Below are 46,532 nucleotides of genomic sequence, written 5' to 3' on the forward strand. Positions count from 1 at the left end.
CGGCCGAGCTTAGCCTCTAGCTGGCTGAGGAAGCCGGCTTGCCCCTGCACGATCTTGCTCCTCGCGGAGGCGAGGGAGAACCATGCAGCCCGATCGACCTCAGGGAAGGCCTGGTACTTTCCTGATCGCGGCGGCCATTCCATGTCGAAGGTGTTGCTCTGTACGCGGGACGCATCGATATCCTTCTGCATGGCGAAGGCGTGAACCAACTTGCCGCTCGGCTGCCGTAGTGTGTGCAGCGGGATCACCTCGCCCTCGGCGGAGAAGCCGGTTTCTTCTTCGAACTCCCGCCGCGCAGCGGTGAGCGGGTCTTCGCCGTCTCCGATCTCCCCCTTGGGAATCGACCAGGCGCCGTCATCCTTCTGCGCCCAGAACGGGCCGCCCGGGTGCACGAGCAGCACCTCGAGACGACCGGAGACCTCGCGGTACAGGAGAAGGCCGGCACTTTTCTTCGGCATGACTCACCTCGCTCTCTTCGGCACGCAGATGGCAGCATCAACGACCACTTACGTGCCAACGGTTGACGAGCGCCAAATTCTGCAAGTGACCTTTGCCGCTCCATGGTACCAGCCGTGCTGGCAACGCTTGTGGTCCTAAACGCTTCTCCTCTGCTATAATCCGCCCGCACGTACATGCTTGGATGGGCCCGATTGAGGGCGTTAGGCGCTCTGTCCCTGCCCCAGATGCGACCAAACACGTCGAAGGGTATGGCGGAAGCAGGTGCCAAACCAGGTTGCTGACTATATGGTCGCGGCTCACCCGGCTCCTGACGGTTTTTTGGGGAACGAACCGGCAGGTTTCCTTGCCGCAGCCGACCAAACTCGTCCGGGACTTCATGAAGTAGCGGCGTGTCTTTGAAGTCGATGGATACTGATGGGAGAGTCTACGCATGAGGATGGCGACCCAGGATTCAAAGTGAATGCCGCCGTCAGGAGCATGGAGAAGATCAATTCGCTCACGACCTCCAAGAACCCGATTCAGAGGGCCATCCTGGCTTGATTGTACCAGCGTCGGACTCCGCAAGAGCTTCGAGAAAGGGCTAAGATTCGACCCGCACCGGGCCATGTCCACCGACTGAGAGACTCCAAGGGAGACACAGCGCGTTCTCACCGGTGCAGCGTTCCAGCCGCTATACTGCTCGGCCATGACGCGAGACCGCGGGCCCTTTCGCGACGTTCCCTACATGGGCGTCATCTACGTCGTCGCCGAGGCGATGAAGCTCGGCTATCACGGCGACCACCCGGAGTGGTGCAACCTCGGGCAGGGGATGCCCGAGGTGGGCGTGCTGCCGGGGGCGCCGCCGCGCGCCGCGAAGATCGAGATCGAAGTGCGCGACCTGGCCTACGGGCCGGTGCCCGGCATCCCTGAGCTACGCGAGAAGGTGGCGGCGCTCTACAACCTCTGGTACCGGCGCGACCACGCCTCGCGCTATACCGCGGACAACGTCGCCATCACTGCCGGGGGCAGGCTGGCCTTGACGCGCGCCGTCTGGGCTCTCGACGCGGTGCGCCTCGGCTACTTCACGCCCGATTACACCGCTTACGAGGATCTGTTGGGCGGGGTGCCCCGGCTCGAGCCGGTGCACATCGAGCTGCCCGCAACGAATGGCTTCGCCATCGCGCCGGCGGAGCTCGAAGCGCGGGTGCGCGCGGAGAGAATCGACGCGCTCCTGATCTCCAACCCGTGCAATCCCACCGGACGCGTGATCCGCGACGACGAGCTCGAGGCTTGGGTGGCGCTGGGGCGCCGGCAGGGCACGGCGCTTCTCTTCGACGAGTTCTACTCGCACTTCGTGTGGAACGGCAGCGGCCCGGTGAGCGCGGCGCGGTTCGTCGAAGACGTCGACCGCGACCCCGTGCTCATCGTGGACGGGCTGACCAAGAGCTACCGCTATCCCGGCTGGCGCTGCGGCTGGACGCTCGGGCCGCGGGACTGGATCGAGACGCTCACTTGCTCCGGCAGCGCCCTCGACGGCGGCGCCTCGCGCTGGCAGCAGAAGGGCGCCTTGCCTCTCGTCGAGCCCGCGCACGCCGAGCGCGAAACGGAGGCGATGCGCGCCGCCTTCCGGCCGAAGCGCGATCTCATGGTGCGGCGGTTGCGCGCCATGGGAGTCGAGTTCCCCCGCGAGCCCGAGGGCACCTTCTATTGTTGGGGCTCGCTCGAGAAGCTGCCGCCGCCGTTCGACGATGGCCACTCCTTCTTCCGCCGCGCCCTCGAGGAGCGCGTCATCACCGTTCCCGGCGAGTTCTTCGACGTCAACCCGCGCAAGCACCGTCCCGGACCCTCGCGCTTGCAGCAATGGATGCGCTTCAGTTTCGGGGCTCCCATCGAAGTGGTGGAAGGCGGCCTCGATCGCCTCGAGTCGATGCTCCGGTAAGCTGCTGTTCCGGCCTGCACCGTGACCTACTTGTCATCCCCTATGGTCGATCGGATATTCCGACTGAGTGGTTCTGGCGTGGTAGCGGCCGCGCACAGGACGCGGCGAACGACCGGAGCGCCGGCCTCGAGCTCGACAGCGGCGGCAGCTTGGAGCCGGCGTTCGTGGCGTTCAGCACCCGGAGGGACCGAGATGCGAGTGAAGACCATGCGGGCGAACGTGTTCCGCGGTGTGAACCAGTTTCGCGTCGAAGAAGTCGAGCGGCCGGTGGCAGGAGTGGGGGAAGTCGTGATACGCATCACGCTCACCACAATCTGCGGCACCGACCTGCATATCGTACGTGGCGAGTACCCAGTGCGGCCGGGGCTCGTGGTCGGCCACGAGCCGGTCGGCGTCATCGAGGACATCGGGCCAGGTGTCCAGGGCTACGAGATCGGCCAGCGCGTGCTCGTGGGCGCCATCACGCCGTGCGGGCAGTGCTTTGCCTGCCTTTCCGGGCACCTGTCGCAGTGCGGACACGGTGCGGGCTTCGAGGCGATCGGCGGCTGGCGTTTCGGCAACACGATCCACGGCGCGCAGGCCGAGTACCTGCGGGTGCCATACGCGCAAGCGAACCTGGCCAAAATCCCGGAGGGCGTGAGTGACGAGCAAGTCGTCTTGCTCGCCGACATTGCTTCCACCGGGTTCAGCGGCGCCGAGTCGGGCGGCGTGAAGCTCGGCGATTCGGTGGTGGTCTTCGCGCAGGGGCCGATCGGCCTGTGCGCCACAGCCGGCGCCAAGCTCATGGGGGCGGCTCTCGTCATCGGTATCGACGGCGACGAGACCCGGCTGAAGATGGCACTCCGCATGGGCGCGGATGTCGCCTTGGATTTCCGCCACGTGGACGTCGTGGAAGAGGTGAAGCGCCTCACGGACGGCGGTGCCGACGTGGCGATCGAGGCGCTCGGGACACAGCAGACCTTCGAGAGCTCGCTCCGCAGCCTGCGCCCTGGCGGCACGCTGTCCAGCCTGGGAGTGTACTCCGGCAAACTGCAAGTTCCCTACGAGGCCTTTGCGGCCGGGCTGGGTGACCACAAGATCGTCACTACGCTTTGCCCAGGCGGCAAGGAGCGCATGCGTCGTCTGATCCGCCTCGTGCAGTCCGGCCGCTTCGACCCGCGGCCGCTCCTGACTCATTCCTTCACTCTCGACGAGATCGCCGAGGGGTACCGCGTCTTCGGTGAGCGCTTGGATGGCGTGCTCAAAGTCGCGATCCGACCCTGAGGGCTCAGCCTGGAGGCCAGGTCATGGGACGGCCGCCGAGGACGTGCAGGTGCAGGTGGAAGACGCTTTGGCCGGCGCCGGCGTTGCAGTTCGTCACCACACGGTAGCCCTCGTCGGCGATGCCACGTTCTTTGGCGAGGGCGGCCGCCAGGCGCAGCATCCGGCCGAGCAAGGCGTCGTCGCCAGGAGAGAGGTCGTTCAGCGTCGCGATGTGCCGGCGCGGGATGATGAGGAGGTGCACTGGCGCTTGGGGGTTGATGTCGGCGAAGGCGACGAGCGCATCGTCCTCGAAGACGCGCTGGTGGGGGATCTCCTTGGCAGCGATGCGACAGAAAAGACACGCCACCGCAGCCTCCGCTCGCATCAGGTCACTCGGGCAGTACTCGAGGCACGTAGATTACTCCCGTGGGCAGCGACGGGAAACTTCGTTTTGGCGCGACCCTTGTAACGTCGGCAGGTCATGGAAGGACGTGCGTCGTTTCCCGTGGCGACGCGCCTCGTCGCGTCTTCTCGCTGTCGCCGCCGGCGACGTTGGGTGTTGCCGGAGGTGGCGCCTCCCACGGCCGCAAGCCGCTCGCGTCCAAGCAGTTGCCCCGGGTGCGCCGCCCGCCGTCCGGGGCTAATGGCGCGTTGCAGGGCCCCTGCCGCCATGCTAGGCTGGCTCGGCTACATCGGGCATGCCGATCGGGGTTGGGTTGAGCCCTCGTTCGGTTTCCGCGGCGCTTCTGCGGGGCCACGATCGACGTCGACATCAAGGCGGGCAGCGGGCTTCCCCAGGGGGGAAGCATGGATGAGGTGTGTCCAAGCCAAGGAGTTTCGGGGCCATGAAGCAACCACAAGCGCCAGCCAAGAAGGATGCGAAGGGCGAGGTCAAGGACGGTCCCAGGCAGCGGGCCGACCTGGCGGTGGCGCAAATCCGCAAGCAATTCGGTGACGGCTCGATCATGCGACTCGGCGAGCGCAAGCAGCACGAGGGCGTGACCGTCATACCCACGGGCAGTCTCAGCCTGGACATCGCCCTTGGCGTGGGCGGCGTGCCGCGGGGCCGGGTCCTCGAGATCTTCGGGCCCGAAGGTTCGGGCAAGACCACGCTGGCCCAGTCCATCATCGCCAATGCCCAGCGCGCCGGCGGCATCGCCGCCTTCGTCGACGCGGAGCACGCTTTCGACGTGGTGTACTCGCGCAAGCTTGGCGTGGACGTGGACAACCTGCTGGTGTCGCAGCCCGACACGGGCGAGCAGGCCCTCGACATCGTCGAGGTCCTGGTGCGCAGCGGCGCCATCGACGTGGTGGTCATCGACTCGGTAGCGGCGCTGGTGCCGCGCGCCGAGATCGAAGGCGAGATGGGCGATTCCCACGTGGGACTGCAGGCGCGGCTCATGTCGCAGGCGTTGCGCAAGCTGGCCGGCGTGGTGAGCAAGACCAACACCTGCGTCGTCTTCATCAATCAGATCCGCATGAAGATCGGCGTCATGTTCGGCAACCCGGAGACGACGAGCGGCGGCAACGCGCTCAAGTTCTACAGCTCCGTGCGCCTCGACATCCGGCGCATCGCCAACCTCAAGGACGGCGAGAACATCGTCGGCAACCGCACCAAGGTGAAGGTGGTGAAGAACAAGGTGGCGCCGCCCTTCCGCACCGCCGAGTTCGACATCATCTATGGCGAGGGCATCAGCTTCCTGGGCGACGTCGTCGACCTGGGGGTGGCGAGCGAGGTCATCGACAAGAGCGGTACCTGGCTCACCTTCGGCGAGGACAAGATCGGTCAGGGACGGGAGCGCGCCAAGCAGTACCTGCAAGAGAATCCCAAGGCGCTGGAAACGATCGTGGCGCGCATCCGCGCGCACTATCTCCCCGCTCCTGGCAACGGCGAGGCGGCGACAACCGCTCCTGGGGCGGCCGGTACGGCGGCCGCAGCACCCGGAGCCACCACAAGCGCCACGGCCGCCGGTGCGACGGCAGCAGGTGCAGCCGCGGCGGGCGCGGCCGTAGCTGCGCGGGTCACGGTGGTGCCCGGCACACCGGCCGCTGCATCGCCTGTCCCGGTGGGAGCGGCGAGCCGAGCGCCTCACGCGGGGCCGGCTGGAGACGGCAAGGTCGAGGCGCCGCGGGGCAAACCGGAGCTGCGCGCGGTGAAGGATGAAGGCGGGAAGGACGGGGCGGGCAAACCGGTGGCGGTGAAAGCCGGCGGGCGCCCGACGCCGAGCCGCTGAAGACAAGGCATGGGGGACTGCATCCAACGTCTGTCCCCGGTTCCGGGCAAGAACACCGTGGTCGTGCATGCCGGCGGATCTCGCTTCGAGATCGCCGGCACGGCCGCGGCTGAGCTCGGTCTCGTGCCGGGGCTCGAGATTACCGAGCGCATGCGCCAAGCCCTCGTAGCCGCGGCGTCACGGCGGGAAGCGGCGGCGCGCGTGTTGCGCTGGCTCCGCGGGCGGCCGCGGACCGAACGCGACGTGCGCCGCTACCTCGAGACCCGAGGGTTTGTCGCTGAGGTGGGCGAGAGCGTCGTCGCCGAGCTCCGCAAGCAGGGGCTCGTCGACGACGCGCGTTTCGCCCAATGGTTCGTCGAGGCGCAACTGTCGCGCCGCCCCGTGGCGCTGGCCGTGCTCGAGGCGGCGCTCGCGGCGCAGGGCGTGCCGGAGCCCGAGGCCGAGGTGGCTCTCGCCGCCTGGCGCGGCCGGAGCGACGAGAAGGAGCTGGCACTGGCGGCGGCGCGCCAGCGTTTGCCTGCCTGCCGTGGCTTACCGCCGGCGAAAGCGGCGGCGCGGCTCGGGCGCTATCTGGCCGCGCGGGGCTTCGGCCTCGAAACGGTGGGCGAGGTCTGCCGCGCCCTCCTGGGCCAGGAGCCCGGCGAAGACGACGCCGGGAGCGGGCGCTCTCGTTTCGGCTAGCCGCTCATTCCCGGAGCATCGAACGTGGCACGAACCGCCCACGAGATCCGCCAGGCCTACCTGCAGTTCTTCGCCGAGCGCGGGCACACCGTGCGTCCCGGCGCCCCTCTCGTGCCCGAGGACCCCTCTTTGCTCTTCACCGTGGCCGGCATGGTGCAGTTCAAGCCGCTCTTCGCCACGCCGCCGGAGAAGCTGCCCTTCAAGCGCGCCACGACGGTGCAGAAGTGTCTGCGCGCCAACGACCTGGAGAGCGTCGGGCGGACGCTCCGCCACCACACCTTCTTCGAGATGCTGGGCAACTTCAGCTTCGGCGATTACTTCAAGGCCGAGGCCATCGAGTGGGCCTGGGACTTCACCACCCGCGTCCTCGCCATCGACCGCAGCCGCCTCTGGGTTTCGGTGTACGAGGACGACGACGAAGCGGCCAGCCTCTGGCGTCGCGTCGCCAACCTGCCCGCGGAGCGCATCGTGCGTCTCGGCAAGGCGGACAACTTCTGGGGCCCGGCGGGTGACACCGGCGCCTGCGGCCCGAGCTCGGAGCTGTACTTCGACACCGGCCGCGGCGGCTGCGGCCGGAAAGAGTGCGCGGTGGGCTGCAGCTGCGACCGCTACATCGAATTCTGGAACCTGGTGTTCCCGCAGTTCGACATGCAGGCCGGCGGCAAGCTCGTGCCTCTGGCGCATCCCGGCATCGACACTGGCATGGGGCTCGAACGCACGGCTTTCATCGCCCAAGGGGTGGCGGACAACTTCCAGTCCGACCTCTTCCGTCCGCTCATCGGGCGCATCGAGGAACTTTGCGGTGTGCCCTACCAGCGCGACGAGAGTACGCGGCTGGCGATGAACGCCATCGCCGATCACGTGCGGGCGTTGGTGTTCGCGCTCGCCGAGAACATCTATCCCTCCAACGAGGGGCGAGGCTATGTGCTGCGGCGCATCCTGCGCCGCGCCAGCGGCAAGCTGCGCCGGCTCGGCGTGGAGGAACCTTTCCTCTACAAGTTGGTGGACACCGTGGCCGGCGGCATGGCCGACGCCTATCCGGAGCTCGAGCAGGTGACGTCGCGGGTGGCGGCGCTCGTCGAGGCGGAGGAAGAACGCTTCCTCGGCACCCTCGAGGCCGGCATGTCGCGCTTCGAGGCGGCCCTGGCCGCGGCCCGCGACAGCGGCAACGTCATCCCGGGGCGCGAGGTGTTCAATCTTTACGATACGTATGGCTTTCCGCCGGAGCTGACTGCCGAGATGGCGCAGGAGCACGACGTCCGCATCGATCACGACGGTTTCCGCGCCGCCATGGAGGAACAGCGCCAGCGGGCGCGCGAACGCGCCGCCTTCCGCCCCAAGAGCGCGCCCGGGGAGCGTCCGGAGCTCGTCCTTGCCACCTCCAAGGCGACTACCTTCGTGGGCTACGAACGGGTGCGCGAGGAGTCGCCACTCGTGCTCCTGCGCTGGCGCCGCGGCGAGCGCCAGGAGGCAGAGGTGCGGTCCGGGATGGCGCTCGCCGGCGAGAGCTTCGATCTGGTTCTGGAGAGCACGCCCTTCTACGCCACTTCCGGCGGACAGGTGGCCGACAGCGGTGTCCTCACCAGCACCGATCTCATCTGGCGCGTCGCGGACGTGCGGCGCGAGGGAGCACAGATCGTGCACACCGCGGTGCTGCTGCAGCATCCCGAAGAGCTGCGCACCTGGGAGGATCTGGCCGGCTGGGTGCAAAGCCGGGGCGGACTGCGCGTACTCGCCACCGTGGAAGAGGACCTGCGCGGCGATACGGCGCGCAACCACACGGCGACGCACTTGCTCCATGCGGCCCTCAAGAAAGTGCTCGGACCGCACGTGCAGCAGGCCGGTTCCCTGGTGGCGCCGGATCGGCTGCGCTTCGATTTCAACCACTACGCGGCGTTGACGCCGGAAGAGCTGCAACACCTGGAGGCGGCGATCAACGCCCTCGTGCTCCGCAATATCCCGGTGCAGACGGACATCGAAGATTACGATCGTGCCGTGGCCCGTGGTGCGGTCGCCATGTTCGGCGAGAAGTACGAATCCCGCGTGCGGGTGGTGAGCGTCGGGGACTATTCCATGGAGCTGTGCGGTGGCACCCACGTGAGTCGGAGTGGCGACATCGGGCTCTTCGTCATCACGACGGAGGGCAGCATCGCCTCCGGCGTGCGCCGCCTCGAGGCGCTCACCGGGCGCGGCGCGCTTCGCTGGCTGGCGGCGGTGCGCGCCCGGCAGCAGAACGCGGGCCGGGCCCTCGGACTCGGCCCGGGTCAGGATGCGTCGCGCCGCATCGAGGAAATCCTCGAGGAGAATCGCCGCCTTCGGCGGCAGCTGGAAGAGACGCAGGTGCGCCTGGCGGGTGACCAATCGACGGCGTTGCTCGAGTCGGCGGTGGAGGTGAACGGCGCCCGCGTCGTTTCGGCGCGCGTCGAAGCCCCGAGCCTGGAAGCGCTGCGCGAGCTGGCCGATGCGCTGCGACGCGAGCTGCAGAGCGGCGCTGCCGTGCTCTCCACCGAGATCGAAGGAAAGATCGTCTTCCTGGCGGCGGTGACCGATGATCTGGTGCGGCGCGGCCTGCGGGCCGGGGAGTTGGTGAACCGCGTGGCGCGCATCACCGGCGGCGGCGGCGGCGGCAAGCCGCACCTCGCCCAAGCCGGCGGGCGCGACCGGAGCCGCTGGCAGGAAGCCCTCGACGCGGTGGTGCCGCTCGTGCGTTCCATGCTCTGATGCGGGTTCGGGTGAGTGCATCGCCGACGGGCGACGGCAGCGAAACTTGGAGTGCGTCGCCGACGGGCGACGACAGGGGGTAGAAGGATGGGGAGATCGCGTTCCTGGATCGTGCTCGGCGCCGTTTCTCTTCTTGCCCTCGGGGCGAGCCGGGGAGCGGCGCAGTTGCCGCCTGGCCGCGAGGAACCCCGCGAGACGACGCCGGCCCGGCCGACGCTCCCGACGACCACCGTAGCGCCCCAGCCCTCACGCTATTTCAGCGTCGAAGCCCACGAGATCGCCGTCGATCCCGCCACTTACATTCTCGGACCCCAGGACGTTCTGGCCTTCATGCTGCTCCTCGGCGAAGTGAAGCTCGAGCGCTTGCCGGTGCTGCCCGAGGGCGTCGTTCTCGTCCCCGGTGTGGGCGCGGTGCCGGCGGCGGGACGGACGCTGAAGGAGTTCCGCGAGGCCTTGCGCCAAGCGCTCTCCAAGCGTTACCGCGATTTCGAGGTGTATTGCTACCTGGCCGAAGCCCGGCAATTCCGCGTCAACGTCACCGGCGAGGTGCGCGAACCGGGAACACTGGTGGCGCGGGCTTATGAACGTGTTTCCGAACTGATCGAGCGCGCCGGCGGCTTCACCGATGCGGCCTCCCGCCGGCGCATCGAGATCCGGGACCCGAGCGGCGGTGTGCGCACCCTGGTGGATCTGGACGCCTACTACCGGCGCGGCGAAGGCGCGGCCAACCCGCATCTGGCGCCGGGGGAAGCGGTGTTCGTGCCGGTGCGGCAGCGGCGCGTCGACATCGTGGGCGCTGTGGCCCGGCCCGGCGCCTACGAATCGTTACCGGGCGAGAGCCTGCGCGCCCTCCTCGAGGTCGCCGGCGGTCCCATGCCGCAGGCGGATCTCGCCGAGGTGAGCGTGGACCGCATGGATGCGCAAGGTGTCGTGCGCGTCGAGCTCATGGACCTGACCGGGAACTCGCCGACGGCCGACGACGTGGTGCGCCTCTCGGTGCGCTCGTCGTTGCTCGGGAAGGCACGCGTCTTCGTCACCTTGCCCGATGGTCGCCGGGAGACGCTCTATCTTTCCGACCGCGAGACCCTCCGCACCCTGGTGCCGCGGGTGGTGCAGATCGACCCCAATACGGCGCTGCACGATGCCACCCTTGCCAGCCGCGATTCCACCGGCAAGCAAGAAGAGGTGCACGTCGACCTGGCCCAGGTGCTGTCCGGAGCCCAGGATCATCCGGTGCACGACGGCGACGTGTTCTCTGTCTCGGGCGTGCGTGACTACGTCTACGTGAGCGGCATGGTGGCCCAGCCTGGCCGGTTCCCCTATCGGGCCGACTGGGAAGTGAACGACTACATCGGTCAGGCAGGGGGCACGGCGCCCGGAGGCAACCGCGACCACGTCACCATCCTGAGCGCCGACGGCAATCCGCGCAGCGGCAAGCGGGGCAGCGACGTCGGACGGGGCGAGACCGTCCACGTCAACCGCAGCACCGGGAGCAAGATGGTTGCCGCCCTCGGGGTGTTGACCTCGGTGTCGGCGCTGGTGATCTCCGTGGTGGCGCTCACCACGCAGTAAGCTTGCTGGAGCCCTTGGGAGGGACGGCGATCAAAGCACTCATCCTGAGCGGCGGCAAGGGCACGCGCCTGCGCCCGATCACTCACACGAGCGCCAAGCAGCTGGTGCCGGTGGCGAACCGGCCCATCCTCTTCTATGGGCTCGACGCCATGCGCGAAGCGGGCATCACCGAGGTCGGCATCGTCGTCGGTGACACGCACCAGGAAATCGAGGGCGCCGTCGGCGACGGCTCGGCCTTCGGCTTGCGGGTGCAGTACATCCAGCAGGAGGCGCCCCTCGGCCTGGCCCATGCCGTCAAGATCGCGCAGCCGTACTTGCAAGACTCTCCCTTCGTCATGTACCTCGGCGACAATCTGGTGCGCGACGGGATCCGCGACTTCGTGCGCGAATTCCAGGAGCAGCGCTGCGACGCCCAGATCCTCCTCGCTCACGTGGGCAACCCGAGCGCCTTCGGCGTCGCCGAACTGGACGCGCGCGGGCAGGTGCTGCGGCTGGAGGAGAAGCCGCAGAAGCCGAAGAGCGACCTGGCCCTCGTCGGCGTCTACATGTTCAACGCCACCGTCTTCGCGGCGGTGCACGCCATCCGCCCCAGCGCCCGTGGCGAGCTGGAGATCACCGATGCCATCCAGCACCTGGTCGATCACGGGCGCAGCGTGCGCGCCCACGTCATACAGGGTTGGTGGAAGGACACGGGGAAGCTGGAGGATCTGCTCGAGGCCAATCGTCTGGTGCTCACGGGTCTGCAGCGCCGGGTGGAAGGCAAGGTGGATGGAGCCTCCACGGTCGAGGGGCACGTGGTCATCGAGGCGGGAGCGCAGGTGGAAGCGAGCGTGCTGCGCGGGCCCTTGATCCTCGGTGCCGGCACGGTGGTGCGCAAGAGCTACATCGGTCCGTTCACGTCCATCGCCGGCTCCTGTCTCATCGAAGACAGTGAGATCGAGCACAGCATCGTCCTCGAGGCGGCGCAGATCGTGGGCATCGGGGCGCGCATCGAGAGCAGCTTGGTGGGGCGCAACGTACGCTTGCTGCGCGGCGCCGTCCGGCCGAAGGCCTACAAGTTCATGGTGGGAGACAACAGCGAGATTCAGCTCGCGTGAGGAGCGCTCGTGGTCGCGCCAGGCAGAACGCCGCCCGCGCCCGGGGCGCGGCTTCGCGTCGCCGTCACCGGGGCGGCGGGCATGTTGGGCAGCGCTGTCGTCGAAGAGTGCCGGAGCGCTCACGAGGTGCTGCCCCTCCGGCGCAGTGACTGCGATCTCGCCGACGCATCCTCCACCCACACCCATCTCGCCGCCCTCGCTCCCGATGTCGTGGTGCATTGCGCCGCCTGGACCGACGTGGATGGCTGCGAGGGCGACCCGGAACGAGCCTGGAGGGACAATGCCGTCGCCACGGAGAACGTGGTCCGGGCGGTGACGGCGGCTCGGGCACGACTCCTTCTCATCAGTACCGACTACGTTTTCGATGGCGCCCTACAGCGTCCTTACCGCGAAGACGACGAAACCGCACCGATCAACGTCTACGGTCGTAGCAAGCGTGCCGCCGAGGAGCATGTGCTCGCCATGGGAGCACCGGGATGCATCGTGCGCACCAGCTGGGTCTTCGGTCCGGGGGGACGCCATTTCGTCCGCACCATGGCGCGGCTGCTGCGTACGCAGGAGGAAGTCCGCGTGGTCGACGACCAGGTGGGCTCTCCCACGTATACCCTCGACCTGGCCGCTGCTCTCCGGCGTCTGCTGGAAGCGCGAGCGTCGGGTCTCTTCCATGTGACCAACACGGGCCAATGCTCGTGGTACGAGTTCGCCGCCGCCATCGCCGTGGCGCTGCGATTTGCAGGCCGCGTGCGTTCCTGTCGCAGCGACGAGTTCCCGCGGCCGGCACGGCGGCCGCGGAACTCCGTCCTCGACAACGGCCGCTACCTGCGCCAGGGTCTGCCGGCGCTCCGGCACTGGCAGGAGGCACTGCAGGCCTACCTCGCCGCCCGCCCGGACGAAGTGGCCGCGGGCTAGAGCCACGGGTTAAAGTCGCGGGCAAGGGTCGAAGGCCCCGCGGGCCAGGAGAGGTGCATGCAGCGCACGCGGACAGAAGTGCAACCCACATCGGGCGCCTCCACGACGGCGGGAGCGCCGCGTTTCGGCGAGGCGCCGCCCCCGGAACTCGCGGGAGCGGTGCCCAGCAGGCTGCGGATCCGCAACACCACCCTCGTCCTTCCGAGCATCCTCCTCGCCGGGGATCTGCTCATGCTGGAGAGTGCTTTCCTCTCCGTCTATTGGGCGCGGTTCCTCTCCGGCTGGTTCGCCGTCCCCAAGGGCGTCCCGGATCTCGCCATCTATCTTCTCGGTTCTCTCGGGATGCTGCTCGTTTTCCTCGTCATCTTCCATGCCCACGGCATGTACGACCTGCGCCGCCGCCCGACCTTCGCCGACGACATCACCGGGCTCGCCCGCAGCGTCATCACGGCGACTCTTTTTCTCGTGGCCATCGCCTTCTTCTACCGCGGCTATTCCTTCTCGCGTTCCTTCGCCCTCGGTTTCATGGCGACGAGCTACGTCGCCCTGGTGGCCGGGCGTCTCTTCGCGCGCTACTTGCACCTCCTGGCCCGCGCCCACGGCGTCGGCCTGGAGCGTGTCGCCGTTCTAGGGCGCAACGCCGCGCAAGAACGCCTACTGCGGGCCCTGCGGCAGCGACCCGGTTTGGGGATGGAAGTGGCCGGCGAGATCCTCCTCGCCGACGACGAACCGGGGCGCTTGCCCGCTCTCGGGCGTCTGGCGCAGGTGGAGCAAGTGGTGGAGCGACACCACCTGGACGGCATCCTGGTGACGCTGCCACTCCGGGAAGTCGAGCGCTTCCTGCCGCTCCTCGAAGCGCTCGCCGATTCGCAGGTGCGCGTGACCTTCGTCCCGGACCTGCAGGATCTGCGCGCCACCAACCTGCGGCTGCAATCGGTCGCGGGGCTTCCTTTCCTCGAGCTGCGGCAGGTGACACTCACCGGCATCCATCGCGTCTTCAAACGCGCCTTCGATCTCGTGGTGGCGGGACTGTTCTGCGTGCTCGGGGCGCCCCTCATGCTGGGCATCGCCCTCGTCGTGCGCCTCACCTCGCCGGGGCCCGTGCTCTTCCGGCAGCAGCGCGTCGGCCGGGATGGGACGGTCTTCCAGATGCTGAAGTTCCGCACCATGCGGCAGGACGCGGAAAGCCACACGGGCCCTGTCTTCGCCCGTGCCGGCGACCCGCGCACCACGCCGGCGGGACGGTGGCTGCGCCGGCTCAGCCTGGACGAGCTGCCGCAGCTCTACAACGTGCTCCGCGGCGAGATGAGCCTGGTGGGGCCGCGGCCGGAACGTCCTGTCTTCGTGGAGGAGTTTCGCAGCGCCATTCCGCGCTACTTCGAACGCCACAAGGTGCGGTGCGGCATCACCGGCTGGGCGCAGGTGAACGGCTTGCGGGGCGACACGCCCCTGGAAGAGCGCACGCTCTACGACATCTATTACCTGGAGAACTGGTCCTTGGCGCTGGATGTGAAGATCCTGGCGCTGACGTTGCGCTCGGTGCTCTCCCGGCGCAACGCTTACTGAGCAGGAGAACCGCGGTGTCTCAGGCCCACGAGCTGCTGCCCCTGGTGCGCAAGAAGGTGGGGAACTTCCTCTACCCCTACGGCAGCTTTCCCGACGAGGACTACGAGCAGCTGGAAGGGTACGAATCGGACTACTTCACCGCCGAGGACGACGACGCTCCCGGCGATCGCTATCGCGCCGTGATCGTGGTCAGCGCCGAGAAACTGATCCCGCTCTTCCTGGATCTGTGCCAGCTCCTGCCCGAGCGCGTGCACGTCGTGCTGGAGCGGGCTTCCGAGGACATCTACACCGAGCGCGACGTCTTCTTGAGCGAATCCGAAGTCACCCGGGAGCAGTTCATCGAGGTCTTCAAAGCTTACGATTTCATCTTCACCGAGGATGGCATGCTCGGTCTCGGCGCCTTCGGTCGCGACGATCCGGTGGAAGTGTTCCTGGCGGACCACAAGGAGCTGGTGGTGTTCGCTCCCGATCTGGGCCCGGTGCGGGCGCTCCTCGAGAAGCACGGGCTGCAGCCGCGCAAGCTGGAGTACTACTACGAGCGCTCGCACACGCACCTGGCGCTGACCCAGTACCGCGGTCTGCGTGGAACGCAATACGATTACCTGAGCGTTGCGGACATGCTCCGCCACGTCTTCGGCCTCAGCCTGCAGCTCGACGAGGACCAGAACCTCGACGACGAGGGTCGGCCGCTGGGGCTCGTGCCCTGGCGCGCCATCGCCACGGTAGCGCCGAAGCGACGCGCTCGCTCCGGGCGCCGGCAGAACCCGAGCTACGTACAGGAGTTCTTCCTCAGCGCCTCCAGCCGAAGTGAGGCGCGGGCGCTCGTGGAGAAGCAGCTCGAGGCCGACAGCTTCGTGCTGCAAAGCCTGGAAGAGCTCTTCCGCATCGATGTGCACGAGCTGCCCAGCGAGCTCCGGCCTGCAGGCACCGCCCTGGAGCACCCCGGCATCTGGTACGCCGGCGAGAGGACTGCCACCGACGTCCACTGGCACTGAAGTGGCTGTCGCGTGAACTCGCCTGACAAAAGGAGAGTAAGGTCGCCGGCGAGTTCGGCCGCCCACACAGAGCCGCAACCCTTGCGCATGGTGGAATCACCATTGTCAATCACACCACCGCGCCGGTTGTTTGATTGCTGAGACCGCTGGGCGTAGGTTCCAAGCAGAAGAGTGATCCCGTTGTTCGGCGGTTGATCCCATGAACGCTACGCCGGCGGCGGAGCGAGTCCCGTGGTCTCGCGTAAGGCAAGTCTTCCGCTGATGCGATGCCGCATCGCTGTTGCAACAGTGGCTCTCTCGGCGCTGGCGCCGCTCGGCGGGCGTTCTTCCCGCTGCGGTGCGCCGGCCCGATCACGGTGGCGGTGGAGACGAATTCGCCGTGGGACACGCGTTTCCCTCTCACGTCGAGGTCGTTCCCCTGGGCCGAAGTCCGGGCGACTATCACGTTTGTCAAGACCTTCCCGGGTACGTCGTGATGATCGTGTACGGGCACTACGGCGACTTGTGCGGCGCTTGGGATGAGGTCGGGCCCATCGACATCACGCCCATCGTCCCCATCGGGACGCTCTACGCCCTGCGGCTGTACTCCTTCGGTCGCCCTGGTGGCTACAGCCCGGCAGTCGACTGCATCCGGGTGACGGGCAGGAAATGCGCGCCGTCGGTTGACTGGTTCTGATCTCACCTGCTGTTAGGCTGCCCCTTTACGCCGACGAATGCCACGAACGTGAGTGACGTAGCTTCGCAGTACGGCATTCATTCGCGACTGGTAGCGAGGTCCGGCGGCCTTGAACCATGCCAGCACGTCCTCGTCGACGCGAAGCGAGATCGCCCGCTTCGCGACGGGTGCTACGACCGTAGCTTCGGACCAGAAATCGTCCGGCAAATCTACCAATTCCGGTGGCGACGTGCGCAAGATCTCCGAGTCACTCATGCGCCGCAGTCGTCCGAGATCAGCCTTGCCGCGACTTGGCCGCTTGCGATTACGTGACGCGGTGCTCATATACCTGCCTCTCCTGTCGGCTGCTGCGCCGAGCCGAAATGATCCGACGCACAAGCTCGCCGTCGGCCCGGACTCGGTCGGTAAAAACAACCGTGAGATGCAGCCCGTCAGCAACGCCTATGGCAATGAACCGGCGCTCGCCATAATCCCACCGTCGATCCTCGCGAACCAGTGCCGGCCCGTCGAAGATGAGTGTCGCAAACGCGAAATCGAAACCACGTTTGCGAAGGTTGAGCGTGTTCTTGGCTGCGTCCCACGTGAACCGCACACCCTAGAATATACACTTGTATATACTTCCCGTCAAGCAGCCTAGCTGTGTTGGCGCCAAGTCTCGAAGAGGTGCTCGAGCTCGGCGCGCATGCGCTCAGCGTAGAGCGGGCGGTCGAAGCGGAGCGCCTGGCGCTGGAGCACTTCGGGAGCGAAGCGGCTGTCGTCGAAGCGCCGCAGCACCTCCGCCCAGGCCTCTGGATCCTCGGAGAGCACGAGAACGCCCGTTTCACCGTCCACGACCGTCTCGAGCGCGCCACCTTCGGCGCGGGCGATGACCGGGCGCCCGGAAGCCATGACCTCGACCGGGGTGATGCCGAAGTCTTCGACGCCGGGGAAGAGGAGGGCGCGGCAGCGGGCGAAGAGGCGGGGAAGTTCCGTGTCGCTCTGCCACGGGAGGAAGGTGACGTCGGCGCCGCGGGCCTGTTGCTGCAGGCGCTTCCGGTCAGGGCCGTCGCCGGCAACGACGAGGGGGACGCCAGCCCTACGGCAGGCTTCGACCGCGAGATCGGCGCGTTTGTAACCCGAGAGCGCCCCGACGACGAGGAAACTTGTCCTATCCGCCTGTGGCTCCGGGGCGAAGCGGGAGCAATCCACCGGCGGGTGGATCACGGTGGCGTCGCGGCTGTAGGTGCGGCGGAGGCGCTGGCGCACGTTCTCGGAGTTGGCGACGAAGTGGTGCACCCGCGCGGCGCTGCGCACGTCCCAACGCTGGAGCGGCCCGCGGGCCAGCTTGGCGGCGAGTCGCGTCATGCCGCGGGCGCGCCCGGGGCCGAAGTAGTCGTCGAAGCGATCCCACACGTAGCGCATCGGGGTGTGGCAGTAGCAGACGTGCAGCGCCCCGGGCGGCGGCACCACACCCTTGGCGACGCAATGACTGGTGGAGACGACGAGGTCGTAGTCGCGGAGACGCAATCCTTCCACCGCCCGCGGGAAGAGCGGCAGGTAACGACGGTAGCCGCGCGCTGCACCCGGCAGCCGCTGGATGAAGCTGGTGCGGATGCGATGGCGCTCGATGGTGGGGGAGACGCTGCCGCGGACGTGGAGCAGGGTGAAGAGATCGGCGCGAGGGAAGAGCTCGCAGAGCACCTCGAGGCACTTCTCGCCGCCCCGCATCCCCGTCAGCCAGTCGTGCACGAGGGCGACGCGGGTCCGCTCCAGGGCCAACGTTCCCGCGGCTGCTGCGGTGGTCGGGCCCGCTGCGGGGATCCGACCGTTCACGGGCCGGCCTGGACGCCGAGGCTCTGCAGCTCGGCCTGCACGGTGCCGCGGATCTCCGCGAGCGCATCGTCACTGTCGGCCTCGAAGCGGAGCACCAGGATGGGCTGGGTGTTGGAGGCGCGCACCAGTGCCCAGCCGCGGGGGAAGAGAATGCGCACGCCATCCACGTCGATCGTCGGGTGCTTCGGGCGGAAGTGCGCCGCCACCGCTTCGACGATGCGGAACTTGTCCTCGTCGCTGGAATCCACCCGGATCTCCGGCGTGGAGACGAACTGCGGCAGATCGGCGAGGAGAGCGCTCAGGGGGCGGTCCGCTGCGGCCAGGATTTCCAGCGCCCGGCAGGCGGCGTAGATGCCGTCGTCGAAGCCGTAATAGCGATCGGCGAAGAACATGTGACCGCTCATCTCGCCGCCGAGCACGGCGCCGGTCTCGCTCATGCGGGACATGATGTGGGGATAGCCGGTGCGCCACATCTCCGGCCGGCCGCCGAGGCGGCGCACCTCGTCGACGAGCGCCTGGCTGCACTTGACGTCGAAGACCACCGCCGCTCCAGGCCGTTGCGGCAGGATGGCGCGGGCGAAGAGGACGAGGAGCTGGTCGCCGAAGAGGAGCCGACCGTTTTCGTCCACCAGGCCGACGCGGTCCGCATCGCCGTCGAAACCGATGCCGGCGGCAGCACCGGTCTTGCGCACCGCGGCGGCGAGATCGGCCATGTACTCGGGCACCGTGGGGTCGGCGACATGGTGTGGGAAGCGCCCATCGGGCTCGCAGTACAGCGGTTCGAGCCGGCAGCCCAGCGCTTCCAGCAGGCGAGGGGCGATGACACCGGCAGTGCCGTTGCCGCAATCCACCGCCACGTGCATCTGTCGACGCAAGCGGACGTCGCCGTGAATGCGCTTGCCGTAGTCGTCCAGGATCGGGCGCTGCTCGCGGGCGCCGCGGCCGGAAGCAAAGCGCCCCTCTTGCGCCACCTTCCAGATCTCCTGGAGGTCCGCGCCGAAAATCGCCCGCGTCCGGGTACGGCTCTTGAGGCCGTTGAACTGGGGCGGATTGTGGCTCGCGGTGACGACGAGGCCGCCGTCGGCGGCGAGCGTCTCGACCGCGTAGTTGAGCACCGGAGTGGGCACGAGTCCGATGTCGATGACGTCGCAGCCCGTGGAGAGCAGACCCTGCATTAGCGCCGCCAAGTACTCCTCGGAAGAGAGTCTCATGTCCCGGGCGGCGACGAGGCGGCGCAGGTCGCGGGCGCGGTAGTAGGTGCCGAAGGCGCGGCCGAGCGTTTCCATCGCCCCCGCGTCCAGGTCCACGCCGGCCACACCGCGGATGTCGTACTCGCGGAAAGTGTTGCGATTCAAGGGTCCCCCGCTCTCTGGGTGCTTTCGCTCCACCTTAGCATGCGTTGCGGGAGGCCCGGCCCGCCTTGCGGCCCGCTAGCGTAACTTGTTAGGCTGCAAGAAGTCTCGCGCCTGCTGGAGGGTTCTTGCAGCGTCCCGTGGTGATCGGCATTGCCGGCGGCACCGGCTCGGGCAAGACCACCGCGGCACTCAAGGTGAAGAGTCACTTCCCCGACGAGCGGGTGCTCATCCTGCACCAGGACAACTATTACCGCGACCTCGCGCACTTGCCTTTGGAGGAGCGCGCCCGGATCAACTACGACCACCCGGACGCTTTCGAGGCGCCGCTGCTGCTCGCCGACATCGAGACCTTGAAGGACGGCGGGGTGATCGAGAGTCCGGTGTACGACTACGACCAGCACCGCCGCCGCGAGCAGCGCCTGCGGCTCGGTCCCGCCGACATCATTCTCCTCGAAGGGATCTTGGTGCTGGAGAACGAGGCGCTCCGCCGGCAGATGGACATCCGCATCTTCATCGACGAGGATGGGGACGAGCGCTTCATGCGCCGCCTGGAGCGGGACGTGCGCGAACGGCAGCGCGATCCGGTTTCCGTCATCGCCCAGTACCGGAACACGGTGAAGCTCATGTTTCAGCAGTTCGTCGAGCCCAGCAAGCGCTACGCGGACCTCATCATCCCGCATGGGGGGCACAACGACGTGGCCATCGACCTGCTGGTGGTGAAGGTGCGCGATCTCTTGCGGCGTTCGAGTTCCACCCCGAGTTCCCGAGGCTAGAGCATGGCGCAGGAAAAGCTAGAGGCGGCGACCCCGCCCTCCACCCGAGGGGAGACGGTGGCGCCCGAGCTGGGCCCGGCCGGCTCCGGAGGTACGCTGGGGCTCTTCCTGCATGAGATGCGGGTGCGGCAGTGGAGCAAGAATCTGGTGCTCTTCGCCGCTCTCATCTTCTCCAAGAACCTGCTGCAGATTCCCATGGTGCTGCGCAGCATGCTCGCCTTCGTGGTCTTCTGCCTGCTTTCCGGCGTCGTCTACACCGTGAACGATCTCCTCGACCTGGAAGCGGACCGCCGGCACGAGGTCAAACGCCGGCGGCCCCTGGCCTCGGGACAGCTGCGCGTGCGCACCGCCCTCACCGGCGTGGTGCTGGTGCTGGGTCTGGCGTTGATGGGAGCCGCCCTCCTGGGACCGCGCTTCTTCCTCATCAGCGTCGGCTTTCTCGCCTTCAATCTGGCCTATTCGCTGGTGCTGAAGAACATCGTCATCGTCGACGTCATCAGCATCGCCATCAGCTTCCTCATCCGCGCCATCGCCGGGGTCGTCGCCCTCAACACCGCCACGGTGCACCTGACCATTTCACCGTGGTTGCTCGTGGTCACCTTCTTCCTTTCCCTCTTCCTCGGGCTCTGCAAGCGCCTGCACGAGTACCGCTCGATCCTGGATGCGGGCAAGCACCGCAGCACTCTCATGGCGTACTCCGAGGAGCTGTTGAACCAGCTCATCAACGTTGCCGCCACGGGAACGCTCATCGCCTACTCGATCTACACGATCTGGCCCGAGACGGTGCAGCACTTCGGCACGGAGAACCTCATGTACACCATCCCCATCGTCGTCGCCGGCCTCACCCGCTACATGTTCCTCGTCTACCGGCGCAACCTTGGCGGCGACCCCGCCGAGATCCTGCTCACCGAACGCTCGCTCTGGGCGACAGTGATCGCCTGGTTCCTCTGCGTCGCCGTGGTCATCTACCGCGCCCAAACATGAGCGCTCGGCCCACCAAGACGGCGCCGCGGCGGCGCGAAGGCACGCGGCCCCCACGACCGCCGGGCCGACCCTCGGCACCACCAAGGCGAGGTGGCTCGCGGCCGCACCCACCTTCGGGTCGACCGCCGGCACCGCCGCGGCGCGAAGGCCCGCGGGCGTTCCGCCCTGAGGGCAGAGCCAGCGCGCCGCTCATGCCCAGGCGTCAGGCCCGCATGGACACGGCGCAGGCCCTGCCGGTGGGTGCCCTCGGTCTGCGCGCCTTCGCCAAGCTCAACCTGCATCTGGAAGTGCTGCGCCGCCGGCCCGACGGTTACCACGACGTCGAAACCGTGCTGCAGAGCGTGAGCCTGTGCGACTCGCTGCATCTCGTGCCGCGCCCGAGCGGCCTCTCCCTTCTCTGCGACGCCCCCGGCGTGCCCCGCGGCGAGGACAACCTCAGCATGCGCGCCGCCCGCGCGCTGCTCGCGGCGGCTGGTCTGTCGGCGCCGCCTCGCGGCGTGCGTCTCGATCTCTACAAATCGATCCCGGCGGCAGCGGGCTGCGGCGGCGCCAGCGCCGATGCGGCGGCGACGCTGATCGGACTCAACGTTTTCTGGGAGCTGGGGTGCACGCCGGAAACCCTGGAGAGCGTGGGTGCCACGCTCGGCTCCGACGTGCCGTTCTGCCTGCGCGGCGGGACCGCCCTCGGTCGCGGCCGCGGCGAGCGCCTGGTGTCGCTGCCGGCGCTGCCGCGCACCAGTTTTCTCCTGGTATTTCCGGGGATCCCGGTGCTCTCGTCCTGGGCTTACGCCAATCTCCACATGGGATTGACACGCCGGTCGCACGCACTTAACCTGGACCGCCTCAAGCCGATCCTGGCGCGCTATCCGGAGGCGGGCCAGAGCTTCTACAATCGGCTCGAGGATGCGGTTTGCCCCGCCCATCCCGAGCTCGTCGAGATCGCGTCAAGGCTGCAGCAGAGTGGCGCCCCGGTCGCGATGATGACCGGTAGCGGCAGCGGTATGTTCGCCGCCTTCGCGACGCCCGAAGCTGCGGCGCGGGCCGAGCGGGGACTGCTACGCCGCGGCTGGCGCACGGTCCTCGTCGAGTCGGTCCAGTCCGGCGTGGAATTCTTCCGCTAGGCAGGGTCGCCCCGGGGCAAGCGACCGCTGTCTGCGCGTGAGTCAGCGGGCTTGGGGCGTCGACAAGTGGCAAGTCACCAGATTTTGGTTCTGGCATCCGCAGGTTCGAATCCTGCCGCCCCAACCAGTTCCCGGCGCTGAGCGAGGAGACGGGTGATGGCGAAGAATCGGCTGCGGCTCATCTGCGGCAACGCCAGCCGCGATCTCGCCGAGGCGGTCTGCCGGCACCTGGGGCAGCCACTCGGGCGCGCCGAAGTCACCCGTTTCGCCGACGGCGAGATCTTCGTGCAGATCGAGGAGAATGTGCGCGGCGTGGACGTGTTCATCATGCAGTCCACCTATCCGCCGGCGGACCATCTGATGGAGCTGCTCATGCTCGTCGACGCCTGCCGGCGCGCCTCCGCCGGCCGCATCACCGCGGTGATCCCTTACTTCGGCTACGCTCGCGCCGACCGCAAGGACCAGCCGCGCGTCTCCATCACCGCCAAGCTCTGCGCCAACCTCATCGTCCAGACGGGGACGGATCGGGTCCTCACGGTGGACCTGCATTCGTCGCAGATCCAGGGTTTCTTCGACATCCCCCTGGATCATTTGTATGCGGCGCCGGTGCTCATGCAGTACATCGGCGGTCTGGACTTGAAGGACGTCGTCGTGGTGGCGCCCGATGCGGGCGGGGTCAAGATGGGCCGCGCCTTCGCCAAGCGCCTGGGGGCGGACCTGGCCATCGTGGACAAGCGCCGCACCGGTCCGGATCAGGCGGAGCTCATGAACGTGATCGGCGAGGTGGAGGGCCGGGACTGCCTGATCCTCGACGATCTCATCAGCACCGGCGGCACCCTGTGCCAGGCGGCGCTGGAGCTGCAGCGGCGCGGGGCGCGGCGGATCATCGCCGCCGCCTCGCATGGCGTCTTCTCCGGCACCGCGTTCCAGCGTCTCCAGGAGGCTCCCATCGACGAGGTGACGGTGACGAACACGCTGCCGTTGCGCTCGCCCGACGTGCCCGCCAAGGTGCGGGTCCTGGACATTTCGAAGCTGTTGAGCAAGGCCATCCTCAACATCCATCACGAGGAATCGATCAGCTCGTTGTTCATTTGAGTGCTACCCAAGAAACCGCTCGCCTCGGGATGCGCCGGGTCGAGTGCCTGCAGGAGGTTCGAGAAAGGCTATGGAGACGGCACACGTGGAAGTGACGCGCCGCGAGACGAACGGCAAGGGCGGCGCCCGCAAGCTGCGCCAGACCGGCAAGCTGCCCGGCATTTTCTATGGGGAAGGGGAGAAGCCGCAGGCAATCCTCCTCGATGCAGTGCACTTCGAGACCTTGCGGCGCGCCGGCGCCCACCACCGTCTCCTGGAGGTGCGCTGGCACGGCGAGTCGAAGAGCGAGAAAGCCCTGGTGCGGGAGATGCAGGTGCATCCGGTGAGCCGGGCGGTGTTGCACGTGGACCTGCAGCGCGTCTCCATGGCGAAGCGCGTGCGCATGACCGTACCGGTCGTGCTCCTCGGCAAGCCCGAGGGGGTCAAGACTCAGGGCGGCATCCTGGAGCACCACCTGCGCGAGGTCGAGGTGGAGTGCCTGCCGGGCGACATCCCGGATGAGATCACCCTCGAGGTGGGCCACCTGCAGATCGGGCAGGCGATCCACGTCTCCGACCTGCAGCGACCGGGGGTCCAGTTCACCAGCCATCCGGAGACCACGGTGGTCACGGTGAGCCTGCCGGCGGCGGAGCGCGCCGCGGAAGAGGTCAGCCCGGAGGCTGCGGCTCTGGCTGCTGCCGAGCCCGGAGCCGAGGGCGAGAAGGAAGGCGAAAAGAAGGAAGGCGAGAAGAAGGAAGGCAAGGAAAAGGAAGGCAAGGAGAAGTCCGGCAAAGAGAAGGGCTCTTCCTGATCCGTGTGGGCGGTGTTCGGCCTCGGCAATCCGGGGAAGCGCTATGCGTCCACCCGGCACAACGTGGGCTTCCTCGTCGTCGACGAGCTCGCGGCGCGGCACGGCGGCGACTTTCGTCGCCGCGAGGGACTTTGGGTGACCGAGGTCGAGCGCGCCGGCGCGTCGCTTCTCCTGGTCAAGCCGGGGACCTACGTCAATCGTAGCGGCGCTGCGGCGCGTGCGGTGCTCGAGGCGTACGGGCTCGCCCCGGAAAACCTCTTGGTCGTGGTGGACGACGTCTATCTCCCCTTCGGCCGCCTGCGGCTTCGACCGGGTGGCAGCGCTGGTGGCCACAATGGCCTGCTCTCCATCGAAACGGCGCTCCAGACACAAGCGTATCCCCGCTTGCGTGTCGGGGTCGGTGCGCCCGACGCCACCGGGAAACTAGTGGAGCATGTGCTCGGCGAGTTCGAAGCGGAAGAGCGCGAGGCCCTGCCGGCCTCCGTCAGCCGCGCCGCCGACGCCGTCGAGATCGTCCTCGACCACGGCGTCGCACGGGCCCGCCCGCTGGTGAACGCCGCACCCACTCCCGAGGCGGAGCCAGGCTGAGGCCGGCCCCACCGTGCAGCCCGCCTCCGGTGCGGCCTGCTCGGTGCGGTCCAGCGCTGGAGCCGTGGGGCCGGAGTGGCGCTCTGGCCCCGGCGCCGCCGGGGTCCCACTTGCGGCGGCTCGCCCAAGCCACCTATACTGGCCCGCGTTTGCTTCGGAATCCCACGGGGCTTCCAAACCAGGCGAACCAAACCACCCTTCTTCCGAGCGCAGGCGACGCCTCGGGCCGCCGTGCTTCGGCAGACGCAAGTCCGCAGGGAGGTGCACCGCCGCGTGCCCAAGCTCACCAAGTACGAGTTCACATGGATCCTCGAGGCGCAGCTGGACGAGACGAACGTCGGCGCCAGTCTCGAGAAGTACGCCAAGATCGTCCGCGACCAGGGCGGCGAGGTGACGACGCAGGAGAACTGGGGCCGGAAGAAGCTGGCCTACGAGATCGACGACAAGACCGACGGCCACTACCTGTTCCTGCGCCTGCAGGCGACGCCGGCCATCATCTCCGAGCTGAATCGCATTCTTCGCTTCGACGAGCAGGTGCTGCGCACCCTCATCGTGCAGGACGAGGAGTGGGAAGCGAAGAACCTGGAAGCGGCGAAACGCGCCGGTGCCAGGCCGGCGGAGCCACACCAGACACCGCAGGTGGCCTGACATGGGAACGATGCCGAAGAAGAAGAAGGAAAAGAAGCCGGGTCGGAAGAAGCCGTGCAAGTTCTGCATGGATCACGTGGCCGCCATCGATTACAAGGACCACAACCGCTTGCGCAAGTTCGTGACCGACCGCGGCAAGATCGCGGCGCGGCGCATCACCGGGACCTGCGCTCGGCATCAGCGCCAGCTCGCCATCGCCATCAAACGGGCGCGGCATCTGGCGCTGCTCCCCTTCGTCCGCGAGCACTACCGGTAGGCCGGCGTCCGCGGCCTGGAGGCTGTCATGGAACTGATTCTGATCGAGCACGTGGAAGGCCTTGGCCGGCGCGGTGAGGTCGTCAAAGTGCGACCCGGATATGCGCGCAACTTCCTGCTGCCCCGCAAGCTGGCCCTGCAAGCCACGGCCGGGGCCAAGCGCCTCGTAGGGCAGGAGTCCCGGAAGTTCGAGGTCACCGATCAGCGGGCCCGCACCGACGCCACGGCGCTGTCGGAGCGCCTGGGGGGCGTGGAGCTCTCCTTGCCGGTGAAAGCCGACGAGGACGGCAAGCTCTATGGCTCGGTGGGTCCGGCGGAGATCCAGCATGGCCTGGCGGTACAGGGCATCACGGTGGAGCGCAAGCAAATCGTCCTGGCCCAGCACATCAAGATGCTGGGTAGCTACGAGGTGCCGGTGCGCTTGCATCTGGATGTCCGCGGCACCGTCAAGGTGAGCGTGGTGCAGGAGTAGGATGCATGCGGTGATCATGGCCGGCGGCGCCGGGACGCGCTTCTGGCCCCGCAGCCGCGCCCGGCGCCCGAAGCAGCTCCTCTCCATCGACGGCGCCCTGAGCCTGATCCGCTGCACCTTCGAACGCCTGCTGCCGCTCGTTCCCCCGGAGCGCATCCTCGTCGTCACCCGCGCCGAGCAGGAGCCCGGCGTGCGCGATGAGCTGCCCGAGCTGCCGGCGGCGAACCTCCTCGTCGAACCCACGGGACGGAACACGGCGCCGGCCATCGGCTTGGCGGCGGCGGTGCTGCAAGCCCGCGGCGCTGGCAAGGACGCCATGGTGGTGCTGCCGGCGGATCACGTCATCGGGCGGGAAGAGGAGTTTCGCGCCGTCCTCGCTGCGGGGGAGAGCGTTTTGCACGATCACGAGGTGCTCCTCACCCTGGGGATCACGCCGCGACGGCCGGAAACGGGCTACGGTTACATCCGCTGCGGTGAGACCGTGGCCCGAGCCGCCGGGCGCGCTTTCCTCCGGGTGGAGCGCTTCGTCGAGAAGCCCGACCTGGTCACGGCGCGCGCTCTGGTGGCGGATGGCCGCCACCTGTGGAACAGCGGCATGTTCCTGTGGCGCCCGGCGCGCATCCGCGCCGAGCTGGAGCGGCACCTGCCGGCCCTCGGCCCGGGTCTGGCGCAGCTCGAGAAGGCCCACGGAACTGGCGCCTGGCCGGCGGTGTTGCAGACCGCGTACGCCGGTTTCCCGAGCGTTTCCATCGACTACGGCGTCATGGAAAAGGCCAGCGAGGTCTGGGTGCTGCCGGTGGACCTGGGCTGGAACGATGTCGGTTCCTGGGCGAGCTTGGCGGAAGTCCGGCCCCAGGACGAAGGGGGCAACGTGCTCCCTCCCGGCGCCCTGGCGCTGCAGTCGCAGCGCAACATCGTGGAGGCGAGCGGACGCGTGGTGGTGCTCCTCGGCGTTTCGGATCTCATCGTGGTGGATGCCGAGGACGCTCTGCTCGTCTGCCAACGCGAGCGGGCCCAGGAGGTCGGGACGATTCCGGAACGACTGCGCCAGCGCGGGCAGGACTCCCTGACCTGAGGCGCGATAACGGGCGGCGTCGGCCGATGCCGCCAGGGGGGACGATTCCATGACCAGGCGGTCCAGGTTCGGCTGGGGCGTGGTGCTCGCGGTGGTGCTCGGCGTTCTCGCCTGCAGCAAGGGCGAGAAAGGGGCCGAGTCGCCGGACCGGGTGCTGGCCCGAGTCGGCAAGGAAAAGATCACCGAGGCGGACATGCGCGAGGCCATCGACGCCATGCCGAAGCACGAGCAGGCTCAGTACCAGACCGTCATGGGCCGCAAGCGCCTGCTCGACATGCTCGTCGACCGGCTCCTCCTCGTGGCTGCAGCCGAGGACAAGGGCATGGACCAGACTCCCGATGTGACTTCGCGGATGGAGGAGATGCGCCGGAGCCTCCTCACCGCCGCTTACCGCGACTACATGGTGGAGCAACTGCCGAAGCCCACGGAAGAGGACCTGAAGGCCTATTACGATGGGCACCACGAGGAGTTCACCGTGCTACCGAGGGTGAACGCTTCCTGGATCAAATGCGCCACCAAGGCGAAGGCCGAGGCGGCGCGCCAGCGCGTCGTCGGCAAGGGCGAGCACTTCGGCACCGTGGCGCGCGAAGTCAGCATCGACGAGTGCTCGAAGAAGGACAATGGTCTGCTCGGGTACTTCAACCCGGCGGGCTACGTGCGTTGCATCGGCAACCGGCCGGAATTCTCCCAGCGGGTGTTCGAGCTCGAGGCTGAGGACGTGAGTGAGGTGTTCCCTTGGGACAACGGCTGGGCCATCGTCAAGGTGCACGAGAAGACCACGGAACGGCAGGAACCGTTCAGCAAGGCCCGGGACCGCATCGCCGCCCGGCTGCGCCCGCAGCTCTCCGACTCGCTGCTGCAGGCCGAGCTCCAGCTTCTCCGCCAGCGGATCGGGGTGGAGATGCTGGTGGACGCGGCGGCGGAGCTGGCCGACAAGTCCGCTGAAGATCTGATGAAGATGGCCACGGAAGGCACCAGCCCGATCGACAAGATCGAGATCTACAAGGTGCTCCTGCAGAAGTACCCGCATCACGAGAGGGCCGACGAGGCCCAGTTCATGATCGGATTCGTGCTCTCCGAGGAGCTCCACGACTACGATACCGCCCGCAAGGAGTACCAGAAGGTTCTGGACAACTATCCGGACTCGGACGTCCGCGATTCCGTGCTCTATATGATGCAGAACATGGGTCGTAACGAGGCACCGGAGTTCCAGGAAGCGCAGCCAGCGCCGCAAACCGGGCGGTAGGAAACCTGCCAGCTGTGACATCGGTGGATCCTCGACCACCGGCCCCCGTCGTTCGCCGGCTTTCAGGTGGCTCGAAGTCGGGCACTGGAAGCGTCGGCGCACGGCGCTGCCGACCACCTCGCGCCTCGCGCGCCCGCACCCCGGGCGAAGATGCGGGGACTCGCCGGGTGAGCGCACGGAATCTTCGCCAACCTCCACGTTGACGCACCCCCGAGCTTGACCGAGTCTACGCGCCGCTCGAGCGCGCCGGAGTGCGCGACGAGCGCGCGATGCCGGCAGATTTCCACGCGTGTGGGCCCGGCATGCGGTCTGCAGTCGTGGAAGCGTCCGCCTTCTGAGGCGACACCGGTGGTGCGGCGCTCTGCCGCGCGGGCGCGGTGGATGAAGCCGCCGCGAGCCCCGGAGGGCGGAGATTCGCGTGGAACGTTTCACACAAGGGGTGAGTGGAAATGAGTCGAGTGATCGGGATTCTTGCAGTGGCGCTCTTGCTGCTAGGTGTTGCCGGCGCGGTTTCCGCGCAGACGGCGAACCAGCGTCTCACCGGAATGACCGGTATCGGCTACTTCCGATCCAACAGCGTCGGCCCCGACATCGTCGGCGTCCGTCACTGGATGAACGAGGGCATGGCCGTGGACTTCGGAGTCGGCCTCGGCTTCGATAACCACAATGACGACCCGTCGAGCACGGCGCTCGAGGACACCGGGCTGTTGGACTTCGCCTTCGACGTGGGCCTCCCCGTGGCGATCCACGGCGAGGAGAACATGATCGTCTACCTGCGCCCGGGCTTGACCGTCGGCGGCCTCCAGGGCTTCGTCCCCAACGCCACCGATCCGGCCGCAGAGAGCGACAAGGCCTATGACATCGCCTTCCGTGGCGAAGTGGCCGTGGGCGGAGAGTTCTTCCTGGGTCAGCTGGGCTGGCCGAACCTGAGCTTCTCCGGCCAGATTGGCCTGGGCGTCGACGTGCTGTCCCCGAAGGAAGAGGGCGCCACCACGAGCGTGAGCTTCAACACGGACGTTCGCGACGTGAGCATCACGCAGTCCGGGAGCCTGGGCTTCCACATCTACTTCTAGTCCTGGCTCACGACGAGCAGCGACGCTGCGACCGCTCGGGCCTCTCCACGTGGAGAGGCCCTTTGTTTTTGCGCGCACGGCAGCTGGCATTGACCGCCGCCGTTGGGCCTCCTTATAGTTGAGGCGATGCGCGCCCGCCCTGGTTTGCCGAGGAGGCCGCCGCTGTGATCCGCGTGCAGGTCGCCAGTCTCGCCATGGACCAGACGACGCACAATCCCGTCGTGTTGCTGGAGGCACCGGAGGACAAGGAAGCAGGCGTTCTCCCCATCTGGATCGGCCACCCGGAGGCCACGGCGATCGCCAGCCAGCTCTATGGCCACACCTTCGAGCGGCCCCTGACGCACGACCTGCTGCGCATCGTCATCGAGGGTCTGGAGGCGCGGGTGAAGAAGGTGCTGATCACCGAGCTGCGCGGTAACACCTTCTTCGCCAAGATCTACATCGCCCGGGGCGACGAGATCTTCGCCATCGACGCCCGCCCTAGCGATTCCATCGCCCTGGCGTTGCGCGCCCACGCTCCCATCTACGTCGACCGCGAGCTCTTCCGCCGCAGCAGCCGGCCGCTCAACCTGGGGAAGGGGACGCCTGGTCCGGAAGCCGACGACGATCCGCTGCGCAAGTATCTGGACGACCCGGACCCCCCGGGCGACCTCAACCTCTAGAATCCCGCGCTCGGCGCGGCAGCACTGGGAGGCCCTCGTGCTCTACCGCTTCGGCGAGTCCGAGCCGTGGCTCGGCCGGGAGGTGTTCGTGGCCCCGTCCGCCACGGTCCTGGGAGCCGTGCGTCTTGGCTCGCAGTCGAGCGTGTGGTTCGGCACCGTGCTGCGCGGCGACGTCGGCCGGATCGAGGTGGGCGAGCGCAGCAACATCCAGGACCTGACCACGGTGCACGTGAGCGACGGCGGTCAGGGCACGAGCATCGGTGACGACGTGGTGATCGGCCATCGCGCCTTGATCCACGACTGCCGTATCGACGCTCTCGCTCTGATCGGCATGGGCTGCGTCATCCTGGATGGGGCGCATATCGGCCGTGGCGCCGTCGTGGCCGCCGGCGCCGTCATCCTTTCCGGCCAGGTGGTACCCCCCCTCGCCGTGGTGGCAGGCGTCCCGGCGACGGTGCGGAAGATCCTGCCGGAGGCGAGCCTGGAAGACCGCCGCCGCCACGCGCTCCACTACGTGGAGCTCTCCCGCCGCTACCTCCGAGGCGAGTGCGCGCCGCTCGCCTGAAGTGGCCCGGCTCATGCCACCAGCATCTTCGACCCCTGTCGCGAGAGAGGCTCATGACGCTTGGAAGCGCGAAGCTCCTCTTCCTTCCCCTGCTCTGGCTCGTAGCCTGTCAACCTGCACGAGTGCCCGCGCCTTCGCCGGGGCCGGCGTCGCCCGCCACGACCGGGGCCCCCGCCACGCCTCCGGCTGCGACACCCGCCCCAGGAGGCGCCGCCGCTCCGACCCCGAAGAGCGGCAGCGCCAAGGCACCCCGGGAGGACGCCTCCCCGGGGCCGGAGGCGAAGATCGGTGTACTGGCTCCCTTCAGCGGACCGTACGCGGGGCATGGCCGGGCCTATCTGGATGGGGTGAATCTTGCCGTGGAGGCCGCGCAGACCGCCGGCGGGAAGGCGGTGGCGGTGGTGCCGGCGGACGACAAGGCCTTGCCCGAGGGGGCGCTCATAGCGGTGCGCCGTCTGGACGAGGCCGAGAAGGTGAACTGCATCGTCGGCGGCTTCGTTGGCGGCCCCACCTGGGTGGCGGCGCTGGAGTGCAACTGGCGCGGGGTGCCCTTCCTGGCCAATGTGGCCCACGAGCCGGAGCTGGGCAGCATCGGCCCTTGGATCTTCCATGAGGGAGCGCCGCCGGCGCGCACCGCCCAGGCGGCGGCGGAGCTGGCGACGTTCGAGCTGCGGCTCTTCCGCGCCGCGCTCCTCTTCCCGCAAGAAGGGGAGGGCCGGCTGCAGGCGAGCGAGTTCTCCGCCCGCATCGCCGCCCTCGGCGGACGCATCGTCGCCTCCGAGGCCTTCGCCCCAGGAACGACGGATTTCACCGCTCCCGTCCGCCGGCTGGCCGGCGCCAATCCCGACGTGCTCTACCTGCCCATCGATACCGAGACGATGCGCCTCGTCCTGCCGGCACTTGTGGTCGAAGGTTTGGAAGCCCGGCTCATCGGCGTCGCCGCTTGGAACAGCAGCCGCTTCCTCTCTCAGTGCGGCGGCGATCTCGAAGGGGCCCTGGTGCCGGACACCGAGCTGGGCGGTGAAGATCGGGCTGCTCTCGGTCGCTTCGAAAGCGCCTACCGCGCCCGCCACGGGGAGGCGCCGTCGCGCTTCGCCGCCGCCGGGTACATCGCGGGGCAGCGCGTTCTGGAGGCGATGGCGGCTCGCGGCAGCGAGCGCGCCGCGCTCCAGGCCGAGCTGGCGGCGCGCACCGCGGCGCGCCGGGCGCAAACGACGGCACCTCGCTTCCTCGTCGTGAAACAAGGCGCGCTCAAGAGCTTCCCCACGCCGTAAGACGAGGGCCCTACTCGGGCTCGAGGTCGGAGAGGTCGAACTTCACCCGGATGGGCAGCCAGGCGCCCTGGGGTTCACCGTCGCGGCGCGGCGGCAGCACCTTCCACTTCCGCACCGCTTCCAGCGCCGCCTGTTCGAAGGCTTGAGCCGAACCCCCGGCCGGGACCGTGCCCGATTCCATCACCTGTTCGTCGATGATGTCCCCCGCCGGCGTCACGTAGCAGGCCAGGAGGACGTAGCCCTCGATGCCATGGCTGCGCTCGGTCTCCGGGTAATCCGGCTTCACCGCCTTGAGGATGACGAAGTCCTCCGAGAAGGAGAGCAGCGTGTGCAGCGGCGGGGCGGGCACATGCGGGCTCTCGACGTAGTCCGTCACCTGCGGCTTTTCCTCGGGCTTGGGCTTCTCATTCTGGCGCACCAAGATCGGGTTCGGACCCGGCTGGATCTTGGGTTCATCGAGCACGTGGTACTCCGGAGCTGCCCGCATGCCCTCGCGCCGGCGCTGGTAGAAGAAGGCCTGGATGCTGTTGGGCTCCATGATCTCGAGCTCGAGGAGCGGGTTCGGCCGGCCACGGTAGCCGAGGAGGGGTGGCTGCTCGGCGCGCACGTGCAGCGGCAGGATGATGAAGCTTCCGAGGGCGAAGAGCAGCAAGTGGACGGCGGCGGCGACGAGGAAACCGGCGGAGAGCGAAACGCGGTATTCCCTCTCTCGACGACGTGCGCGATCCGGGCTCATGAACGCGCTCCCGCGCTGCGCTCCGCTGCGAGTATAGGTTACGCCATCGGTGCTATGCTACGCAGAGGACGCGGCTGCAGCGACAGCGGCCGCGAAAGCCATGCCGTCTTCCGAGATCTACCGCCAGCTGCCACCGGTGGAGCGTCTGCTCCAGGAGGAGAGCCTGCGCGAGCCGTTGCGCCGCTTGCCCCGCGCCGTGGTCGTCACCTTGGTGCAGGAGGAAGTGGAGTCTCTCCGTTCCCGGCTCGGGAACGGCAGCGGCACGCTGCCGCAGAGCCGCGAGGAAGCCCAGGCCTGGGTGCTGCGCGCCGTGCACAGGCGGCTCGAGGCCTTGGTGCGCCCGTCGCTGCGTCCGGTGATCAACGCCACTGGCGTCATCTTGCACACCAATCTCGGGCGGGCTCTCCTCGGACGCGGCGCGGTCGAGGCCGTGGTGCAGGCAGCGAGCCGCTACACCAACTTGGAATACGATCTCGAGGCGGGGGAACGCAGCAGTCGTCAGGTCCACGTGGAAGAACTCTTGCGCCGTCTCGTGGGTGCGGAAGCGGCGTTCGTGGTGAACAACAACGCGGCCGCGCTCCTCCTCGCCGTGGACACCTTGGGGCAGGCCGGCGTCGTCGTCTCGCGGGGCGAGCAGGTGGAGATCGGCGACAGCTTCCGCCTGCCCGAAATCCTGCGCAAGAGCGGTGTGCCGATCCACGAAGTGGGCACGACGAACCGGACGACGCCACAAGACTACGAGATGGCCGCCGAGCGGCGGGGGTGCATTCTCCTCAAGGTGCATCGCAGCAACTTCAGCCTCCACGGCTTCACGCGCGACACCAGCGTCGCCGAGCTGGCAGAGGTGGCGCGACGCTGCGCTGCGACCCTGGTCTACGACCTCGGCAGTGGTTGCCTCGAGTCCCTGGAGGCGCACGGCCTGCAGGGCGAGCCCGACGCCCGCAGCGCTCTCGCGGCCGGGGCGCACCTCGTGACCATGAGCGGCGACAAGCTCCTCGGTGGGCCCCAGGCGGGGATCATCGCCGGCGCCGCCGTGGCCGTCGGGGCCCTGCGCCGCAACCCGCTGGCGCGGGCGCTGCGCATCGACAAGTTAACCCTTGCGGCTCTCCAGGCGACTCTGCTTTCATACGCCCACGACGGCGCGCGCGACGTGCCCACAAGACACCTGCTGCTGAGCGAGCCCGCGGTGATCCGCGCCCGGGCGGAACGGGTGTGCGCCGGCCTGCGGCAGAGCCCGCAGGCGACGGTCGAGGTGGCGGCCGGGGAGTCGTCGGTCGGCGGCGGTTCCTTCGCGGATCTACGGCTGCCGTCCTTCGAGGTCCAGCTGCGGCCGCACACGGCGCGCGCCACGGTGATCCTGGCGCGCCTGCGCCGGGGCACTCCGGCCGTGCTGGCCCGCATTCGGGACGATTGCATCGCGCTCGACGCCCGCTGCGTGGCGGATGACGAGGTGGAGCCGCTGATTGGGGCGGTGCAGGCCGCCCTGGCGGCAGGGGGAGGGGACGCATGACCGGCGGGCAGTTGGGCGTCGTCAAACGCCTCCACGATCTCCTTCCCCATCTTGGCCTCGATGCCGAGCACCTGCACGTGCTGCCCCTGGAATGCCCAGCGCACTTGCAGGAATCCGACCTGCAGGCATGGAGTTATGCTTCCGAGTTCACGCCCCTTGTGCAACATCTGTTGCAACTGCGCCCACCAGGCCGTTGTCTGTCGATTGCCGTCTGCGGTGCCGAGGCGGACAACGTGGCCAGGGCGTACACCGCCGTCCAGCTCGCGGTGGGATTCAACCAGCACGGGCTGAAAACCGTGATCGTCGATGCCGAGCTCGAACGGCCCGGGCTCGCGGGTCTCGTGGCCGATCCGCACCAGGAAGGTCTCGTGGACATGGTGCGCTTTGGGCGCTCGTGCCGGGCCCTTCTGCGCCAGCCCGTGCCCGACGGCCCGGCAGTGCTCGGTGTCGGCTCCTTCCCCGTGGATGGGAGCGTGCCCTTCGCCGGCGATGCCTGGCTCGGAATCGTGCATCGCATCGCGTTGCACGCCGAGGTGGCGCTTTTTCCCGCGCCACTCCTGGTGCGCGGCGATGTCAACGGTCTGTTGCGGTCGGTGGAGCAGGTGCTCTACGTACCGCCGGCAGCGGTGACGGAAGCAACCGAGCGCGACGTGGAACGCCTGCGGCGCAGCGCAGCGCGGGTGGCTGGCGTGGTCCTCTGCGCTCCGGTCGAGGCCCGACCGGCACCGGCACGCGCGGCCGCTGGGCCCGAGCGCACGAGCGAGCCGGTAGCGGAAGTCGTGCACCTGCTGGAGGAGCCGCCGGCCGCAGAGGAGTTCGGCTTCATCGAATTGCCACCGGCCGACGCGCCGCCGGTGCGGACGACGTTGGGCGATGCGATCGCGGCCGAGCCGCTCGTGACGCCCGAACCGGAATCGCCTCTCGCTTTCGAGCCGGAGCTCGAAGCCCCGGCTTTCCACCGCGAGCGTCAGAGTCGAACCTCGTCGTTCGACAGCGAGCCGAGCGTCCCGGAGGCCTTCGAAGCCGAACCCGCCGGAAGCGCTTCCGGCTTCGACGCGGCAGGCGGCGCGGTGCCACGGCCGACGCAGGCTTCTCGTGCCTTCCCACCGCCTCCCGCCTGGGGAGAAGGGGCTGGCGAAGCGGGCCCCGAAACGTCGCCTCTCGCCGATTCGGACCTCGACTTCGAGCCCGTCGGGGTGGCGGGCGAGGCGAAGGGCCGTGGCGGTCGGCACGAATCCGCCTCGCGAAGCGCCGCGACGCGGAGTGCCGAGGAAGCGAACCTGTTGCGCCGGCAGTTGCGCTTGGACGGCGCCGACTTCTCCTATTCCGAGGGCAAGCGCTACTCGCGCCTGCCGCTCTTCCTCTTCCTCGCCCTGGTGCTCACCATCGGAGGTTTCCTGGGCTGGGCCTTCTGGAGTCAGGGTGAGATCAATCGTCGCGCCCGGCAGATCCTCGCCGGAGGCGGAGAGGAGCCGGCGCAGACGAGCGACGGGGAGAAGAAGCCGGGTGATGTGGTGCCGCCCACGGAGCCGAAGCCCGACGACGAAGCCGCTGCCGCCGGCGCGGACAAGCAGCCTTCTTCGGGGAGCGCGACGGGAGAAAAGACGCCGGCCCCAGGTGCGGGAAGCGAGCAGAATCCGCCGCCCCAGGGTGGGACGACCGGCGGGTCGGGAGCCTCCACGGGCCATCCGCCTGCAGGAACGCAAACGGGTGGAGGCCGTCCGGCGGGCACGGAGTCGCCGCCGAAATCGACCGAAGGCGGCTCGGAGACGCCGACCGTGACCCAGAAACCTCCGGCGGAACCGCCGGCGACGAGCGGCGGCGGTGGGCCCGCCGTGGGAAGCGCGACCACGGTGTATGCCGTGCACGTGGCCTCGTATCGCAAATTGGAACAGGCGAACCAGGACCTCGCCAATCTCCGCAAGCACGGCTACGAGGGGCGTGCGGTGCGCACCGATCTCGAGAGCAAGGGGATCTGGTACCGGGTGTACGTCGGGAGCTATCCCACCAAGGAGGCCGCGGAGCAGGCGCGCGCGGTCATCGTGAAGCTCCCCGGGTACGACGCATTCGCGCAGGTACGACGGATCGCGGTGCCTTGAACGCGTTCGTCGTCGGGTTGGGTCAAGGCGAGCCGCGCGTGCCGCGGCCCTGGGCAGGAGAATCACCGTGCTGATCAAGAAGCTCGAGCTTTCCGGTTTCAAGTCCTTCATGAATCCCGCGGCGCTGGATTTCGGCGGCGGCATCACCGCCATTCTCGGCCCCAACGGTTGCGGCAAATCCAACGTAGTGGACGCGCTGCGCTGGGTGCTCGGCGAGCAGAGCGCCAAGCAGCTGCGCGGCGAGCGCATGGCGAACGTCGTCTTCGGCGGCACCCGCCACCGCAAGCCCCTCGGGATGGCGGAAGTCTCGGTGACCTTCAGCAACCTCGACGGGCGCATGGCCACGCCCTACCAGGAAGTGCGCCTCACCCGCCGCCTGAGCCGCGAAGGCGAGAGCGATTACCTGGTCAACGGCGCGCCGGTGCGCCTCAAGGACCTGCGCGACCTGCTCACGGATACCGGTGCCGGCAGCCATGGCTATTCGATCATCGAGCGCGAGATGGTGGACACCGTCATCGGTGGGCACGAGGACCTGCGGCGCTTCCTGCTCGAAGAAGCCAGCGGCATCATGAAGTATCGGCTGCGACGGCGCGAAGCGGAGCGCAAGCTGGAGATGACCGCGCAGGACCTGCTGCGCCTCGACGATCTGGTGGAGGAAGTGGCGCGGGAAGTGCGGTCGTTGCGCCGGCAGCTGGGGCGGACGCGCCGCTATCAGGAGCTGCAGGAGCAGCTGCGCCGGACCGAGACCTACCTGGCGCAGCGGCGTTTGCTGCGCTATCGCGAGGAGACGGCGCGGCTCCGCGCCGAGCTGGAGGACGTGCAGCACTTCGGCGTCGGCGAGGACGCGGCGAGCGAGGCGATCGGCGCCCGCATCGCAGCGTTGCGCCTGGAGATGGCCGATATCGAGCGCGTCTGGCGCGAACACAGCATGCGCTGCGAGAGCCTGGCGGAGAAGCTGCGCGGGCGCGAGCAGGCGCTCGTCCTGCTCCGGGAGCGGAGCGACACCACTCGCGATGCCCAAGCGGCGGCGCGCGGCGAGATCGAGGCGACGGCGGACCGCCTGCTGCAGGTGCAGCGCGATGGCGCCGGCCTCGAGGCGCGGCGGACCGAGCTGGCCACGCAGCTCGAGGAGAGACGCGAGACCTTCCGGGAGGCCAAAGAAAAGCTGGAGGCGCAGGAAGCGACCTTCGATCGCGCCCGCTCCGATCTCCTGGCGGTGAAGCAGCGCACCTTCGACTTCGCCGAGACTTCGGCGTCGCGGCGGAGCGAGATCGAAGTGCTGCGCGCCAAGCTGGAATCGAACGGAGCGCGGGAGCTGCAGCTGGCAGACACGGCGCGGGACGCCTCGGACCGGGCGGCCCGCCTGGCGGAAGAGCTGGCGGCGGTGACCAAGCAGGTGGAGGCCGCCGAGGGGCGGCGGACCGAGCGGCAGCGCCAGGCCGACGCGGCGATGGACCGCGACGAGGAGCTGGTGGGCCTGCTCGAGGCGCGGCGCGAAGAGCGCGCACAGCTCCGTGCCGAGCTCGATACGGCGCGCTCGCGTTTGGACCTCCTCCGCACGCTGGAGGATTCCCGCGAAGGCTACGGGCGGGGGCCGAAGAACGTTCTCGAACGCCACGCCGGGACGCCGCGCTTGCTCGGCAGCCTCGCCGAGCTCGTGCAGGCGCCGCGAGCGTTGGAAGCCGCCTTCGACGCGTTGCTCGCCGACGTGCTCGACGCCATCCTCGTCCGCGATCTGGACAGCGCCCTCGATCTCGTCGGCGAGCTCCGCGACCAGGACCTCGGCCGCGCCACCTTCGTCGTTCCCGGGGCGGAGACCACGTCGTCGGACTCGGGATGGCGCGACATCCTCGGCCAGCCCGGTGTCGTGGGCCTGGCGGTGGATCTGGTCACCCTCGAGGGCCGAGCGGGGCAGGCGCTGCGCCGGCTGCTGGCGCAAGCCGTCGTGGTCGAAGATGCCGCCACCGCACGGCGTCTCCTGCTGCAGTACAGCGAGCCCAATCTCCGTCTCGCCACGCGGGACGGTTTGCTCTTCACCGGCGCCGGTCTGGTGCGCGGCGGCGGCGGTGGGGAAAGCGGCGCCGGACTCCTCGGCCGCAAGCAGCGCCTGCAGGAGCTCGGCGAGCGCGTCACGGCGGTGGAAGAGTCGCTGGCGGAGACGACGGCGAGCTGCGCCGCCACGGAGACGACCTTGCGCCTCTGCCGCAACGAACGGCGCGAGATGGAGCAGATCCTGCGCTTCGACGAGGAGGAGCTGCTGCGCCTGTCGGTCACCCGGGCTTCGCTCTCCACCGCCTTCGAGGAATGCAACGGGCGCTGCGGCGAGGCGCAGCACGCTCTGGGCGCGGTGGAGGCGGAAAGCGAGCGCTTGGCGCAGGCCTTGCCCGAGCTCACCCAGGACGCGGAACGGCTGACCCGGGAGAACGAAGAACAGAAGCGCGCGGTGGCGGCGCTGGAAGCCGAGTTCAACTCCATCGAGAGCGAGCGCGAGCGGCTGCGTCACGACACCAACGAGCTGCGCGTCGCCTTCGTCGAGGTCCGCGGCGAGGTCGAGTCCTGCGAGCGGCAGAGCGAGAGACTGGAAGAGCTGGAGCGCGAGCTCGCCGATCTGCGCACCCGCCGGCAAGAGGACGTGGAGCGTGCCGCCCGCGATCTGGAGACCTGGGCGCGGGAGAGCACCGAGGCCCAGGCCGAGGCGGCCAAACTGGCGCAGGAAATGGAAGCGGCGCGGCAGCAGCGCGACGAGGTGGGCGTGCGTCTCGACGCCCAGCGCACCCAGCTGGAAGCGGAGCAGGCGGAGCTGCACGCGCACGACAAGGAGCGACGGGAGCAACAGAACCGCCAGCACGCCCTGGAGCTGCAGCTCTCTCAGGGCAGCATGCAGGCGCAGAACCTCCTGGAACGCATCCAGGAGCAGTACGGCCTGGCGGAAGCGGAACTCCTGACGCTCCAGTTCGAGTGGAGCGATGCGGATCCAGTGCCGGACGAGGACGTGGTGCGCGAGCTGCGGGACAGCATCGGCAAGCTCGGGCCGGTGAACCTGCTGGCGCTGGAGGAGTTCGACAGCAAGAGCGAGCGTCTCACCTTCCTCGAGGCCCAGCGCGCCGACCTGGCCCAGGCCAGCGCCTCGTTGCAGCAGACCATCGAGAAGATCAACACCACTGCTTGCTTCCTCTTCCTCGAGACCTACGAGCAGGTGCGGCAGCATTTCCGCGAGACCATCCGCACCGTCTTCGAAGGCGGCGAGGGCGATCTCGTCCTCACCCAACCGTCGGAGCCCTTGGAAAGCGACGTGGAGCTCCGGGTGCGGCCGCGGGGGAAGAAGATCGACACCCTGACCCAGCTCTCCAGCGGCGAGCGCGCACTCACCGCCATCGCGCTCCTCTTCTCGATCTATCTGGTGAAGCCGAGCCCGTTCTGCGTCTTCGACGAAGTGGACGCGCCGCTCGACGACGCCAACATCGCCCGCTTCTTGGCGCTGCTCGACCGCTTCAAGGATCACACCCAGTTCATCGTCATCACCCACAACAAGCTGACGATGGAAGCGGCGGATTACCTCTATGGCGTGACCATGGAAGAAGAGGGCGTGTCCAAGCTGGTGTCGGTGGCGCTGGACGGCAAGCTCGCCGGCCAGCCGCGCAGCTTGCGGCGCAAGACCGAGCGGGCGACGGTGCGGGCGGCGACGCTACTCCGCTCCGCCGAGGTCGGCGTCCTGCCGGTGGAAGAGGGTGCACCGGCGGCCGCCGCGGAACTCGAGGTCCCGGCGGGAGACAACGGCAGCTCTGCGGCGACGCAGGAAGCGAACGCCAGGCCCGCCGCCGCAACCCTGGTGGGGAACGGCAAACGCCGGCCCGCAGCTCGGCTGGAGAAGGGCGTCGCCGCGGCGTTGCTCGCCGCCGCCGAGCGCAGCGAGACGGAAGAGCCGGCGGCGGAGGAGGCGCGGGCCGAGGAGCCCCTTGTTTAGGAAACCTCTCGCCGGCCTCCGGCGCGGCCTCGAAAAGACACGCGACAGCATGTTCGGGCGCGTCCGCGAGCTGGTGACGCGGCGGGCGAAGCTCGATGCCTCGACGCTCGACGAGATCGAGGCCATCCTCATCGGCTCCGACATGGGTGTGGAGGCGGCCGCACGCATCACCGACGGCGTGCGCCGGCGCGTGCGGGGCGAGACTTTCTCCGCCGAGGAGATGGAGGCGGTGGAAGAGGCCATTCGCGCCGAGGTCCTGGAACTCCTGGGTGGCGCGTCTCCGACGGCGGCGGAGCGCCTGCAAGGCAAACCCCACGTGCTTCTCGTCGTCGGCGTCAACGGCACCGGGAAGACGACGTCGGTCGGCAAGCTCGCCTGGATGTATCAGCAGAGCCTGGGCAAGAGGGTGATCCTGGGGGCCGCGGACACCTACCGCGCCGCCGCCGTCGAGCAGCTCGCCATCTGGGCGGAACGCACCGGTGCCACGCTGATTCGGCAGAAGCACGGCGCCGACCCGGCGGCGGTGGCCTACGACACGCTGCAGTCCGCTCAGGCGCGCGACGCCGACGTCGTCATCATCGACACGGCGGGGCGCTTGCACACCAAGACCAGTCTCATGGAAGAGCTGCGCAAGATCCGCCGTGCGGTGCAGAAGCTCGATCCCACGGCGCCGCACGAGACGCTGCTGGTGCTCGACGCCAACACCGGCCAGAACGGTCTGGTGCAAGCACGGGAGTTCCTCGCCGCCGTGCAGGTGACGGGTCTCTTCCTCGCCAAGCTCGACGGCACCGCCAAGGGTGGTATCGTGCTCGCCATCCGTCAGGCGCTCCAGGTGCCGGTCCACTTCGTCGGCGTCGGGGAGAGCCTGGAGGACCTGGAGGAGTTCGAGCCCGCCAGCTTCGCCGCGGCCCTCGTCGAACGCCGGTGAGGTCCTCGCGGCCCCTCGTCAGAAAGCGCCCCTGGGGCGCCTGAGCGCAGCCAGCCCCTCTTGCACTCAAAAACGGTAAGCGTCGCTGACAGTCCGTACCTCAGCCGGGCATAGGCGGTGGAACGAGCGTCCGCCAGCGGCGCGGGCGCTGCATTCCCGCGCAGGCACGAGACTTACCACAGCTGCGACCTGAAGAAGAGGGGGGCGCGATGTCGACCGGCCATGGCTTCCGGGCCCTTGGGTTCACGCTTCTGTTCGTTGCTGCCCTGGCACCCGCCACGGCTCGAGCGGCGGACTGCTTGACGAATCCTGAGGTCAAGATCAACGGCCAAGTTTACAACAACATCTGCAATCTGCTCGGGAGTCCGAGTGGTCTCGCGGGCAACAACGGCGGTATCACGATCGAAATCGATGCCGCCGAAGGGGAACAATTCAGCGAACTCTGGGTGCTGGCCAATTATTCGGACAATCGTTCGTCGGCCAACCTGTTCCCGGGGGTCGGCAGCGGCTCTCTCGATTGCGACGACTTTGACATCCCGGAAGCGGTCTACCTGGATATCGGCGGCTCCGGCGCCGTGCCCACCAGCACGGTCTGGCGTCCTCGGTTCGGCGGTGCAGCCACTCTGGGACTTGCAGCGAAATGTCTCGCAGACCCTGAAGACCCGCCAGGCGGGGGTATCTTCCTGATCCAGCCCTTGCTCACTTTCATCGCCAGGTCGACGGACATCGAAGGCGACGGTGACACCGACGAAGCCGACGAGAATTCGTTGCGAGCGGCGATCGGCACGGGCGCAACGCAGTTCGACTTGAACTTCGACAGCAGCATCGACGACGCGGGGGATCTCCCGATCCTCATCACGGAAGCAAAGCGGCGCGTCATCCTTCCTTATGGCACGTCGGCGTGGGCGAGCGAGGATTGCTACGATGCCCCCTGTCCGGAATTCCCCTGCGGTGGAAGCCCGGTCGCCTACACGATGTTTCCGCCTGCCGCTCCTGTCGTTTCTTTGACGGTCCTCAACGCGACGACAACCCGGCTCAGCTGGCCGGCCGTCGCGGACGACCAGACAGGGAGTGGAGCGTCGCGGCCTGCTTCTGGCTACGAAGTCCGCCGAAGCAGTGCACCCATCACGGCCGGCAATTGGGACAGCGCGTCGATCGTCACGACGGTCGGCCCGGGCGACCTAGGCACGACGGTTCTCGTCAACGTGAGCCGCCCGCCCAATACCTCGTGCTCTTGGTACTATGCGGTCAAGGCCAAGGACGATGTCGACAACCTCTCCGCGGTCAGCAATTCGCCCGCAGACCAGATCGACGTGACGGCGCCGGCGACGATTACCAACTTGTCCGGCGCGCCTGGCGGCCTGATGGTGCGCTTGAACTGGACCGCACCCGGTGACGACGGATCGACGGGCACCGCCAGTCTCTACGACGTTCGCTACACTGTCGGTACCGGCGCCTTCAATTGGGCCACGGCAACCGCCGCCGCTGCTTTCAGCCCCGCGCCAGCTGGGTTTGCGGAATGCATCGTCGTCGACCAGTTGCAGTCGAACACGAACTACAAGTTCGCAGTCAAGACACGGGACGACTGCGGGAATTGGTCGGCCCAGAGCAATGTGTTTTCCACCAAGACCAAGCCCGCGTCGTTTACCGTCAGCTGCGATCCAGGCAAGGCCGCTCCGGCTGGTGGCGCCGACGGGTCGATTCTCGCGGTGTCCGTCCTCGGGAGCGACACGGGTGAACCGGGGCTCAAGCGGATCCGATTCGATCTCCCTCGGGACGTGGAGGGGCAGCCCTACGATCTCTCGGTGTTCGACGTTCGCGGCCGGCGGGTCAGCCGCATCGAGGCCGGAACGGCGACTGCAGGCGAGTTCCATGTAGACTGGCGGCCGAGCGCGCAACGGCTGGCCGCCGGCTTCTACATCATCCGACTGCGTGCTGGCGGCCAACAGGCCACCACTCCGTTGGTTCTCCAGTAGGCGCATGAGTCCCACGAGAAGGCGTCGCCCGGTCGTACCGCCGGGCGACGCCGTGTGGGGAGACGACGCCTACCTCACCTCACGTAGACGAGCTTGCGGGTGACCATGGCGCTTTCGGTGTGCAAGCGGACGAAGTAGATGCCGGACGCCGCTGGTGCGCCCTGTGTATCGCGACCATCCCACGAGATCTCGTAGCGCCCAACATCCCGCTCGCCGTCGTCGAGCAGCGCGACCCGCCGCCCGCGGGCGTCGTAGACGGCGAGATCGATCCGTTGCCGCCGATCGACGCTGAAGGCGATCTTCGTCCCGCCCTGGACCGGGTTGTGCACCGGCTCGAGGCGAACGGCAGCGGCCGCGGCCTCTTCCTCGACGCCACCGTCCTCCGCCAGCTGCGCCTTGGCGGCTGCTGGCGTGAGGATCGGCGTGATCGGGAAGGGGCGCGTCGAGGCGTCGATCGAGGCCAGGAAGGTCGCGAGGCGGCGGCGGTCGCGGGCGCGGGTCAGGACATCCACGCCGCTCGTCCCGGCACTCCGGTGCTGGACGTTGTCGAGGACGTCGAGGAGTGTGAGCGCCGCGCCGTTGTGCAGCACCGGGCCGAGGCTGTGGACACCGAGCAGCGAGGGCGGGTTGAAGCCATCGGCGCCGCGGGCGGCGGCACCGTTCTGGCGGATCTCGTTCACCGCCGCGGCGTCGAAGGTCCCCACCTGCTTCAGGAAGCGGACGAGCTGGCCGTTCGAGATCGTCTCCCCGGCAGCGGGCGGGGGCGTGTAGTCGCGCCGGCTGGCCGACCAACCGGCCCCGCCATGGCAAGCGCTGCAGTTGGCGCGAGCGAACAGCCGCCTTCCAGCGCCGACGTCGTCATCGTCGGCGTCGAGCGGCGAGATCGGTGTGCGGATGCCGCGCGCCACGTACTCCTTCAGGGCGTCCATCCGCTCGCTCCGCCCCGCATTCGCCGGGTTGAAGGCGGCGAGGACGGGATCGGGCGTCGTGCCGTCGGCCAGCGTGATCAGGCCCAGGCCTCCGGAGGTGTTGCGCATGTTGTCCTCGAAGTCCTGGATCTCGTCGAAGATGGCCGAGTAGTTGAGCACCTTCTGATCGCTCGGATCGCGCCGGTTGAAGGTGCCGTTGAGCGGCACGGTGCGGCGCGGGCCACTGCCGAAGATCCACACCACGCCATCGGTGAGCCCGAATGGGTGGCAGGCGACGCAGGAGCTCCAGCCCTCGCTGGAAAGACGCAGATCGGTGACGCCGAGGGAGCCGAGCTGCGGCAGGTTGACGCCCGTCGAGCTGTGGAAGAGCGCCTTGCCGATCTGCACCGTGGCCGCCAGCGTTCCCGGGCGCGGCAACCTGGCCGACCGCACCGTGGCGATCACCGTGTGCGTCTCCAGGTCGATGACCGAGACGTCGCGCGACACCTCGTTGGCGACGTAAGCGCGCCGGTCCCGCGAGTCGATGGCGATGCCGCGCGGGTTCTGTCCGACGAAGATGCGCACGATGGCGCCCGGATCCCCGGCGGCGGTGGGCGCGTGGATGGTGGGTGTCCCGTCCTCGTCCAGGTCCACCTTGACGACGACGTTGGAGGATTGGGAGACCATGTAGCCCACGTCGCCCCCATGGGCGAAGGCGATGTGCCAGGGCACGGCGAGGAAGACCTTGCTGGGACCGGCGGGCTCGAAGTTGATGCCCCGGTTCATGTTGATGCTCTGCGACACGCCTCCGGCCTGGCCCTCGCGATCGGTGCGCAGGTCGATCACGGAAAGGAACGACTGCACGTTGACGTTGAAGCGGACCGGGCCATCGGCCGAGGCCCCGGTGTTGGGGACGTAGGCATGATCGCCCTTGATGGCGATGGCGTTCAGCATGTTGGGGAAGGCGCCGGTGACGAAGGTGAAGGTGGCCGGATTCGTCGGCGGGATGCGGTTGAGCGCCGAGCCGTTGGAGCGGAAGCCCGTGTCAGCCATGGGGTTGAGTACGACCTCACCCTCGACCTCGTTGTCGTCCACCGAAAGGACCGTGACCCGCGCTTCCTTGTAGTCGTCGGCGCCGATGATCGTCCCGGGGCGATCGAAGCCCAGGAACTGGGTGACGTACACCTTCTCGTCCCCGTCGTTGCCGTCGCCGTCGTTGGTGATGGCGATGCCGCGCGGCTCGAGGCCGACATCGCCAATCGTCTCCACGACCTCGTTGCGGCGCGGGGAAATGACGGAGATGTCGTTGGAGCGGGCGTTGGTGACGTAGAGCTTCGTGCCATTCGGGGTGAAGGCGAGCCCGTAGGGCTCCGTGCCCACGCGGATGGTGTCCTGGACCCGCGGATTGTCCGGGCTGGCATGGATGACAGAGACCGTCCCGTCCCGCGTGTTGGCGACATAGACGAACTTGCCATCGGGCCGGATGGCCAGGTTGTTCGGTTCGTCGCCCACCTCGATGTCCTCGACCTTGCGGAGCCCGCGCCTCGTCACCTCGAAGAGGGTGACGCTGTCGTTGTCCGGGTTCACCACCCAGACGAATTCGTCGTCGGGGGAGACGGCGATGGGTGACGACTGGGACGCTCCCCGGAGGCGCGGTCTTTCCCGGTCCCGGTCGCGGTCCTGCGGTGCGGGCACGATGACGGCGGCGGTCAAGGTGAGCGCGAGCGATGTCCACAGTAACAACGCCGCGCCTCTCAAAAGATGTTTCGCATGCACGGCTGTCCTCCCTTCACAGCATCACAGAATGCGGGGCGACTCCGGATTGCGACCCGGAGTCGATTGCACTCAACAGGCGAGACTGGGTCGCTTGCAGAAACTGGGTGGCCAGCATCCTAGCATGCGCCGCCACCCGGCAAATTGCGTGAAATGCCCCACATGGCCAGGAGCGCACTTTTGACGCGGATCCCGGCCATTTTCAGCCCGTTTTCGCAGGTTTCGAGGCTTTTGGCACATTTTGGACGCGCGTCATAGGGATCCTGTCGAGGCCCCCATGGGTTGGTGGTCAGGCGGTTCCCGATTGGGCAGGAATCAGTACCGGTCGAGGAGCGTGCGCATCTCCTCGATGCCGCGCTCGAGCTGAGGGTCGCCCTTTCCGGGTCGCTCGACGGGGTCGTCGACGCGAACATCCGGAGCCACGCCGACCCCCTCGAGTCGTTGGTCGTCCAGGAGGATCGGACCGTTATACGGGTAGAAGAGGACGAACCCCGCACGGAATGCATTCGATCCACCGGTGAAAGCGCCCGCTGTCGTGCTGCCGACGAGAACGGCGCGCTTCGATTTCTTGAACTGGAATGCCATGGCTTCCTTGCCGGAACGCGTGCCCTCGTTGATAAGCACGACCAACGGACCCCGAAACCATGCATGCGGGCCCACCGGGTCGGGCCGGCCGATGGTGCGCCGGTCTCGACGGAGCGCTGTGGACACGTAGAAGTCGCGCCGATCCTCGAAGAACGGGTCCAGGTAGTCGTACCAGGCGCCACCCCAGCCATCGCG

The 46,532-nt window shown here is 68.2% G+C and carries 39 protein-coding genes, 1 tRNA gene and 1 pseudogene; 32 read left to right on the plus strand and 9 right to left on the minus strand.

The features are described from left to right. Positions 1 to 458, minus strand: a 458-nt coding sequence (locus VFE28_07945; protein ID HZM15918.1) for an NUDIX domain-containing protein, incomplete at its 3' end; no start/stop codon positions are given. Between the two features lie 686 nt (positions 459 to 1,144). Here VFE28_07945 and VFE28_07950 point away from each other — a divergent pair. Both VFE28_07950 and VFE28_07955 read left to right on the plus strand, forming a co-directional pair. Continuing rightward, a complete protein-coding gene (locus tag VFE28_07950; GenBank protein HZM15919.1) occupies positions 1,145 to 2,377 on the plus strand; it encodes a pyridoxal phosphate-dependent aminotransferase in 1,233 nt (410 codons plus the stop codon). Between the two features lie 207 nt (positions 2,378 to 2,584). Next, positions 2,585 to 3,640 (plus strand): alcohol dehydrogenase catalytic domain-containing protein, encoded by a 1,056-nt coding sequence (locus tag VFE28_07955; protein ID HZM15920.1) that lies wholly within the window; start codon positions 2,585 to 2,587, stop codon positions 3,638 to 3,640. 4 nt (positions 3,641 to 3,644) lie between these two features. Here VFE28_07955 and VFE28_07960 read toward each other — a convergent pair whose 3' ends face one another. After that, the gene (locus VFE28_07960) at positions 3,645 to 3,986 is read right to left on the minus strand and encodes a histidine triad nucleotide-binding protein (GenBank protein HZM15921.1); all 342 of its coding nucleotides are present in this window, start codon (positions 3,984 to 3,986) and stop codon (positions 3,645 to 3,647) included. 478 nt (positions 3,987 to 4,464) lie between these two features. Here VFE28_07960 and recA point away from each other — a divergent pair. From recA to VFE28_08005, 9 genes and pseudogenes are all read left to right on the plus strand, one after another. Next, positions 4,465 to 5,478 (plus strand): annotated as a pseudogene (gene recA / locus VFE28_07965) (recombinase RecA). Positions 5,479 to 5,862: 384 nt separating this feature from the next. Further along, positions 5,863 to 6,534: a regulatory protein RecX gene (locus tag VFE28_07970; protein ID HZM15922.1), complete on the plus strand. Its 672-nt coding sequence runs from the start codon at positions 5,863 to 5,865 to the stop codon at positions 6,532 to 6,534. Positions 6,535 to 6,558: 24 nt separating this feature from the next. Then, on the plus strand, positions 6,559 to 9,255 hold the full coding sequence (gene alaS / locus VFE28_07975) for an alanine--tRNA ligase (GenBank protein HZM15923.1): 2,697 nt from the start codon (positions 6,559 to 6,561) through the stop codon (positions 9,253 to 9,255). A gap of 87 nt (positions 9,256 to 9,342) precedes the next feature. Then, positions 9,343 to 10,827: an SLBB domain-containing protein gene (locus VFE28_07980; protein ID HZM15924.1), complete on the plus strand. Its 1,485-nt coding sequence runs from the start codon at positions 9,343 to 9,345 to the stop codon at positions 10,825 to 10,827. A 29-nt stretch (positions 10,828 to 10,856) separates the two neighbouring features. After that, a complete protein-coding gene (locus tag VFE28_07985) occupies positions 10,857 to 11,924 on the plus strand; it encodes a glucose-1-phosphate thymidylyltransferase (GenBank protein ID HZM15925.1) in 1,068 nt (355 codons plus the stop codon). Between the two features lie 9 nt (positions 11,925 to 11,933). Then, positions 11,934 to 12,833 carry a dTDP-4-dehydrorhamnose reductase gene (gene rfbD, locus VFE28_07990; GenBank protein HZM15926.1) on the plus strand — a complete coding sequence of 300 codons (900 nt, stop codon included), beginning with the start codon at positions 11,934 to 11,936 and terminating at the stop codon, positions 12,831 to 12,833. Positions 12,834 to 12,890: 57 nt separating this feature from the next. Then, positions 12,891 to 14,399, plus strand: coding sequence for an undecaprenyl-phosphate glucose phosphotransferase (locus tag VFE28_07995; protein HZM15927.1), 1,509 nt, complete (start codon positions 12,891 to 12,893; stop codon positions 14,397 to 14,399). Positions 14,400 to 14,413: 14 nt separating this feature from the next. Then, the gene (locus VFE28_08000; protein ID HZM15928.1) at positions 14,414 to 15,394 is read left to right on the plus strand and encodes a hypothetical protein; all 981 of its coding nucleotides are present in this window, start codon (positions 14,414 to 14,416) and stop codon (positions 15,392 to 15,394) included. Between the two features lie 472 nt (positions 15,395 to 15,866). After that, positions 15,867 to 16,070: a hypothetical protein gene (locus VFE28_08005; GenBank protein HZM15929.1), complete on the plus strand. Its 204-nt coding sequence runs from the start codon at positions 15,867 to 15,869 to the stop codon at positions 16,068 to 16,070. A 12-nt stretch (positions 16,071 to 16,082) separates the two neighbouring features. Here the strand turns inward: VFE28_08005 and VFE28_08010 are convergent, their stop codons facing one another. Genes VFE28_08010 through VFE28_08025 form a run of 4 tightly spaced genes read right to left on the minus strand, consistent with a single transcriptional unit; the run spans position 16,083 to position 19,237 of the window. Beyond that, positions 16,083 to 16,394, minus strand: a complete 312-nt coding sequence (locus tag VFE28_08010) for a BrnA antitoxin family protein (protein HZM15930.1) — start codon at positions 16,392 to 16,394, stop codon at positions 16,083 to 16,085. Beyond that, positions 16,375 to 16,662 carry a BrnT family toxin gene (locus VFE28_08015; protein HZM15931.1) on the minus strand — a complete coding sequence of 96 codons (288 nt, stop codon included), beginning with the start codon at positions 16,660 to 16,662 and terminating at the stop codon, positions 16,375 to 16,377. Before VFE28_08015 ends, VFE28_08010 begins: the two co-directional genes overlap by 20 nt. 41 nt (positions 16,663 to 16,703) lie before the next feature. Next, a complete protein-coding gene (locus VFE28_08020) occupies positions 16,704 to 17,882 on the minus strand; it encodes a glycosyltransferase (GenBank protein HZM15932.1) in 1,179 nt (392 codons plus the stop codon). Beyond that, on the minus strand, positions 17,879 to 19,237 hold the full coding sequence (locus VFE28_08025) for a phosphomannomutase/phosphoglucomutase (protein ID HZM15933.1): 1,359 nt from the start codon (positions 19,235 to 19,237) through the stop codon (positions 17,879 to 17,881). The genes VFE28_08020 and VFE28_08025 overlap by 4 nt, the downstream gene beginning before the upstream one ends. A gap of 125 nt (positions 19,238 to 19,362) precedes the next feature. On the opposite strand from VFE28_08025, the gene udk reads away from it, so the two are divergent. From udk to VFE28_08105, 16 genes are all read left to right on the plus strand, one after another. Continuing rightward, positions 19,363 to 20,010, plus strand: coding sequence for a uridine kinase (udk, locus tag VFE28_08030; GenBank protein HZM15934.1), 648 nt, complete (start codon positions 19,363 to 19,365; stop codon positions 20,008 to 20,010). A gap of 3 nt (positions 20,011 to 20,013) precedes the next feature. Beyond that, positions 20,014 to 20,994, plus strand: a complete 981-nt coding sequence (locus VFE28_08035) for a decaprenyl-phosphate phosphoribosyltransferase (GenBank protein HZM15935.1) — start codon at positions 20,014 to 20,016, stop codon at positions 20,992 to 20,994. Positions 20,995 to 21,206: 212 nt separating this feature from the next. Continuing rightward, a complete protein-coding gene (gene ispE, locus VFE28_08040; GenBank protein HZM15936.1) occupies positions 21,207 to 22,115 on the plus strand; it encodes a 4-(cytidine 5'-diphospho)-2-C-methyl-D-erythritol kinase in 909 nt (302 codons plus the stop codon). 52 nt (positions 22,116 to 22,167) lie between these two features. Further along, positions 22,168 to 22,242, plus strand: a tRNA-Gln gene (locus VFE28_08045). A 29-nt stretch (positions 22,243 to 22,271) separates the two neighbouring features. Next, on the plus strand, positions 22,272 to 23,210 hold the full coding sequence (locus tag VFE28_08050; GenBank protein ID HZM15937.1) for a ribose-phosphate pyrophosphokinase: 939 nt from the start codon (positions 22,272 to 22,274) through the stop codon (positions 23,208 to 23,210). Between the two features lie 70 nt (positions 23,211 to 23,280). Further along, a complete protein-coding gene (locus VFE28_08055; GenBank protein ID HZM15938.1) occupies positions 23,281 to 24,000 on the plus strand; it encodes a 50S ribosomal protein L25 in 720 nt (239 codons plus the stop codon). Between the two features lie 3 nt (positions 24,001 to 24,003). After that, entirely contained in the window at positions 24,004 to 24,588 is a 585-nt protein-coding gene (gene pth / locus VFE28_08060; GenBank protein HZM15939.1) for an aminoacyl-tRNA hydrolase, read from the plus strand. Positions 24,589 to 24,861: 273 nt separating this feature from the next. Next, a complete protein-coding gene (rpsF, locus tag VFE28_08065) occupies positions 24,862 to 25,236 on the plus strand; it encodes a 30S ribosomal protein S6 (GenBank protein HZM15940.1) in 375 nt (124 codons plus the stop codon). A 10-nt stretch (positions 25,237 to 25,246) separates the two neighbouring features. Next, positions 25,247 to 25,492, plus strand: coding sequence for a 30S ribosomal protein S18 (rpsR, locus tag VFE28_08070; protein ID HZM15941.1), 246 nt, complete (start codon positions 25,247 to 25,249; stop codon positions 25,490 to 25,492). A gap of 27 nt (positions 25,493 to 25,519) precedes the next feature. Beyond that, positions 25,520 to 25,963: a 50S ribosomal protein L9 gene (gene rplI / locus VFE28_08075; protein ID HZM15942.1), complete on the plus strand. Its 444-nt coding sequence runs from the start codon at positions 25,520 to 25,522 to the stop codon at positions 25,961 to 25,963. Between the two features lies 1 nt (position 25,964). Then, entirely contained in the window at positions 25,965 to 27,038 is a 1,074-nt protein-coding gene (locus VFE28_08080; GenBank protein HZM15943.1) for a mannose-1-phosphate guanylyltransferase, read from the plus strand. 49 nt (positions 27,039 to 27,087) lie between these two features. Further along, positions 27,088 to 28,284, plus strand: coding sequence for a peptidyl-prolyl cis-trans isomerase (locus tag VFE28_08085; protein HZM15944.1), 1,197 nt, complete (start codon positions 27,088 to 27,090; stop codon positions 28,282 to 28,284). Positions 28,285 to 28,733: 449 nt separating this feature from the next. Continuing rightward, a complete protein-coding gene (locus tag VFE28_08090; protein HZM15945.1) occupies positions 28,734 to 29,357 on the plus strand; it encodes a hypothetical protein in 624 nt (207 codons plus the stop codon). A gap of 164 nt (positions 29,358 to 29,521) precedes the next feature. After that, on the plus strand, positions 29,522 to 30,019 hold the full coding sequence (locus tag VFE28_08095; GenBank protein HZM15946.1) for a bifunctional nuclease family protein: 498 nt from the start codon (positions 29,522 to 29,524) through the stop codon (positions 30,017 to 30,019). Between the two features lie 37 nt (positions 30,020 to 30,056). Then, complete coding sequence (locus VFE28_08100; protein ID HZM15947.1) at positions 30,057 to 30,584, plus strand: gamma carbonic anhydrase family protein; 528 nt, start codon at positions 30,057 to 30,059, stop codon at positions 30,582 to 30,584. Positions 30,585 to 30,637: 53 nt separating this feature from the next. After that, a complete protein-coding gene (locus VFE28_08105) occupies positions 30,638 to 31,858 on the plus strand; it encodes an ABC transporter substrate-binding protein (protein ID HZM15948.1) in 1,221 nt (406 codons plus the stop codon). Positions 31,859 to 31,868: 10 nt separating this feature from the next. Here the strand turns inward: VFE28_08105 and VFE28_08110 are convergent, their stop codons facing one another. Then, the gene (locus VFE28_08110; protein HZM15949.1) at positions 31,869 to 32,594 is read right to left on the minus strand and encodes an energy transducer TonB; all 726 of its coding nucleotides are present in this window, start codon (positions 32,592 to 32,594) and stop codon (positions 31,869 to 31,871) included. A gap of 100 nt (positions 32,595 to 32,694) precedes the next feature. Between VFE28_08110 and selA the strand changes: the two genes are divergently transcribed. From selA to VFE28_08135, 5 genes are all read left to right on the plus strand, one after another. Next, on the plus strand, positions 32,695 to 34,104 hold the full coding sequence (selA, locus tag VFE28_08115) for an L-seryl-tRNA(Sec) selenium transferase (protein ID HZM15950.1): 1,410 nt from the start codon (positions 32,695 to 32,697) through the stop codon (positions 34,102 to 34,104). Further along, positions 34,101 to 36,203 (plus strand): SPOR domain-containing protein, encoded by a 2,103-nt coding sequence (locus VFE28_08120; GenBank protein HZM15951.1) that lies wholly within the window; start codon positions 34,101 to 34,103, stop codon positions 36,201 to 36,203. The genes selA and VFE28_08120 overlap by 4 nt, the downstream gene beginning before the upstream one ends. A 67-nt stretch (positions 36,204 to 36,270) precedes the next feature. Then, on the plus strand, positions 36,271 to 40,167 hold the full coding sequence (smc, locus tag VFE28_08125; protein HZM15952.1) for a chromosome segregation protein SMC: 3,897 nt from the start codon (positions 36,271 to 36,273) through the stop codon (positions 40,165 to 40,167). Continuing rightward, positions 40,160 to 41,095, plus strand: a complete 936-nt coding sequence (ftsY, locus tag VFE28_08130) for a signal recognition particle-docking protein FtsY (GenBank protein ID HZM15953.1) — start codon at positions 40,160 to 40,162, stop codon at positions 41,093 to 41,095. The genes smc and ftsY overlap by 8 nt, the downstream gene beginning before the upstream one ends. A 209-nt stretch (positions 41,096 to 41,304) precedes the next feature. Next, on the plus strand, positions 41,305 to 43,071 hold the full coding sequence (locus VFE28_08135; protein ID HZM15954.1) for a fibronectin type III domain-containing protein: 1,767 nt from the start codon (positions 41,305 to 41,307) through the stop codon (positions 43,069 to 43,071). Between the two features lie 74 nt (positions 43,072 to 43,145). Here VFE28_08135 and VFE28_08140 read toward each other — a convergent pair whose 3' ends face one another. Both VFE28_08140 and VFE28_08145 read right to left on the minus strand, forming a co-directional pair. Then, a complete protein-coding gene (locus VFE28_08140) occupies positions 43,146 to 45,755 on the minus strand; it encodes a beta-propeller fold lactonase family protein (protein ID HZM15955.1) in 2,610 nt (869 codons plus the stop codon). A gap of 312 nt (positions 45,756 to 46,067) precedes the next feature. Continuing rightward, positions 46,068 to 46,532: S41 family peptidase (locus VFE28_08145; protein ID HZM15956.1), on the minus strand; the 465-nt coding region annotated here is incomplete at its 5' end.

This window comes from Candidatus Krumholzibacteriia bacterium (assembly GCA_035649275.1).
GTDB lineage: Bacteria > Krumholzibacteriota > Krumholzibacteriia.

Coding starts and splice junctions, on each gene's coding strand:
- VFE28_07950 (HZM15919.1), top strand. CDS start 1,145: ATGACGCGAGACCGCGGGCCCTTTCGCGACGTTCCCTACATGGGCGTC.
- VFE28_07955 (HZM15920.1), top strand. CDS start 2,585: ATGCGGGCGAACGTGTTCCGCGGTGTGAACCAGTTTCGCGTCGAAGAA.
- VFE28_07970 (HZM15922.1), top strand. CDS start 5,863: ATGGGGGACTGCATCCAACGTCTGTCCCCGGTTCCGGGCAAGAACACC.
- VFE28_07980 (HZM15924.1), top strand. CDS start 9,343: ATGGGGAGATCGCGTTCCTGGATCGTGCTCGGCGCCGTTTCTCTTCTT.
- VFE28_07995 (HZM15927.1), top strand. CDS start 12,891: ATGCAGCGCACGCGGACAGAAGTGCAACCCACATCGGGCGCCTCCACG.
- VFE28_08010 (HZM15930.1), bottom strand. CDS start 16,394: ATGAGCACCGCGTCACGTAATCGCAAGCGGCCAAGTCGCGGCAAGGCT.
- VFE28_08035 (HZM15935.1), top strand. CDS start 20,014: ATGGCGCAGGAAAAGCTAGAGGCGGCGACCCCGCCCTCCACCCGAGGG.
- ispE (HZM15936.1), top strand. CDS start 21,207: ATGGACACGGCGCAGGCCCTGCCGGTGGGTGCCCTCGGTCTGCGCGCC.
- VFE28_08050 (HZM15937.1), top strand. CDS start 22,272: ATGGCGAAGAATCGGCTGCGGCTCATCTGCGGCAACGCCAGCCGCGAT.
- VFE28_08055 (HZM15938.1), top strand. CDS start 23,281: ATGGAGACGGCACACGTGGAAGTGACGCGCCGCGAGACGAACGGCAAG.
- rpsR (HZM15941.1), top strand. CDS start 25,247: ATGCCGAAGAAGAAGAAGGAAAAGAAGCCGGGTCGGAAGAAGCCGTGC.
- rplI (HZM15942.1), top strand. CDS start 25,520: ATGGAACTGATTCTGATCGAGCACGTGGAAGGCCTTGGCCGGCGCGGT.
- VFE28_08080 (HZM15943.1), top strand. CDS start 25,965: ATGCATGCGGTGATCATGGCCGGCGGCGCCGGGACGCGCTTCTGGCCC.
- VFE28_08085 (HZM15944.1), top strand. CDS start 27,088: ATGACCAGGCGGTCCAGGTTCGGCTGGGGCGTGGTGCTCGCGGTGGTG.
- VFE28_08090 (HZM15945.1), top strand. CDS start 28,734: ATGAGTCGAGTGATCGGGATTCTTGCAGTGGCGCTCTTGCTGCTAGGT.
- VFE28_08105 (HZM15948.1), top strand. CDS start 30,638: ATGACGCTTGGAAGCGCGAAGCTCCTCTTCCTTCCCCTGCTCTGGCTC.
- VFE28_08110 (HZM15949.1), bottom strand. CDS start 32,594: ATGAGCCCGGATCGCGCACGTCGTCGAGAGAGGGAATACCGCGTTTCG.
- selA (HZM15950.1), top strand. CDS start 32,695: ATGCCGTCTTCCGAGATCTACCGCCAGCTGCCACCGGTGGAGCGTCTG.
- VFE28_08120 (HZM15951.1), top strand. CDS start 34,101: ATGACCGGCGGGCAGTTGGGCGTCGTCAAACGCCTCCACGATCTCCTT.
- VFE28_08135 (HZM15954.1), top strand. CDS start 41,305: ATGTCGACCGGCCATGGCTTCCGGGCCCTTGGGTTCACGCTTCTGTTC.